Below are 57,671 nucleotides of genomic sequence, written 5' to 3' on the forward strand. Positions count from 1 at the left end.
TTAAATGAAGTACTGTGTTAGTTGAACCACCCATTGCCATATCTAAAGCGAAAGCATCATCAATCGCTTCTTTTGTAATAATATCTCTTGGTTTTATATCATTTTTAACACAATCCATTAAATGAACTGCTGCTTCTCGAATTAAATCATGTCGTTCTTCACTAGTTGCTAGAATCGTTCCATTGTATGGGAGCGCTACACCAAGCATTTCCATAATGCAATTCATTGAATTTGCAGTGAACATTCCAGAACATGAACCACATGTAGGACATGCAGACTTTTCAATATCCAATAATTCTTCTACACTCATTTTTCCAGATTTAAATGCACCAACGCCTTCAAATACTGAAGCAAGTGATAATGCTTTACCATCTTTTGATAAGCCACCAGCCATTGGGCCACCTGATACGAAAACTGCTGGTACATTCGTACGAACAGCTGCCATTAACATACCTGGTGTAATTTTATCGCAGTTTGGCATATAAAATACGCCATCGAACCAATGTGCATTAATGACTGTTTCAGCAGCATCTGCTATAATTTCACGACTTGGTAGAGAATATCTCATTCCGATATGTCCCATCGCGATGCCATCATCAACGCCAATTGTATTAAACTCAAACGGTACTCCACCAGCGTCCCTAATGGCCTTCTTTACTACATCTGCCATTTCTCTTAAATGAATATGACCTGGTACAATATCAATATATGAATTACAGATTGCTATAAATGGTTTATGAAAATCTTCTTCCTTCACACCAGCAGCTAACAGTAAGCTTCTATGTGGTGCTCGATCAATACCTTTTTTTATCATGTCACTTCGCAAATTGTATCACCCTTGTTTTACGTAAATTTTTTCTCCATCTTCTACTACTAATTGACGAAATGCTTTTAATAAACGATTTGTATGTTCTCCGGGTTTACCAGTTCCAATCACTCGACCATCAACTTTAGAAACAGCAATTACTTCAGCCGCTGTACCTGTTAAAAAGACTTCATCGGCTACATAAACATCATGTCTTGTAAATAACTTTTCTTCAACGATAAAACCTAATGTTTCACCTAATTCCATGATGGCATTTCTAGTAATTCCTTCTAATGCTCCTGCTGAGCTTGGTGGTGTCACTAGCTTATTTCCTTTGATAATAAATACATTATCTCCAGAACCTTCAGCTACATAACCTTGATCATTTAACATAAGTGCTTCTTGCACCCCTGCTAGTTTAGCTTCAATTTTTACTAATATATTATTTAAGTAGTTTAATGATTTAATTTGAGGATTTAATACATCACTTCTATTTCTTCTAGTAGGGACTGTTACAATATCAATCCCATTTTTATATAGTTCATCCGGGAACAATGCTAATTGTTCTGCGATTACGACTATATTTGGTTTTGGACAAGAGGCAGGATCTAAACCGAGGTTTCCCTCTCCTCTAGAAACGACGAGTCGAATATATCCACTATGTAAATGATTACGATTAACTGTTTCAACAATAATCTCAGTTAACTCTTCAATAGAATACGGGATTGTTAGCAAAATAGATTTTGCAGATTCGTATAATCGAACTAAATGCTCTCTTAAACGAAATACATTTCCTTCATAAACTCGTATTCCTTCAAATACTCCATCTCCATATAGATACCCGTGATCATATACAGATACTTTTGCTTCATGTTTTTGTACAAACTCACCGTTTAAATAAATCTGTTGGGCTGTCACGTTAAATCCTCCTAAAGTAGAGTTAAAATTATTAGTACTTACTTTATGCCAATCCAATAAATTAATCAACAAGTTTTTAGAAAATTTAAAATTCATAAATTATTCACAAATGGTACAAATATTGATATATCAACAATGAAAACCTTTACATTTTTTCAAAATAACTTTTCGACAAAAAACTACCCTTGAAACTATGAAAGAAATAATTTATTATTAGTTTACTTTATACAGAATTTTCAGTTAATTAACGGAGGGATAAAAATGGCTACTTTACACATTAATGGAACGATCAATGAAATCAATGAAGTATTAAAGGTAATGAGTAATCATTTTGATTTTCAAATGAAAAATCAAAAATCACCTACAAACGACTTTTTTGTTGAAACATCATCTAAAGAATGGGAGATTGATTCCTTTGTCAGTGAAATGTTAACTGGAGCTTATAATGATTAATAAGTAGTTTTTCCTATATCATCATAATAAAAAGGGATGTTCATTTTTGAACATCCCCTTTTTTTAATCATTTATTGTAATAATCCTTCACTCTTTAAGAACTCTTTCGCAACACTTTCTGCAGTTTTTCCATCAACATTTACTTGATAATTCATGTTTCTCATCTCATCATCACTAATTTTATTTTGCAATTTATTCAGTACTTTTTCAATCATTGGATATTTTTCAATTGTTTCACTTCTTAGAAGTGGTGCACATTGATACGGCGGAAATAATTCTTTATCATCTTTTAAAACTTTCATATCGTAACTATCTAACTCACTATCTGTTGAATATGCATCTATTATTGAAATATCACCTGATTGAATTGCTTGATAGCGTAATTTTGGTTCCATTGTCTTTAAATTTGGCAAATTTAAACCATACAGCTTTTTTAAACCGAGATAACCATCTTCTCGATCTGAAAATTCTAATGTAAATCCTGCTTTTAATTGATTCGCGTATTTGACTGCATCAGATATCGTTTCGATACCATACTGATTAGCTACTTTTTCTGGCATTGCTAAAGCATAAGTATCGTTAAATTTCATCGGTGCTAAAAAACTCATATTATATTTTTTAACTAAACCATTTTTAGATTGCTCATAAACTTCACTAGCATTATTACTAACAGCCTTTTCTTTCAAAAATGTAGATACAACTGTACCTGTGTATTCAGGATATATGTCTATATCTCCATTTTTCAGCGCATTAAAAACAAATGTAGTTTTTCCAAAATTAGGTTTAACTTCAACCTTTAAGTTTGTTTCATTTTCAATCATTAGCTTATACATGTTCATAATGATTTCCGGTTCTGCCCCTAATTTACCAGCGATCACAATATCAGTTTTATTCCAAGCTTGGATCGTTATTGGTGAGATACATAATGCTAATATGATAAAACCAGTCGTAACCATTCGTAATGAAAAACTTTTAAAACTTGATTTTTCTAGTATTCTTAACAAGAAATCAAAAAATATTGCTAAAATGGCAGCTGGAATCGCGCCAATTATAATTAAATTCATATCATTTCGATCAATACCGAGTAAAATCAAACTGCCTAATCCACCTGCTCCAATGAGTGCAGCAATCGTTGCTGTTCCAACGATTAAGACCATTGAAGTACGTACGCCTGCCATAATAACAGGTAAGGCTAATGGTAACTCCACTTTTACTAGTCTTTGAGAATTCTTCATTCCTAGTCCAGTAGCCGCTTCCAACAAGATTGGATCAATCTCCTTTATCCCGGTATATGTATTTCGTAATATCGGTAAAAGAGCGTATACACTTAATGCAATAATAGCAGGAACTTTTCCAATACCAACTAACGGAATTAATATGCCTAATAAAGCTAACGAAGGAATTGTTTGGATGATTGCTGTACTGCCTATTACGTATTCTGATAAGATTTGCTTTCTTGATAAATAAATACCAATTGGGATAGCAACTACAATCGCAATTATTAATGACAAAAGTGATAATTGAACATGTTCAATCAAAGCAGTAGCCAACTGCTCTTTTCGATTACCAAATGTATCTAAAAATGAAGTGAGAATCATAATGAGACTCCCCCTTCCACTACATTTTTTTCCCTATAACGACGAATAAATTGTTCAACAAATTGGTTTTTAGGTTGATTAATCAATTCTTCCTTTGTCCCAATTTGAACAAGTTCACCATTATGCATGATGCCAATTCGATCTCCAATATAAAATGCCTCATCTAAATCATGTGTAACGAATAAAATTGTTTTCTTAATTTTATCCTTTAATAACTTTAATTCCTTTTGTAATTGTTCACGTGTCACCGGATCTAAAGCACTAAAAGGTTCATCCATTAATAACACACTTGGATCTGCAGCCAACGCTCTTGCAACCCCTACTCTTTGTTGCTGACCTCCTGACAAGTCTGCAACAGATCTTTGCTTAAATTCCTCAGGTACTAAATTAACTAATTCCAATAATTCGTCGACCCGCTCTTTGATCCGATTTTTATCCCACTTTTTCAACTGAGGTACAATCGATATATTTTCTTCAACTGTAAAATGTGGAAACAATGCGATTTGTTGCATGACATAGCCGAAATCTCTTCTTAATTCATAAATATCTGTATCAACTATATTTTCATTATTAAACAAAATCACACCATCAGTAGGATTCAGTAATCTGTTTAATAATTTAACTGTCGTCGTTTTACCGCACCCACTTGGACCAATTAATACTACACATTCTCCCTTTTCAATCGTAAATGATAAGTCTGAAACTGCATATTTGCCATTTGAATGTTTAAACGATATCTCTTGAAATTCAATCATTGTTGTCCTCCCAAACTATATACTTACTAAATATATAGTTTAAGGACAAGTTTACTTATGCTACTTATCCATAAAAATTGGACATAGTAACATAAATTTTAAAAATTTCTTGAATATTAATTGAATTTTTTATTTTAGTATAGTAATTGGAAAATATATTTGATAGAATGAAATCTACTTTTTATTTGCAACTATAGATCGAGGTGAATTGTTTGAATTCTTTATCTAAAAAAGAAATTTTATTTATGGGTTTTATGCTATTTTCAATGTTATTTGGTGCAGGAAACCTAATCTTTCCTGCATATTTAGGACAAACTGCTGGGGAGAATGTTTGGCAAGCAGTTGCTGGCTTCATTGTTTCAGATGCAGGACTTGCCGTATTGGCATTTATTGCAATTGCGAAATCAGGTTCATTCGATACATTAGTGAACAGAGTAAATCCGATTTTTGCCTTACTTTTTCCATTAGCTATTTATCTATCAATTGGGCCAGGACTTGCTATTCCTCGTGCAGGAAGTTTAGCTTATGAAATGAGTATCAAACCATTTCTATCAAATTCAATCGAATCATCACCAATCGGTTTAATGATTTATACTATTGTATTTTTTAGTATTGTGTATTGGTTTGCGAAATCTCCTTCAAAATTAATAGACAGGTTTGGCAAAATTTTAACGCCATCATTGCTTATATTAATCATTATTGTATTTATTAAAGCTTTGTTTACTGATTTATCAAGCTTTAATGAAGCTACATCTGTCTATAAACATCATCCGATTTCTCAAGGATTTTTAGATGGTTATCAAACAATGGATGCAATCGCTGCATTAATATACGGTATTGTGTTTGTTACAATTTTCAAAGGTAAAGAGATTACTAATCAGAAATTGCAAGTTAAATACTTAGCGATATTTGGAATCATTTGTGGCATTCTACTAACCTTTACTTATTTAATCATTGCTTATTTAGGTGCTTCTACTGAGATTTCTGGTACTGTTGATAACGGTGCGATTGTATTAAGTACAGTACTACATCAGTTATTTGGTAATAGTGGAACAATTGTTTTAGGTCTTATTTTTACACTTGCATGCTTAAGTGTTTGCATTGGTCTAATTACTTCATGCGCACAATATTTTACAAGTATCTTTCCAAAATTAACTTATCTTAACTGGGTAGTTTTATTATGTGCGATTAGTGCCTTTGTTGCGAATCTTGGTCTAACTCAAATTTTAAAAGTTTCTGTTCCTGTACTTGGATTGTTATATCCAATGGCCATTGCATTAATTGTACTTGGGTTAGTACATGATAAAATCCCATTTAATTATCGCTCTGTTTATGTGATGACAATCGGTTTTGTTGGTTTATATAGTTTCATCGAAATGATTAATCATACATTTTTAAATGGAATTCTTTCTGACATACTAGCTTATATTCCTATGCAAAGTAATGGTTTTGGATGGATCATCCCTGGTTTAGTTGGGTTTATTATTGGTGCTTCCATGAAAAGTAAAAATAATTCAAAACCAAATTTTAAAAATGTAGCATAAAAAAAGTCCTAGTTAACTAATAAAGTTAATTAGGACTTTTTCTTCTATTTCTTGTAATTATGAAAGATTTGATTCTTTGATTAGTAAGGATGCGTTCAATTCACTTATACTCTTTTGTCCTGATAATGCCATTGTCAGATCAAAGTCGGCTATGATGTTTTTCATAACTTGCATGACACCATCTTTACCTCCAAGCGCTAATCCATACATAAACGGACGGCCAATTAAAACTGAGTTGGCTCCAAGCGCTAAAGCTTTATAAACATCTGCTCCTCTTCTAATTCCACTATCAAATAAAATTGGTATTTTCCCTTTTAACTCTTTACTAATCATTTCTAAAGCGTCTAAAGAACTAATTGTTCCATCTACTTGTCTTCCTCCGTGATTTGAAACGATAATTCCATCCATTCCACTTTCATATGCTAGTTTTGCATCTTCTTTATGCAAAATACCTTTAAGTAAAATTGGTAAGTTCGTTTGCTTTCGAAGAAACGCTAAATCATCCCATGTAAGTGCAGGATTTCCAAATAATCTCGTCCAAAGCAAAATGGCTGATTCAATATCTTCTTTAGGAGATACATTTAATCTTGAACAAAAAACTGGATCCTCTAAGTAATTTGCGATTCCTTGTCCAAGTAAAAAAGGTAAATACGCATTTTCAATATCTTTTTCTCTCCAACCCATCATTGGCGTATCTAGTGTTACGACTATTGCTTCATAACCACATTTTTCCGCACGTTTGACCATACTTGCAGTTATATCCATATCATTGCTCCAATACAATTGGAACCATTTTGGTGAATCATCCAATACATCTGCAATTTTTTCTAATGAAAAACTTGCAGCAGTACTCGCGATATAAGGGATCTTTAAAGCTGCTGCTGCTTCTGCTGACTCTAATTCCCCGTTTGGATGTGCAATCGTCTGAACCCCAATTGGGGCAAATAATATTGGTGATTGATAGGTTTTTCCAAATAACTTTACACTGATATCTCGTTCAGATACATTACGTAACATTCTAGGTACGATTTTCCATTGATCAAATGCTAATCTATTTTCCTTCATTGAGCGTTCTTTCCCAGCCCCACCAGCTATATAATAAAATGAGCTTTCATCTAATTGTTCATGTGCTAATTGTTCCATTTCTTCAAAAGAAACAGGCAGATCACTCTTTCTACCACTACTATAAACTTGAAATTGAACATTATTTCCGTAGTTATTCAATACAAACACACCCTTAGAATACATTTTTGTAAGCGTTTACTTATTTCTAAACAAACTACTAAATTCCCTCTATTTTTTATAGTAAATAATTCGACATTCCTCGTGAATTGAGTTGTCATATTTACACTTTTTAGTTCATAAAATGATTAAACATTTGACTATGAACGGTGGTGTTGTGAATGAAACACACTGATTGGATAAAACTTAGCGTAAGACTTGCTTATGAAAATTTATTAAATAAAAATGGTGGGCCTTTTGGAGCAATAATTGTCAAAGATGGTAAAATTATCGGAGCTGGCGTAAACAGTGTGACAACCTTAAATGATCCAACTGCTCATGCTGAGGTGCAAGCAATTAGAGATGCCTGTTTAAATATCGGAACCTTTACTCTAAAGGATTCTGTTTTATACACTAGTTGTGAACCATGTCCGATGTGTCTTAGTGCAGCATATTGGTCTAGAATCTCTAAAATTTATTATTTTTTCACGAAAAAAGAGGCAGCTGCAATCGGTTTTGATGATGCACATATTTATAATGAATTATCGTTACCATATGAAGATCGCTCAATTCCGAGTGAACAAATATTCATTCCGGTAAATGATAAGGAAAATCCATTTATCGTGTGGATTAACGATGAAAATCGTACAAATTATTAATTTAGATGAGTTTATCCTCATTAAAAAAAGGTTGTCAATATGACAACCTTTTCGTTTATAAATCGTATTTCAATGATTGTATTTGTAATCGTTGTTGTTCCATCGTGTATTTTACAATTTTTTGTCTATCTTGACTAGTCAATTTACTATACATTAATGAAATTAACTGCATTTCATTTGATTCCGCATCATGTATTCTTACAATTGTTGATTCAACTTTAACTTCTTCGTTTAAGGAATTTTCGAATTGTAAATTCATTAATAAGACAACATTCTGGTTTACTTGTAATGGAATTGACTTTGGAATATGAATCGCAACTCCTCCAGCACTGATATCCTGTGATAAAGATTTTAATGGTGTAAACTCTCCTTCAATTGGAAGTACTGTGATTTCAGTAGTAGATGGTATGCGAAAGAATCTTCTTCTTTGCTCTTTTACCAATTCATTTTCATTAGGTTTATTAAAAACCATTACAGGAACTGTTTCATGTAAAGATTGGATATATGTTAAGTTACAGGTATAAAGTTCTAATCTTTTAGTTAGAAATAAAATTTTAAAAGTTGAATTTCTCGTAAATATAGCATTTCTACCTGTCATTTCATTAATTGGTATATCTAAATGAAGCTGTTGGTCAAGTATATCTACTAGTCTTGATTTATAATATAAAATTTGATCATCGATCTTTTCTTCGATAAAGACCGTATCTCCTATTGATAGCACGCTATACATCCTTCCTTTGAAAAAAATTTACTAGATGGTTATATAACGTTTATCGACATAATTTATTAATTGTTAATAAAATGATCAATCTTCTTTATCAAGTAGTTCATTTTCCTCTTGTTTTTTATTTTTCCAAATTTTAAATTTCTCAATGTCAGTGTTTAATTGTTTAAATGTGAAGGCTAGAATTGTTGCATCATCCAATAGTCCCAATCCAACCAGAAAATCGGGCATAGCGTCAATCGGGCTTACAAAATAAAGTAAAGCTGCTATAACAGTTAATATTGACTTAGTGGAAATATCTCTATAGCTACCGTTAATATAGGCTTTAAATAAATCGATAAATAAAATGACTTTTTCCCAAGCATCACCTAGTGCACCCTTTTTCTTTGGTGCTAATTTCATTGCTTTTTTTAGTAAATCAGACGACTTTTCTTTATTTCCAAGATAGGAAGAGGCATTTTTGAGGTATTTTTGAAAAAATTTGTTTTTATCTTCATTAGTCATAGTTACTCCTCCTTTTTGTTTTAGTTTATCAAATCGTAAATGAAGTGAAAAGTAATAAACAATTCATTCTCTAATAAGCCTTAAATATGAGAATTTGTTGATTTCCACTTCAGGATGCTCGTTTCCATGGGGCAGGCGCTGAGCCTCCTCCTTCCGTTCAATCTTTGTGAGTAAATCAGAGTATCCTAAGAGAAATCTTATTAATACTGCCTGTATTAAATAAGCTGTAAATCCTTAATAATGAAAAACTACTTTTTATCCCTTTGTCTCAACAACTTCTATATTAAAAATCGATGGATAATTCCTTGTCTTTGGGCACATGCCTCGCAAGTATTTTCTTTACCATTCAGTTTTATACTATAAACAAATATACAATTCTTACACTCCATAAAGTACTAATTCTAACTTACTGACATATTAAATTGACTTCCAGAAAAATATTTATCTCGATTTAATTAATAATTAACTTGGTGTTTTCATCATAAAAACAAAAGGACCAAATCATAAGTGACTTGGTCCTTTTACTACTGTATCCTTTAACTGAATCTATAAAGAATGAGATCAGTAGTATTTATATTATTTTTTATATAATGATTCTACTTGTTTTTGTAATTCTGTGTTCTCTAAGAATTCATCATAAGTGCATTCTTTGTCAACTAAGCCGTTTGGTGTTACTTCGATGATGCGGTTAGCGATTGTTTGAATGAACTGGTGGTCATGTGATGTGAATAAAGCAGTTCCTTTAAATGCAATTAGGCCATCATTTAGGGCTGTGATTGATTCTAGGTCTAAATGGTTTGTTGGATCATCTAGTACTAGTACATTTGCTCCGCTTAGCATCATTTTTGATAACATACAACGAACTTTTTCTCCCCCAGATAGAACTGAAGCTTTTTTCATTACTTCTTCTCCAGAGAATAACATACGACCTAGGAATCCGCGAAGGAAGCTTTCAGATTCGTCTTGAGGTGAGAATTGTCGTAGCCATTCAATTAGGTTAAGTTCACTATTTTGGAAGAACTCAGAGTTATCTTTTGGGAAGAACGCCTGTGAAGTTGTAATACCCCATTTAAATGAACCTGTATCTGGCTCCATTTCACCCATTAAAATTTTAAATAGTGTCGTAATTGCAACGTCATTTTTACCAACAAAAGCAATTTTATCGCCTTTATTTACAGTAAAACGAACATTATCAAGAACTTTTTCACCGTCAATTGTTTTAGAGATTCCTTCAACCGTTAATAAATCATTTCCAACTTCTCTTTCAGGTGTAAAACCAACGAAAGGATAACGACGAGATGACGGACGAATATCGTCAAGTGTAATTTTATCTAAAAGTTTTTTACGTGAAGTAGCTTGTTTTGCTTTTGATGCATTTGAACTAAATCGTGCAATAAAGCTTTGAAGTTCTTTAATTTTTTCTTCTTTCTTTTTGTTAGCGTCACCCATTAATCTTTGAGCTAATTGGCTTGACTCGTACCAGAAATCATAGTTACCAACATAAAGTTGAACTTTACCAAAATCAAGGTCAGCCATATGAGTACAAACTTGATTTAAGAAATGACGGTCATGTGATACAACAATAACAGTATTTTCAAAATTGATTAAGAAATTTTCTAACCATTGTACAGCTTTTAAATCTAAGTTATTCGTAGGCTCATCTAATAAAAGAATATCTGGTTGACCAAAAAGCGCTTGAGCAAGTAATACTTTTACTTTTTCGCCTGCTTGTAATTCACTCATTTTTTTATCATGAAGTGCTTCCGTGATCCCTAAGCCTTTTAATAAAATAGCAGCTTCAGATTCTGCTTCCCAACCATTTAATTCTGCGAATTCACCTTCAAGTTCTGCAGCTTTCATGCCATCTTCTTCGGTAAAATCTTCTTTCATATAAATAGCATCTTTTTCTTTCATGACCTCATACAGACGAGTATGACCCATAATAACAGTTTGAAGTACTTCAAATTCTTCATATTCGAATTGGTTCTGTTTCAAAACTGCTAAACGCTCACCTGGCGTAATAATTACATCGCCTGTTGATGGTTCGATATCTCCTGATAAGATTTTAATTAGCGTAGATTTACCTGCACCATTTGCACCGATTAATCCGTAACAATTTCCCGGTGTAAATTTTATATTAACGTCATCAAATAATTTTCTGTCCGCAAAACGCAAACTAACATTACTAAGTGTAATCATTGTTTTCCTCCAACTCTCTTTTGCTCTACTCTTAACAATACCATATTTTTTAGTAAAATTAAAACCTTTCTATCAGACTTACTTGTTATACGATGAAAAGTTTAGATATTCTGAAACAAATTTTTATAGTAAATATTTTTGTTTTTCACAAACTCTCTATATAATAATCTTAAAGTAAAAATAATGAGGTAAGATTATGGCACAAAAACTATATTATGAACAGTCCACATTGAAAGAATGGACAACTTCCATCGTTGATATACAAGAAATAGATGGGCTTTACCATATTAAATTAGAAGATTCTGCATTTTACCCTGAAAGTGGTGGTCAACCATCTGATTCTGGGACAATTGACGGAATAGAATTAATCGAATGTATTGATCATGATACTGAAGTCATTCACGTTTTAAGAGAAAAGCCGAAAACCGATACAGTGAAATGTGTCATTGATTGGGATAGAAGACTTGATCATATGCAACACCATAGTGGCCAGCATCTTCTATCTGCTGCGATTATAGAATTGTATGATATTCCAACGATCAGTTTTCATCTTGGTAAAGATACGGTCACAATCGATTTGGATACACCTAGTCTGACATCAAATCAGTTAATCCAGATTGAGCTAGCAGTTTACCAAAAAATTATCGAAAATAACGAGATTAAAACATATTTCGTCAAAAAAGATCAACTACATACACTTAACCTACGAAAATTACCAAAGGTAAATGATGAGGATATACGAATTGTAGAAATAACAGATATTGATGTTTCAGCTTGCTGTGGAACACATGTCAAACAAACAGGTGAAATTGGTTTGCTTAAGTTGCTGAAAACTGAAAAAGTCAGACAATCTACCCGTCTTCATTTTAAATGTGGGAATCGTGCACTTGAAGAATTTCAAAAAACAAATCAAATAGTATCAAGCATCAATCAATTATTTAATACAAATTCAGAGCAAATAAAAGATAAAATTGAACAAACTATTTCAGAATTAAAGGAAGCTCAAAAAGAAATTGATCGTCTAAAAGCGTTAATATTTGATTCGATCTCCAATGAATGTTTAGTAAATGCTAAAAATGGGATCATTTTCCAATCATTTACTGAAGAAGACATGAAGGATTTGCAATTACTAACAAAAATAATTCAAAATAAACAGCCTTCGATCATTATTTTTACAAGTTTAAAAGACAATAGACTTTTATTTTTGAATCAAACAGGCAGTGATTTACATTGTGGGAATGTAATTAAAAATATCCTTTCTCAAATCGATGGCAAAGGTGGAGGAAATTCACAGCAAGCACAAGCTACATTTGATTCTTCTTCTAAATTAAAAGAAGCAACTAATTTACTGTTACATAATCTTGAATATGAGATAGAAGAATAAAAGCCTTTATAATGAATACACTAAACAATTTTCCCTTTTTCCATAAAGTGGGAAACTATACCAAAAACGAATTTCTCCCTACTTCTCAGGTAGTTTTACTACTTAAAATAAACGTTTTTTACCAGTGAGAAAATCTAAATTTTGTACTACACTACACTCAGTTTTGAAGCCAAAAAGGCTTCTTTTTTTTGATAAATTTTAATTTTTTTAATAGTTTTTTTATCCTATATTTGAGATAATAGCTAAAGTCTTAGAAATATTCTTAGAAAAAGAGGTTTTTATAAATGTGGAGAAACCGAAACGTTTGGATTGTTCTAATCGGAGAATTTGGAGCTGGAATCGGATTATGGGTTGGAATAATTGGGAATCTTGATTTTATGCAACAGCATGTCCCTTCCGATTTCTTTAAATCTCTTATTCTCTTTTTTGGATTACTTGCAGGTGTAATTGTTGGTCCATTAGCTGGTCGATTAATTGATCAACATTCAAAGAAAAAAATATTATTAATTAGTGGACTTGGTCGAACATTAAGTACAATCATCATGTTTATTGCAATTCATTATGAAAATATTATTTTTATGGTTTTATTTTTAGTATGTTTACAAATATCGGCAGCATTTTATTTTCCAGCGCTTCAAGCGGTTATTCCACTAATTGTGAAAGAAGATCAATTGTTATCCTTAAATGGGATACATATGAATATTTCAACAATTGCCCGAATTGCCGGCACATCAATTGGTGGTATTTTAGTTGTCGCAACAAGTTTAACGAATGTTTATGGAATTAGTATGCTGGCTTATGCATTTCTTTTTATCATGACATTCTTCTTACGATTTGAAGAACAATCGAAGGTTCAAGTATCATCAGATGTAAAAGTAAATAATCCGAAACAAAAAGAAGGTTTTACGGAAATATTCCGTTTAATTCGAAGTACACAAGGTGTATTAAATTTAATTATTTTAAATATTATCCCTCTTTTATTTATTGGCGGATTTAATTTAATGGTAATTGAGATCAGTGATTTACAACATAATGACTCTATAAAAGGACTTATTTATACATTTGAAGGTATATCCTTTATGCTCGGTGCATTTATCATTAAACGATTAACTAAGAAGTTCTCAAATACAGGGTTATTATATTTTTTCACAACGATGGTGGCTATTGCTCATTTAACACTATTTTTTGCAAATATTCACTGGATGCCAATTGTTTCATTTTCACTTTTCGGATTAGCAGTTGGATGTTTCTTCCCTGTTTCATCTACCCTATTCCAAACATCAATTGACAAGACATATCATGGTAGACTTTTTTCATTTAGAAGTATGTATGAACGAGTTATGTTTCAAGTTGTATTATTAAGTACTGGCCTGTTTTTGGATACTATTGGTCTACGATATATGGTACTAATATTTGGTGCTGTCTCATTGATGATTATCAGTAAATTATATGTAAATGAGAAAAAATACAAACAAGCAGAATCATTAAAAGACACACAAAATATATCAGTCTAATAAAAAAGATGAATACTGTCATAAGTATTCATCTTTTTCTAATTTTAATATCCATAAGCTTTTAAAAACTCATTTACACTTGAAAATAATGACACGACTTCCCAACTTTTTTCAAACTCATACGCAGTACAAACTTCTCCAGTTAACTGGTTGATAAATATGACATCATCAGTTTCATCTTCAAACCCAATGATTAACCAATTTTCATCCCATTTCACTTTTCTACTTAAATCTTTCACTGCTTCATCTACGTTTTCTTCATTAATAAAGTAGATTGTCATATTCTCATTTGATACTTCATTAATACCAAGTCCATTTAATCTTGCAAACCATTCTTTTTTCATTTCATTTCCCCACTTCCAATAAAGAAAGCCTGTAATCAAAGAAATGATAACAGGCACTCTTTTTTACTGTTGAGCTTTATTTTTTTTAGATTCAGCTAAATTTGACTTATCCTCATAATTTGGTTGTTTTTGCCCAGCGTTATTTGTTCTGCCGCCTTTTCCACGTCCCATTACTATCGCCTCCTTACTAATTGCTATATAAATATTTTGTGCAATTAATAGGAGACTATCCGAAAGAAATTAGAAAAAGAAGAAGTACAAAACACATTGGATAAATAAAATAATCCAATATCCAAAGACAAATTTTGGATGCTTTGTTTTATGACGGAAATAGTACATGGCTAAAATCGACCCGATTGATCCACCGATAATCGCTAATAAAAACAAGATTCGTTCAGGAATTCTCCAAAGTTTTCGTCGTGCACGGTATTTATCAATTCCCATTACTGTATAAGATAGTATATTTACAATGATTAAATAACAATAAAAATAATTCATTTTTAGATCCCTCAAAACTTCAGTCATTTTGCAACTTTTGCTAGTTTGCTTCGAGTTGTTTGTATTAAATCATTCACATTCAGTTGAAGTTGTATACCTATCTTTCCACCACTAACAATAATCTCAGTTAATCGGTCCGCAGATTGTTCAATAATCGTTGGAAATTGCTTTTTCATTCCGATTGGAGAACATCCTCCACGAACATATCCAGTGTTGGTTAGCAAATCTTTTACTGGTAATAATTCCAGCTTTTTTTCTCCCGCTACTTTTGCCGCTAATTTTAAATCTAACTCTTTTTCTACTGGAATGACAAATACATAAATTGATTTAGACGGCGTAATAGACACTAATGTTTTAAACACCATTTCTGGTACTTTCCCAATTTTATTTGCAACAGATACGCCATCAATCTTTCCATCAGTAACTTCGTATGAAAAAGTTTGATATTGTACTTTTTTTGAATCTAATATTCTCATTGCATTCGTTTTACTTCCAGACATTGGTACTCCTTTCAATGCATTCAAACGCATTAATCAAGCTTTATGCTGACATTGATTGTTTTTTGTTTTGCTTTTTAAATTTTTGCTCAATAGATTTCATAAATGGCGTATTTGAAATAGAGAAGAATAGACATGCTACCCATATAAATGAAAATGAAATCATATCAGTACGAGTAAAGCTTTCACCGTATAATAATACACCAATTAACAAGCTAATTGTAGGCGAGATAAACTGTAAGAAACCTACATAAGTGTATGGAATTAATTCTGTTGCTTTTCCGAAAAATAATAAAGGTAAAATTGTTACGAAACCTGCACCGACCAATAGTAATTGCTCAATTGGAGCACTCTTAATGAATCCTGCATCTCCATTTGCCGATAAGAATATGAAATAAATAAGTGCTACCGGGAAAATTAATAAAGTTTCAATTGTTAGACTAAAAAATGCTTCTATTTTTAATATTTTCTTTAAAAGTCCGTAAAAAGCAAACGTTAAAGATAAGCAGATCGCTATAATTGGCAATGTGCCAGAAGTGATCGTTAAATACCCCACACCAATTGTTGCGAGACAAACGGAAAAAATTTGCCAAAATGACAATTTTTCTTTTAACACAATTACGCCAAGTATAATACTAACTAAAGGATTAATATAGTACCCTAAGCTAGCATCTAAAATATGATTTGAGTTTACTGCCCAAATATAAAGTAGCCAATTTGTACTGATTAACAATGAAACCAATATCATTGAAAACAAGACTTTTTTATTTCCAAGTACTTGTTTCCAAGTTTCTTTGAATTCTGTTTTTTTTCTAATTAAAAATATAAAAATCAATAACGTTACAAATGACCACATGATTCGGTGTGTTAGTATTTCAAAAGGTGCAATATCCTGCACAAGCTTCCAATAAATTGGTAAGATGCCCCATACGACATAGGCAAACACGCCATACAATATCCCTTTCATGGTTGAGTTCATAATTTCCCAGCTTTCTTTATTTATTATTGAGCCACTTCAACTTTCTTTTCTTCGGAATGCATTTTAGGTAAAAATAATACAAAAATAAATGTGATTACACTAAAAATTGCCATTAAAAGGGTAATTGTTTGAAATCCTGCAGTAACTGCATTTTTAATAGATTCAGATACTACATGTTCTCCAGATTGACTATGTGCACCTAAAACTAATTTCTGTCCATTTAAAAAGCTAGAAGCCTTTAGGGTAAAAATTGTCCCTAAGATTGCGACTGTAATTGTCTGACTAAATGTATTCAGAAATGAATTTGCTGCAATTGCAATTCCTCTTTGGTTTGTTTCAACAGCAGAAGAAATGATGATCATATAAATTGGAAATGATAACCCAAAACCTAATCCTAGAAAGGCATTACATACATAAACAAAAAATTCTACATTATGCAGTCCATATAAACCTAAAGAACCGATCATACAAAAGAATGTACCAAATAAAATGATTTGTTTTGCTGACAGCTGTTTAATCAGACGTCCAGACAAGAATGAACCAATTGTCCAGGAAAAAGATAATGGTATTAACATTAAACCAGACTCTGTGGCACTTTTTCCAAAGACACTTTGATTATATACTGGTAAATACACTTCGATTCCAATTAGTAATGCATGTGCAACAAACATCGCAGCATATGTGACGACTAAATTTTGAATCTTAAATAGTGATAAAGGTAATAATGGTTCAATTGCTTTCGTTTCAACATAAAGGAAAAGTACAAAGAAAATAATTGCAATACTAAATAGAAATATTAGATTAGGAGAACTCCAATCCCCCTTCTCTCCCCCTACTACTAAAGCATATAAAACAGATAATGTACTGATGATAAATAAAATAGTACCTAAGTAATCAATCGAAATTCGTTTTGTTTGTTCAACTTTTTGATGGTAGAATTTCCACAATATATAAGTAGACAATATACCAAATGGAATATTAATAAAAAAGATAAATCTCCATGATATAAAATCTACAAAAAAGCCACCAACTAAAGGTCCTATTACACTTGATACAGCCCATACAGCACTAATAAACCCTTGAACCTTTGCACGCTCTTGATATGGATATAGATCGCCGATTACTGTCATTGTAAGTGGCAATGCTGCCCCAGCACCTATTCCTTGAATAGCTCGAAACGTTATTAACTGACCCATATTCTGTGCAAAACCACATAAAATCGAACCTAACACAAACATTAGTATTCCGAAAATTAATAAATTTTTACGGCCATATAAGTCAGATAATTTCCCATAGATTGGGGTCGTTACAGTCATAGCCAACATATATGCTGCAAAAATCCAACTCATTAAATTGACACCTGAAAGATCTGACGTAATTGTAGGAGTAGCAGTCGTTATGATTGTACCTTCAATTGCCGCTAACGTTACCGCTACTAGTAATCCAACAGTAACATACTTTCTATTCGTCTGTTTTAATTCCATAATTGCTATCTCCTTTCAATTTTCTTCAAATGAATATTCTTAAAATAATAGAAGCCCAAATGAGCTTCTATTTTTTAACTTATTTCCAATTTTGGTTAATGAACTCATCTCTACCAGACATCGCACGATCTTCTTTATAGTGCTTTGGATTTTTCTTATGATAATCTTGGTGATATTCTTCAGCCTCATAAAATGTTGATGCTTGCAAAATTTCTGTTACGATCGGCTTTTTAAAACGTGAACCTGCAATTAGCTCTTCCTTTGAAGCTGTAGCTTCCGCAAGTTGAGATTCATTATGAACAAAAATTGCTGCTCGATATTGAGGACCTCGATCTTGGAACTGTCCATCTGCATCTGTTGGATCAATTTGTGGCCAAAATAGATCCAATAATTTCTTATAAGGAAATACTTCATCGTTAAACGTAATTTGAACTACTTCATAGTGCCCAGTACTACCTTTTTTAACTTCTTCATATGTTGGATTTTCTAAGTGTCCTCCCATATAACCCGATACAATACCGTGTATGCCCGGTAGGTCTTCAAATGGTGTTACCATACACCAGAAACAACCACCTGCAAATGTTGCTTTTTGTAGCATTTGTATATCCTCCTTCAAACGTTTTAGTTTACATAATATTTTTATGTATAACTACATTTTTTCTTATACTTTATCATATCGCTTTTAATATTTATTTAAAATATTTTAGCTCAAATTTGATTAATTTTTAATGTTCATTCTTAAAGCTAGATAAACTTCATACTAGATCATGTTTCAATCAACATAAAACTCAGGATTTATTTATGTTTCTAAATCAATTTTTTATGATTTTATAGATAAAAAAAGGTTATATTACCTTCCTGTTGAATGTTAGATTAACAACTGTTTTGAAAGGATGAAAATCATTGTCTGAAAACAAGCTACAAAAATCAATTATTCGTACAGCTCGTATCGAGGATTCAGCTGCGCTATTAGATATTCAACGAGAAGTTGTTGCAGAAGGCCAATATTTTATTTCGGTTTCTGAAGAATTTAATAAAACTGTAGAAGAACAACTAGAATGGGTTAAAAATACGCTAGAAAATGAAAGAGAAACATTGTTAGTAGCCGAAGTAAATGGTGAGATTATTGGATGGATTTGTTTTAACACACAAAATCGAAAACGTTTATCACACACTGGCTCATTAGGAATTATGGTAAAAAAAGAAATGCGTAACGCTGGGATTGGAAGATTATTATTAGAAGAATTACTAATATGGGCTAAGAAGAATCCATTTATTGAAAAAGTTAGTTTAGCGGTGTTTGCTACAAATACAAGAGCTATTACATTATATAAAAGTTTGGGGTTTGTTGAAGAAGGACGTAAAGTGAAAGAATATAAACTAAATGATCATGAATATTTGGATGATATTTTGATGTGTATATTCGTTTAATCAACATGAAGGGACCTTAAAAGGTCCCTTCATGTTTGGCAATTTATCAAAGGATCTAGCACCCTAATCTTTTAAACCTTTTCCATCAAGGATTTGCGGTATATATTTTTCTACTCTTGATACTCTTGTTTTAGATTGTTTAGGTGCAGCAAAATAAAGAAGATATGCTCTCTGACGGCCAGGCGTTAATTCTTCAAAAGCAGTTTTCAATTCAGGCATTTCATCTAGTTTCATTTGAAATTCTTCAGGAACTATGTATTCCGTATTTTTTTTAAACTCGACTTCCAGCCCAGATTTCTCAACCTCTATGGCTTCATAAATATATGCTTTCAAGATTTCTTCCATATCAATTATTTGTTGTACATTGGTAAATCGAATTTGGCGAGCCGACTGTACATTCTCCGTTTGTTGGATTAAGATCCCCTTTTCATCCTTTAATAAGGCACCTTTATGAAATAAAAGCGCACAATACTCTTTAAATCCATGAATTAACACTATATTTTTATCTTCAAATGTATAGCAAGGATGCATCCACTTAAATTCTTCGGTCAGATCACAATCAAGGACGATTTTTCTCAAATTTTCAAATTCTTCTTGCCAATTTTTAGTCTTACTTAAAAATGCATCTACTTTTGGATTTAATTTTCTCTCTGTCATAAAACACCTCACACTAATTCTTCTATCAATTTTAAAAATTACTTAACTATACCTCAAAACTTGGATTTTCGATTTCTAACAAACATTCTTTCCATCATGTTTTCTATCAAAATATCCTTTTCTATTCTTTTTAAGAATTGTTTCTACTTTTGAATTTTACTATACATATTTTTATTATTCTACACGTATTCAGGGTAGTTTTTGAAAAATTATAAATAAAAAAAATGGCAACCAATATTCATTAGTTGCCATTTTCTTATGTTGTTCTCATCAAAATAGATCCTACTATGCTGAGATCGATTGTTTTTTACTGCCGATTTTAGTTCCAACAAATAACCAGATCACAAATAGCAATAATATGATTTGTGGTATTGCACTTTCAAATGAAGGATAAATCCCTATTTTTGGTATAGTTGGTAGTTTTGTAGACATGTGGTTTGGTAAGTAACCAATGCCTTGTAGCGCATGAATACTTTGCCCAATAAATTTAAACGTTAAATAGTAAATACATAAACTTGCAATTAAGAAAAATGGTTTTAGTGGTATTAGTTTACTTCCTTTCAATAGGATGAAACCGATTATACTTAGAATCAATATACCACCAGCAAATCCAATAAATAATTCTTTCATTGAGATTGATGAACTCATCCCTATGTAGAATACTACAGTCTCTGCGCCTTCTCTAAATACTGCAAAAAATGATAGTAAACTAATTGATAGAATTCCACCGCCAGCTAAAGCAGCTTGCGCCTTTTCTTTCATTGTTTTTCCATACTCTTTTTGATTTGATTGTTTATGCAACCAAAGTCCAACTGTTAACATGAAGACAACGGCAATTAAACCGGAAACACCTTCAATTAGTTGATTACTGATACCTGCTGAAATTTTAGATAATAAGAACTGGAATAATGCACCCGCAACTAAGCTTGCAAGAACCCCAAAGGCTCCACCAATGAAGATCCATTTACGAGCAGCGACTTGATTATTTTTTGAAACTAGTGCAAGTAACGCAGATATAATAATCAACGCCTCTAACCCTTCACGAAAAACAATTGTACCAGCATCAAACATTGAATACGAATTTTTCTCAGTAGCCATATTTAAGTTTGTCTGAATATGTTTTAATGTTTTCATCGTTTGATTAGAGTTTGGTTTGTCGGATATTTGTGATAAAGCGATTGTTGTATCATTTTCAATTTGTTTGTACAGTTCCATTGAATTAGCTTGAACAACAACCTCTACATAAGGCCAATCCTGAACGAACTCTGTAAATGCATCTTGTGCTTTTTTTGGTTCATCTGAATTGATATACTCAATCGTTTGATCAATTAATCCAATTGCTTTCTCAATACTTACGTCTTTATTTGAATCAGTTGTTGGATGATTTAAAACATCAATTAATTTTGTTAAGCTACTTGTTACTTTCTTACTGTCCTGCTTTGATGAAAATAATGCAGATCTAGTTGTAATCATATTTGATTCAATTGCACCGTAGAAACCAGCATTCGCTTTTCTTAAATCATTCTCGATTTTATACCATTCAACCTCGAACAATTTATATTGTTTTTTTGCTTCTACCCAATTTGAATCAGTTGAATAAGACTGAACTTTTTCAAGATGGAATGTTAGTTTCTTTAAATCAATTTGAGATAAATCTTTCGTTACATTCGTATTTTTTATCCAATTTTCGGTCTCAAAAGCAATTTCACGGATATCTTCAGTAATAGCTGTGATATCATTACTTTCTAAATCTTCAAGAGCATGATTTACGAGCTTATTTAATTGATCCGTTTTCTTTTCATTTTCAATTAAACTTTTAATCGATTGTAAATCTGCTTTCACTTTATCTTTTTCCCCGTTTTTAACTTCAGTTAAGGAATTCCCAATATGTGAAAGTACTTGTTCTTGAACATCTGTTTCTGCAAATATTTTCTGAATTGGACTATTCATAAATAGGATAAATAGTAAAGTTATGAAAAGCGTTGTTATTTTCTTCATTGTTGTCACCTAGATTAAACCTTCTCCAATATAACTGCCTTTCTTTACACCACCAAAACATGCAAAGACAGCACTTCCATTATGTTCAATATATTCATTTAATAAGTCCATTTTCGCTAATTTTTCTTGTAAAGGTATGAATTGCTTCTCAATATCTTGTTGGAAACTAACAAATAATAATCCTGCATCTAGTTTACCTGTTTGAATATCTAATCCATCTGTATATGAATAAGATCTTCTTAGGATTTTCACTTTACCATTCCCTCTAGCTAAGGCAACATGAGAATCTGCTGGAATCATTAAATTACCATTTGAATCTTTTTTCTTAACATTCAGTTCTGCAAATTCATCCTTTTCGCCAAGTGGTGCACCAGATTGACGATGACGTCCAAACGTTGCTTCTTGATCATTTAAAGTGCTACGATCCCATTCCTCAACACGAATACGAATTCTACGTGCCACTAAATAAGATCCACCAGCTAACCATGTTGGTGTATTATCATTTTGAATCCAAACATGCTTATTCATTTCATCTTTATCTTTCGGATTTGGATTTGCAGTACCATCTTTAAAGCCCATTAAATTTCTTGGAGTGCTTCCAGATGGATCCGAACCTTGTGAACGTTGAAATCCATGTTGCATCCATTTTAAAGATACAATGCCGCGGCCAATTCGAATTAAATTACGAAGTCCATGAAATGCAACTTGTTGATCATTCGCACAAACTTGAACAGCAATATCTCCACCATTCCACTCTTCTCTTAAATCGTCTCCTGGGAAATGTGGCAAATCTTTTAATTGGCTTGGGCGTTTTGATTGTATTGATAATTTATCGAAGAAACTAGGTCCTACACCAAATGTGAAAGTCAGTTTCATCGGTTGAAGTCCAATTGCTTCTCCAGTATCTGCTGGAGGTGATGACAGTACATCTGAATCTCCAATCTCTTTTCCTTCACTAAGTGTAGCTGCCGCTTCTGTCCATTTTTTAAATAAAGTTTTTATCTCATTTTTTGATGTCGTTTCTAGTTGAAATGATGCTAAATACATAAAGTCTTGAGCTGGCGTTGTAATCCCTTGTTGGTGCTCACCATAAAATGGAAGAAGTTCACTTGCATCCACCTTATTGGGTGTAAAGAAATTTGTAACTTTATCAGTTGCAGCCTCTATTCCAGTTGCACCAATTAATAATCCCGCTCCACCTACACCTATTAACTTAAGTGCATCACGTCTTGTAACTTTATTCTTTTCTAAGTTTGACATATTAGTTTACTCCTAATGTTGAGCCAACTTGAGAGATTGGTTCTGCAAGCGCATCAACTTGTTGTGCTAATTTTTTCACTTCATCTTCTTTTAACTTCGTGTAATCGATATATTGTTCACCATTTTTATATGAATCCAATGATGTCATTAATTCTTTAAAGCGGTCATCAATAGTAGTCGCTAACTCAGCATCTTTTTCCTTTAATTTAGGTAAAACTAATTCAATTACTTTGTGTGAGCCTTCTACGTTTGCTGCAAAATCAGCTAAGTCTGTATGTGAATAGCGTTCTTCCTCACCAGTAACTTTTGATGAAGAAACTTCATTTAATAATTCTACAGGACCTGTCACAAATAGAACTGGATCAATTTCAACTGTTTCTACTTTCGCACGTAAATAATTAGCGTCCGTCATTAATTGTTTCGTATATTTTTCTAGACCTTTTGTTGTTTTATCTACCCATAATACTTGTTCAATTTTGTGGAAACCAGTCCACTCTTCAGCTGGTACGTCACCTTCACGTGCATCAATTTTTGGATCTAAATCACCAAATGATTCTGCAACTGGCTCAATTCTTTCAAAATAAGATCTGCTAATTGGATATAAACGTTTTGCTTCTTCTATATCACCTGCATTGATTGCATTAACGAATAATTGAGTTGATTTTACGAATTCTTCTGTTTGTGAAACGACAAAGTCACGATAACTATTAATCTCAGTATCTAGCTTTACTTTTTCTACTACATTTTTATCCTTTTGAACTTTACTAGTTTCTTCAGTTTTTTGTGAGCACCCTGCTACCATAAGGCTTGTTGCAATTGAAAGTGCGATCAAAGTTGTTTGCTTCTTCATCATTTTTTTCCTCCAGAATGAATCATACTCTTTATGATTTTATAAATGTATTGAAAACCATTATCATCTAACATCATATTATAACTGATAATAATTTTCAATGAAAATTTCATAAAAAATGACAGCAAGCCAAAACCTCCTGTCATTAATACATTATCCTATATTAAATAACTTCCCTAAATATGCATTAACAAATACGTTTTTGGGATCAAGTTTACTTCTAATTTCAAGGAATTGCGATAAATGAGGGTATAAGTTCTCCAATTGTACTATTGTCATGTTATGCATTTTTCCCCAGTGTGGACGTCCACCATAGCTTTGAAGAATTTCTTCAATTCGATAGAAATAATCCTGATGTGGCATTCCTTTATACATATGAATTGCAATATAAGCAGAGTCACGTGCTGATGCAGGACTAATCATAAAATGATCTGCTTTTACAAATCTACATTCAATTGGAAAATGTACATTGAATTTATTTTTTATAATTTCTTCTTGAATCTCTTTCGTTGCATCAACCATATAGACTTTTGGAATACTGTATTCCATTTCATTAAATTTTACATTTCGAACTGTAGAAAACAGTTGAAAACTTGGTCCTACCATTCTAGAGTTTGGTACATTCTTGGCACTTAATCTACTAATCATCCTACTAGTTTTAGGTATATTTCTACTAATTTCACTTAAAAACCAAAATACATTATTTTCAATGGTTGCTACTTTCCATTTTTCGAACTTAAAAGAATGATTCTTTGTTCTAGTTTCATTCATCAGTTTTACTTGTATATTTTTTGAGTAAGGGAACATATAAAATTCAAAATGCTCATTTTCATTCTTCATTTCTTCAATGCGGTGATATAATTCTACTGTTTGAATCTTTTTACTTTCATAACGATATGTAGTAGCAGGTTTAATTCTAATTTTCATTTTTACTACAATCCCAAGTAACCCTAGTGAAACACCAATTGCTTTATATAGATCTATATTCTTTATTTTCGAACAAACTAACACTTCACCATTAGGTAGAACAATTGTTAATTCTTCAATTTGTGTGGCTAAAATTCCATGCTGTACACCAGTACCATGTGTACCTGTTAATAATGCTCCAGCAATAGATTGAACATTAATATCGCCTAAATTTTCCTGGGCAAAACCAAACTCGTATAATTCTTGCCCAAGTCTTTCTAATTTTGTTCCTGCCCATACTTCAGCAATTTGTTTTTCTTTATCTATTGAAATGACACCTTGTAATTGGTCAAGAGAGACGAGGAAATCAGTTGTTGATATTAGCGGGGTAAAGGAGTGACGTGAACCTACTACTCTTATTTTCTTATTTTCTATATTTGCTTTTTTTACGATCGCTACAACTTCTTCGATCGAATTTGGTGTAAAAATATGTTGTGGATTAAACTTCACACTACCAGACCAATTTTGCCAATAACCGCTTTTCATAGGAAACACCCCTTATCTCCTTTGTATGGTGTAAAAATAGTTGCTGATTTCGTTTTGGCAAATCACTGTCAATTGTGTAAATCGTTAAATGTTTTAAAACTTGTACTTATTTCATAGATTTAGTAGCTACTAGAATTTCATTCGATTTGACTACTTTGCAATTACATTTGTATAAAAACATCAAATCCAAGAAAAGCACATGGCATAGACAAGTTTCGCAACACGGTCCGTTCGAGCATTTATACACCTATCCCGATGCAATTTTTTTATTAATTTATGCAAAAAATCAATGTAAAAGAATAAAAAAATTACATGGAATACAATCCATGTAATGTTAATAATCTATAAATCCTTTTAATGTTCTTATTGTATTGGGACTATTTAATCTAGCAGTAAATATAGACTGATTCATCGTATGGTGACAGTAAGGATGTCCATACCAAAGGATTTCATTATCAATAATAATGAGTGGTTGAACAAATTCTTTTTGGATAAATTTCCACTTTTTTTGGTTTTCATAATTAGACTCACTAATGAACGTGATCGGAACGTCAATTTCATTCAGAAGTTTACGAAATTCATTAGACATTGAAGACAAATTCGGCATTGATACAGTTAGATTTTTTTTGATATTTCGAAGATCATTTATAAATTCCTCGTTCCATTCGGATATATCATTTGGAAAGAACTTCAATCTTTTAGAAATACTATGTGAAAAAACTTTTTCAAATTCATTTTTTTCAATTTTATATTCCTTTTCTATTTGATATTCAATTAATTTTCGAACTGTTTTCTCACGACTTGTCTTGTTCTTCATAAATGGAATATCTGTTATGTGAATAAATTTTCCTTTTGCCCTCGTTAATGCAACATTTATTAATCGATCACTATTTTGGTCCGTTAAGATATATCCTGGAGAATATTGTGGCTTCGTATCGACGGTATCAAAAATGATTACATCACATTCTGAACCTTGAAATCGATGAACTGTTGCAATTTGAATTGGCAAATCTTTATATTTTGTTTTCCCAATTGTATCTTTATGCAGTTCAGTTAATAGTTTTGATTGTGCTCTATACGGCGTTACAACGCCAATTGACTCAACTCCATCTATTATACTTGTGAGCATACATTGTGTGGCGATTATTGCTGAGCCTAAATTGTATCTAGAGTTAGTATTTGAATCTTTGAGAGCATATGTGTTTAAAAACTGCGCGTTCACTAAACAATTTGCTTTCATAGGAAATGGGCGATGTTTTGAAATCTCTTCCCTCTTTTTAACAGTTGGGTGATCAAATACTAAAGAATGGTAGATTTCCTTATTTGTAAATCCTGATATATTCGGATGCATCCTTCTTTGTTTGTTCAGGAGAACTAGATTTTCTAAACTTTCCCCATTATTAATTTTTTGCACGATCCCTGCATGATGAAATAAATCTTCCTGAAGCCATTTTTTTACATATTGATTTTGATAACAAGTAGCAATTGGGGGTAATTGTTTGAAATCCCCACATACTACAATTCTCTTTCCTAATGTTGCTGCAAAAGCAATTTGAGGCGTATAAGCCATACTAATTTCATCAACAATGACCAAATCAAATTGTCGCATGTAGATTAAAGGGTCGATTGAACACTTTGATAATGTAGTACCTACTACCTTTGCTTGTTCAATCAATTCTTTTTCTTTTTCACGAATCTCACCACGAAGCTTGTTCAGCTTATTTTGGATTTTGCTTAACTCGTGTAAGTCACCTCTTGAAGCGACTCCTCTTTTCGCTTTTCTAATCATTGTAGATTTTCGATCATCCAAATTTTCTAACTCTATTTGAACAGACTGATCCTCTACCTCTACAAGCTTAGATGAGAGGATACCATCATGTTGTAGGAGTACTTCATCTTTTGTATATCCATAACGGACAATATCTCCACTTTTCCATTTGGCATTTTCTTCAAGCTGCGCAATCACATTTTTCATTAAAACATCAACAGCAGCATTTGAATGAGCGATAACTAGTACTGATTTATTCTTTTCATAATGCTTTAATATCATATTCGTCAAATTATAAGATTTACCAGTACCAGGTGGCCCCCAAATATAGGTCGTTGCATTATAGAACGAACGATAAATACATTCCTTTTGTACCGAACTACCATTTTTTAATTTTTCAAGATGCTTTGGCTTTGAATTTGCATTCATAAGTCTCATAATTCGTTTTTGTTTATCTCGATAATCTTTTATTTCATCAAGTCTTTCTATTAATTGATCTAGCAATTCCCAAGGTTCACTGAATAATTCAGCGTATGGAATGTTAGACTTAAGATTTTCATTTATCTTTATTTCTAATTGCAACCCTTTACTAGAAAGGATTTCGCCTTGATAATCTTGGTTTTCAATTTTTATGCGGACTGGAGTTCCATCTGGGACAAACACCTCGGAATAGACAGTAAATAATACAACTGTACTTTGACCTATATCATATAGCGGCGTACCTCTTGTTAATAAATGTCCCCTACCGCCATGAAATTTTAAGAAATTCCGCTCTGCTTCCAACGCGATTTGCCATTCTTTTATTAATTCTTTCACATCGTTAGTATGTTTCACTTGCATATCTTTCACCTAATTTGTTTTAAATTCCAAAAGTAATTATTCGTAATTAAACAATCATACACTAGTTTTTCAAATAAATTAAATAAATTCATAACGTTTATTATTCCTATTAATCATTTTCGTCAGATGATATTTCTTGGAGTTTTTAAAATATTCTTTCGCCTCTATATGTTGTATGATGTATTCATCATTAAAAAAAGGAAGGTTTTGACAATGAGAGCAGTTCAAATAAATATGGATTCAAAAGAATTATTTATTGGAAATGACATAAAGCCTACGACCCGTGATGATGAACTTCTCATTAAAGTTCATGCAACGGCCTTAAATAGAGCAGATATTCTTCAAAAATATGGTAAATACCCAGTTCCTCCAGGTGCTTCGCCAATATTAGGTTTAGAGATGTCCGGAATAATCGAAGAAATTGGTAAAAATGTAACCAATTGGAAAATTGGTGACAGAGTATGTGGTTTATTATCAGGAGGCGGTTATGCTGAGTATGTTTCCCTACCATCACAACTTGCTATTCCAATCCCAGACGGTATGACTTTTGAAGAAGCAGCAGCCATTCCTGAAGTTTTTTTAACAGCATATTTAAATGTATTTGAACTTGGTCGATTAAAAGAAAAAGAAACAGTATTAATTCATGCTGGGGCCAGCGGTGTAGGAACTGCGGCAATTCAGCTTGCGAAAGAATTTGGTGCTAACTCAATCGTCACAGCAGGAACAAAGGAAAAATTAGATGCCTGTTTACAATTAGGTGCAAAACATGCAATTAATTATAAAAATCAAAATTTCCAATCAGAAATTGATAAAATAACAAATGGTAAAGGTGTAGATTTAATTTTAGATTTCGTTGGTGCAGATTATTTCCATCAAAACATTCAATCATTAAATACGAATGGTCGGTTAATTCTAATCGGAACAATGAGTGGCTCAAAGATCAATGAATTCAATCTACTACCGTTACTAATGAAAAGAATCTCTATAATCGGTAGTACACTTCGTTCACAAACACTTGATCAAAAAATTTATTTAACAAATCAATTCACTAAGCATGTCTTACCTTTCATTGCATCTAAAAAAATAAAACCAGTTATTGATTCAATTGTTAGTTGGAACGAAGTAAACGAGGCTCATCACCGAATGGAAAAAAATTTAAATATCGGTAAAATTGTCTTAAAAATAGATTAATAAGAAAAATATGCTCTGTTTAATCTGTTAACAGAGCATAGGATAATATAGAGATTAAAGGGGATTATCATGGTATTACTAGGTTCAATTGTAAATGCAATCGCAATTATCATCGGTTCATTACTAGGTTTATTTATTAAAAGAATTCCAGAACGGATGAAAAATTTAGTTACACAATCAATTTCTCTTGTGATTATTGTGTTGGGAATAAGCCTCGCAATGAAAACGAATCAAGTATTAATCGTCATTTTCAGTTTAGCTTTAGGAGCTGTAGTTGGTGAATGGCTTGATATTGAAGGGAAATTAGACAAACTAGGGCAATTTATTGAAAGCAAGGTAAAAACGAAGAATGAAGGATCTATTTCTAAAGGTTTTGTAACTTCAACACTGCTTTTCTGTGTTGGAGCAATGGCGATATTAGGAGCACTCGATAGCGGACTTCGAAACAACCATGAAATTTTATACACAAAATCCTTAATGGATGGATTTCTTTCTATCATTTTAACTTCTACTCTTGGCGTTGGTGTTTTATTTTCATTTTTACCGGTATTTTTATATCAAGGCTTCATCGCCATTTTTGCTTCATTTGTTCCTAATCTAGTAACACAGCATTTATTAAATGCCATTATTGCTGAAATTTCAGGAACAGGCGGGATCTTATTACTTGCACTAGGATTAAACTCACTAGGCGTTATGAAAATAAAAATCGGTAATATGCTACCCTCAATTCTATTTGCATTACTGTTTGTTTGTATCATTCAATACTTGTAAATTTTCACCTATCCCGATACTCACATAGGAGTCGAGCACCTTCCGTTCCAATGATCACTTTAATTACATTAAGAAAATATCAAAATAACAGAAAAAAGTGAAGTAGATACTTGTAATCTACTTCACTTTTTTATTTAATAACGAAATCTATTTATTTTATAACTTTTACCATATGATCTTCGTCGTAGAAGACACCACCAACGCAAATAGCTCTTTTTTCTACCCCGAAGCTAATAAAATCTAAGGACTCATATAACTTTTTGGCAGGAATATTTGTAGAAATTACTGCTAATTCAATTTGTAAAATGTCTTCAATTAAAATCGCTTGATCAATTGCAAATTGAAGTAATTTTTTACCTAAACCAGTTCCTCTTTGACTAGGTGTAATATACATTCCCCATATCGCGCCTTTATGCTTCATCTTTTCAGCTCGCTTTTGAAAAAAACCTACAACTCCTACAAGCTTACTATTTTCAAATGCTCCTATAATAAAGTTATCATCTGTTTTAGGAAAGTTCGCTTTATGTTGATCGTATGTCTTAGTTGTATACTCTACTAAACTTTCACCAAATGCTTCAGGCGATAATGTTAAACCTTCACTTCTTAATTCAATAAATTCATCTAGATTTTCAATTGTTAATCTCTTGATTTCCATTTTATATTCTCCTTTTAATATGGAATTTCACCTTTCAATATCGGAATTATTAGTATAATAATTGAAATAAAAAAAACTGCCCAAAAAAAGTATCCTCTTATTCTCTTCTTTAATTGTTCCGAATTCTTCCAAATTAGTAATCTGATCAGTGATTCAAGCCCGAAGATCATAAAACTAACACTAAACCATATCACACTTATGTTTCCTAAAAATTGAACATCATTGATTGCATAAAGTTGTCTAATGATTATATTTGTTGTTATTGATCCGATGAGTAATGCTAAAAAAACTTCAAAGATTGTCCAATAATAACTTTTCAACTGGTCCATTAAAATACCTATCCTCTCATCTAAACAATTTATTCATTATTCCTTTAAAGTAAAAACCATCTATACTCAATATAACATATAATTCAGAATGTTTTGGATATGTTTTCATTTAACTTTTCATTATTAAATTACTAGAAAATAAAAAGACATACCAATTTATTTTGGTACGTCTTTTCACAACATAAAATTACATTTTAATCGAGATTAATTTCATTTCAGTCATTTCTTGAATAGCATATTTAATACCTTCTCTACCATATCCGCTTTCTTTCACTCCACCATATGGCATTAAATCAACTCGAAAAGTCGGTACATCGTTAACGAGTACGCCACCTACTTGCAATTTCTTTGTTGCATATAGCGCACGGTGTAGATTTTCAGTAAAGATTCCTGCTTGCAACCCATATCTACTATTATTTACTTCAATAATAGCTTCATCAAAGTCCTTAAACGAGTTAACTGTTACAACTGGACCGAATACTTCATTACAAGATACTTCACAAGTATTGCTCACGTTCGCTAAGATTGTTGGTGAATAAATTCGTTCACTGATCACGTTCCCACCTGTTATTAATCTAGCACCATCTTCTAATGAATTTTTCACCCATTGATCAATTCTAAAGACATCTTTCTTTGATATTAATGCGCTGATATCAGTTTTTAAGTCAAGTGGAGAACCAACGATTAATTTTTCAACAGCTATTTTCATTTTACTTAGGAATTCTTCTGTAAGCGATTCGTGTACATAGATGCGCTGTAGTGAAATGCAAACCTGACCATTATAAATAAAGGCTCCCCATACACAGCGATTGATTAATTCATCTGATAACTTTACGCCTTCGTCAATGATTAATGCAGAATTTGAGCCTAGTTCAAGTGTAACTTTTTTTAAACCTGCTTTACTTTTTAATGAAATACCTACTTCCGGACTTCCCGTAAAAGTAATTGCTTTCACATCTGCATGTTTTACGAGAGCATCTCCAATTTCAGAACCTTTTCCAGTAACTAAATTAAATGCTCCTTTCGGTAAATCAGTTTGATCAAGCATTTCAGCTAATGCGTAAGCTGATAAAGGCGTTTGGCTTGCGGGTTTCAATACGATTGTGTTTCCAGCTGCGATTGCAGGTCCAACCTTATGTGCAACTAAATTAAATGGGAAGTTAAACGGTGTAATCGCTCCAATTACGCCGATTGGTTCCCTAACAGTATATGTGATTCTTCCTTCTCCCCCAGCTACTGCATCTAAAGGTAAAGTTTCACCATATATTCTTTTCGCTTCCTCTGCGGCAATTTTATATGTCGCAATGGTTCGATCAATCTCTCCTAATGCTGCTTTTAGAGGCTTTGCAGCTTCCAAGGCAAGAATCTCTGCTAATCTGCTGCGGTTTACTTTAAATTGCTCCACTAATTGTTCTAAAATCATACTTCGTTCAAAAGCGGTCAGTTTTTCCATTTCATCTCTTGCGTTTTTGGCAGACATGATTGCTTCTTCTAATTGATCCAAAGTTGCTAAAGGGACTTCAGCTAACAACACATCTGAATGTGGTGCGATTAGATCGACATGATTGATTCCATCTAACCATTTACCATTTATATATAGTTTCTTCCTCAATTTATTTCACCTCGGTTTTATGCTTGCCAATCACTTGTTGTAAAGAAAATTTTAGTATGTCAAGGCCTTCATTTAGTTCCTCATCAGAAATGATTAAAGGAGTTAAAAAACGAAGGACATTACTATGAACACCTGCACTTAATATAATTAATCCATTTTCATAACAAGTCTTTGTTAGTGCAGCTACCAATTCTTTAGCTGGCTGACGAGTTATCGGATCAACAAACTCAATTCCAACCATCGCTCCAAGCCCTCGGACATCATATATAATTGGTAGCTCTTCTTTCAGTTCGTTAAAGCACTTCTTAATTGTCGTGCCAATCGTATTTGCTCTTTCCCAAAGTCTTTCTTTTTCAATTTGCTCAATCACCTCAAGCGCTGCAACACAACCTAATGGGCTTCCACCATATGTTCCACCAATTTCACCCGGCGACGGTGCGTCCATTATTTCAGAACGTCCAGTAACTGCACTAATCGGTACACCGGCAGCGATTGATTTAGACATTGTGATGAGATCCGGTTCTATTTCAAAATAGGTCGAAGCAAATAACTCACCAGTTCGCCCAAAACCCGTTTGAACTTCATCAGCAATAAATAAAATTCCATTTTTTTTACAGATCGCATATATTTCTTTCACAAAACGTTTAGGTGGAACAATAAATCCACCCTCACCTTGTACAGGCTCCATGATCACAGCAGCAATTTCATCAGGAGATACCTCAGTTAAAAGAAAATCATTAAACTGATGAATACAAAAATCAATATACTCTTCTTCAGTCAAACCATTTGGACGATTTGCTAAATAAGGAAATTGTGCTTTATATGTAGCCGGTGCAAATGGGCCCATTTTGTATTTATACGGTTTTACTTTACTTGTTAATGACATTCCTAATAATGTACGACCATGAAAACCTCTTGTAAATGAAACGATTCCGGAACGTCCTGTAAACTTTCTTGCAATTTTGACTGCATTTTCAACAGCTTCTGCCCCACTATTTAATAAAATCGTCTTTTTTGAAAAATGACCTGGTGTTATGTTAGAAAGTTTCTTCGCTAAATCAATATAAGGTTTATACATTCCAACATGAAAGCAAGAATGAATGAATTGATCAGCTTGTTGTTTTATCGCTTGTACCACATGCTCTGGAGTATGGCCTACATTCAGAGTACCAATTGCACCTGCGAAATCTAATAATCTATTTCCATCAACATCTTCTATAATTGAACCATGAGCCTTTTCAACAAAAACGGGAGTATTATTACCAACACCATTTGGTACATATTGATTACGTAATTCGATTAATTTGGCACCTTTTGGACCAGGTACGCCTGCTGAAACATTTGTAAATTTCCGATTGATGGCCATCTAACATTCTCCCTTCAATTTCATTCTCAAAAAGTTCATATATAAATAAGGCTTCATTCTAATATACTCGCATTTCAATTTTTCAGAATGGATAGATTGAAACTAATTGTGATAGTAAAGGAGTACATTCAAAAATACCGCTCTAAATTAAAGAGCGGTAGGTTAAATCATTAATATTTCTCTAATATCTTCTTCAGTTAAAGTAGAAGATACTTTATCAGCTGAGTCAATGATCTCTTCAACCAATTCTTTTTTCTTAGATTGAAGTTCATTCATTTTTTCTTCAATTGTTCCTCGGGCAACTAGTTTAATGACTTGCACATCATTTTTCTGTCCGATGCGGTAAGCACGATCTGCGGCCTGTTGCTCTACTGCTGGATTCCACCATAGATCGTATAAGACTACCGTATTTGCCCCGGTTAAATTTAACCCTACTCCACCAGCTTTTAGTGAAATCAAAAAGAAATCACATTCACCATCATTAAATCGATTACACATCTCTAATCGCTTCTCAGAGCTTGTACTTCCATCAAGATAGAAAAATTCGTCTCCATTGATCGATAATTCCCTTCCGATCATTTCAAGCATTTTCGTAAATTGCGAAAAAATTAATACTCTTCTATTAGCATGTTTTGATTCTTCAATAATTTGCAGAAGCTGCTCAAACTTTGCAGAACTCCCTTTGTATCCTTCAATAAATAATGCAGGATGACAACAGATTTGCCTTAACCTTGTGATGCCGGCAAGTATTCGGATCCGTGTTTTTCCGAACGATTTATCTTTATCTAAATGCTTTAATGTTTCTTGACGTAACTTGGCTAAATAAGCTGCATATAGTTTTTTCTGTTCAGGTAATAATTCCTCTGATTCAATCATCTCTACCTTTTCAGGTAACTCTTTAAGCACATCTTCTTTCATTCTTCTTAATAAAAATGGGCGAATTCTCCGTGCTATCGTCTTTTTTGTTAAATTGCTATATTCTTTTAAACCTTGAAACAACTCAGGAAAGACTACATGATAAATTGACCAAAGCTCTTCAAGAGAGTTTTCTACTGGTGTTCCAGTTAACCCAAAACGATAATTTGCCTGAAGCTTTTTAACAGCTCTTGCAGTTTGCGTTAATGGATTTTTAAAGTTTTGAGCCTCGTCAAAAAATATTGTGTGAAATGTTTGTTTTTCAAACCATTTAATATCTTTTCTTAACAATGGATAAGAAGTAATGACAACATCAACTGTTGAAACATCCTCTTGTAGCTTCATTCGATTGCTTTTCTTACCGTCCAATACAACTGATTTAATATTTGGTGCAAATTTATAAAATTCACTTAGCCAATTATAAGTCAAAGAAGATGGACATACGACAAGTACAGGTAGTTTCTTGTTTTGTACATCTGGAAGTATCGATAAAATATACGAAATACTTTGCAAAGTTTTACCTAATCCCATATCATCAGCTAAAATCCCACCGAATCCATAATTAGCCAATGTTTTCATCCACTTATAGCCATGTTTTTGATACTCTTTTAAAATCGTTTCAACACGATCAGGTATTTGAATATCAATGTTTCCGGGATTTTGAATTTGATCTAAAAACTCATGGAAAGACTTTTCTAGTTCAAATGAATTTGGGTTATCTTCGGAATCAATTAGTTGAAGCCCTCTCACTATTGGTAAATTCAAACCACTGATCAAATCTTCTTCTTGGCTCGGAACCTCTTTCAAGAAGCGTTGAATTTCTGCAAATTCTCTCGTTTCAAGTGTAAATAAAGTCCCATTTTTTAATCTATAATATTTTCTTTTCTCTTTTAATGCCGTAATAACTTCACGTATTTCATTTTCAGAGATACCATCCATTTTAAACGTAAATTCTAACCAATTTGTTCGTTCTTTTTTCACTTTTACATTTATTTTAGGGAATGTATTACCTCTATATATTCGATTTCTCACAGCAGTTGTAGCATGAATTTGTACAAGTTTCTCTAGCTTTGGGATTTTATGATGTAAAAACTCGTATTCTAATTCTTCATTATGCAAATAATAGCCACCATCAGTTTTTGAAAATGAACATTCTTCCATTAATTGTAATATTTCATATTCCTTTTCTTCATCTCTCGTTACATTCGAATGATTGATAAAATCGCGATGATCTAATGGATTTATTAAAATATGGTCGTAATGAAAATCTAGCCCTGCAAGCAAACGATTTTTCACACGATCTAAATATAATTTCGCAACTAAAGGAGGCCTGTCGAATTGCCTTAAAAATGCTTCGGAAATTTGGACTTCTCCTAATCTCTTCAATCCTGGTATGACTGTATCCATAAAGAATTTAATTTGCTTATTAGGAATCGGGATGATGGTCGTTCCCGAATCATGTAACATCGCTTTTAAATCTGTTAATCTCATGAAATCTTCACTTTTCAGTCGGTAGAACTTCCCTTTCATGAATAAGTAAGAATATGAATTCAATAATATGACATCTTCCAAACCATACACATTTAATTGGAAATCTTTTTTGTTGGCTTCAATAATATCAAACTGTAAAGGCAGCAAATGTGATGAAATGTGCAATTTATCATATGACTTGTCCTGGGTAATCAATTTTACAATTGGAACATGCAATAATGAATTGACTAACTGTTCCCATGATGTTGTTGGAATGAATAATGTGTCATGATTATTTTTAGTAAAAGTTTGATCATGAATATGCTCCAAAAACGATTTTTCATCGTCCATTAATTGGATTAGAAATTGGACTACATCATCTGTCTCTCTTAATAAGCAATGTAGGTTTGGATCATACGTAAATGATTTTGAAATTTCCGTTACATGTCCAATTTTTACATTTTCCAAAAACTCTCGAATATTCCCCACTTTCGAAGGGCCAATTTTTGCTTGAATTCCACATATATGACTTCCATTTTGCAAAGGAATAACTTGTAAAGTAAACTCTGCATTGATGATTTGTCTTGTTTCAAAAAGACGTTGCTTTCGACTTGATCGACTTGTCTTTTTTTCGTTGAATATCTTAACAAATCCATCTGTAAGATCTGAGTTTGATGTATCATAATCAGTGAAATTATTATTTAAGTTCGGAGTTGTCCCTTTTTGTATATGCTCACACATTGCAATCAATACAGCTGCAATATGCTGACAGTCTCTATGATACGATGCAAGTGATGGACAACTACATGAGGTTTGCAACATATCTTTATTGTCACTTTTAATACTTACTTCAAAATCTTCAGTACCTTTTACAATTGCATGACTTTCATCTATATTAAATTCTTTAAATATTACTTTATTAGCGCGAAAAAAAGATTCTCCTCGTTTGAAGGAGATTTCACCACACATTTCTTTAATTTTTTTATGATTTAATGTACGAAACAAATGAGTTTCTCCTCCTTAACGTTTTGTAAACTCATTATTCTATCTTACCATTTCTGATCCATAACCAAAATTTATAAAACTTCATTTCCTTAAAAAATTTCAAATTATAAATAAGTACTATTAAAATGTTTTTTTGTATTTAAAAGTATTCTTAAAAGAACTGAGTTGTAAAGAGTTTTTTTGGCTTATTCGTCCACGCCCCACTTAAAAGCGAGTATCCTGGAGTGGAAATCTACGAAATTCTATGTTTAACAACAAAAGAGTTTACTAAGACATTCAAAAATATAGGGCCGTCTCTTTTGAGACAGCCCCTTTTTCAGATTCACATCATTTTATTTCTGTTCAACGATTCCATGTCTAAATGCATAAATAACAGCTTGTGTACGATCAACTACTTCTAATTTTGTTAGAATGTTACTGACATGTGTTTTGACTGTTTTTAATGACACAAATAGTGTATCTGCTATTTCTTGATTTGATTTCCCTTCAGTCATTAAATGAAGTACTTCTTGCTCTCTTGCTGTTAAATCATCATGCAATTCTCGATGGGAAGATTTTCTCATGCGATTCATCATTTTACCAGTTACGACAGGCTCAAGAACTGAACCGCCATTATGAGTTGTACGAATAGCATTTGCGATATCACTTGCTCTTGATGTTTTTAGCATATAGCTGATCGCACCAGCGTCGATTGCTGGGTAAACATTTTCATCATCTATAAAACTAGTAACGATAATAATTTTAGCATCTGGCCATTTTGCGATAATTTGTTTAGTCGCTTCAATTCCGTCCATTACTTCCATTACTAAATCCATTAGGATAATATCTGGTTTCGTGTTTAATACTAGCTCAATTCCTTCTTTTCCATTACTTGCTTGACCAACTACTTCAATATCGTTTTGCGTACTCAGATATGTAGAAACACCCATTCGTACCATTTCGTGGTCATCAACTAATACTACTTTTATCACTTTTTCAGCACCTCTATTCAATTACTGGAACTTTGACTTCAATTTGAGTCCCTCGATTTGGAATACTAACAATTTTTGCAGTACCTCCAATTTCAGAGGCACGTTCACTAATAGACTGAATACCGTAAGAACCTGTTTTACGTTTTTCAATGTCAAAACCGATTCCATCATCAATCATTCGTACTAACACAAAATCTTCAATGCTTCTAATTCTTATTTCAAAAGTCTTCGCATTTGCATGTCTAAGTGTATTTGATAAAGCTTCTTGTATAATTCTAAATAAATGATCTTCAACACCTTTTGACAGTGAGATATCATCGATTTTCCATTTTAACTGAAGAGCCTGACGATTTGTTAAATCAGCTAGTAGCTTTTCTACACCTTCCTTTAAGCTTTTCCCTTCTAATTGGACAGGTCTTAAATGAAGTAATAAAGCTCGCATCTCAGATTGTGCGTTTACAGCCATTTTTTCAATATATCGCAATTGTTCCTGATAGGTTGTATCGCCTAGTTCATTAATTGCAGAAATCATCATCGATATTGCAAATAACTGTTGGCTTACTGAATCGTGTAACTCTCTTGCTAATCTATGCCTTTCTTTTGTAACAACATCCTCAATTGTTTGTGATTCAATTAATTTCTTTTCATCAACTAGTTTTTGCACAGTTTTTCTTGAATCTTCAATCTGTTTAGATATTTTTAGGAGATTTGATTCGATATCATTTTCAATAGAACGAATAGAATGATTGGAATCCTTATGATAAGTGCCGTTTTCTGCTTTAATCATCCCTGTTAATAGTGCTTTCTCATTATGACGAATTGTACTAAGAACTGCTGTACTATAAACAATCGCAATGATTAGAATCGCGATAAAAATAATTAATAATAATGATAATTTCCCTACTTTATAAATCATTAATTTATCAAATAGCGTTTGATCAATGAAATAATAAACAATACCACAGATTAATGCGCTGGACGTCAGAGATGCCATACAGATTGATAAAAATATTCCCTTATCTATTTTCATCTGTTTGTCACCTCTATTTTTCCAACTGCTAATGAGGTAATGATTTTTAATTTTCTTGATGCCTCTTTATAATCATTCGTAGTAAATTTGCAATTTTTATTAAAACCTTTTAACTCATTTTTTAAGATATTAACTTTTCCAAATAAAGTTGCATGATGAAAAGTTAATTCTACATCATATGGAACATATAAAGTGATGTTTCCAATCAAACCATTGATTGCTAAAACAGTTTCACCTTCAGGTATAAAGGAATCTGTTAAATCAATCTCAATATCACCAATACCAAAATAATAATCAACATCATCTAATTCAAATGTCGTATCATTTTTCATTCGAATATTTGAGAAAAATCGATTTGAAATTAATGATTTCGCTTCAAATACACCTGAACTTGTTTTCTCTTGTGTGAGTGGTATTACAATTTTTTCATTTAATTTTGAATTGATGAAAATTAAATAACCTATATAAATCACAATAAATGCTAAAACACCTAAAATAGACTTCAGTTGAAATACATTGCTTATAAATAAAATAATCCCACCAAAAAATGCAATATTTGCTGAAGTTGACGGATATACTTTTCGTTTTTTTGCACCATATTGAATTAAATATATACCAACTCCTGCTGCAATAATTGCAAATGGATTCAAAAACAAATCAAATAAAAGCCCTATACCTGCAATGATAAATAATATTCCAATTAACTCATTGCTAGACAATCGTCTTAAATGCTCTAAATGCTTCATATTGCTCTCCTCTATTCACTAAACGTAACTTGTTAATAACAACTGAAAGCAAATTGTTAGTAACGCTTGTAATATGTAGTTTATCTATTTTTGATTAAATCGTTAACAACCTTAAGTATTGTTTTTTCTCGGTCTAAAGTCTGAGATAAATTTGTAATAATCTATCTGATTATATAGCAGAGTCTTTCCAAAAGAAAAAGAAGAGTATCATACTCTTCTTTTATTTATAAGATTTCGTATTCATCATCTTATGCATTTTTTTCCACTTGTCTTTTTCAATCCTTGCTAATGAAGCATCTTGTTTTCTTTCTGCATATGCCAATTCTCTCATTAATTTACGATAACTTGTTAATCTTTGAGCGTCTAACAGACCATTTGAAATGGCTTCATTAACTGCACATCCAGGTTCTTTTTCATGAGTACAATCGGAAAATTTACACGATTTCGCTAACTCATCTACATCAGAAAAAGTTGAGCTTAAATGGTCTTCCCCACCCCATAATTGAAGTTCTCGCATACCAGGTGTATCAATCACCATTCCACCAGTAGGTAAGAAGAATAATTCACGATGGGTCGTTGTATGCTTACCTCGATCATCGCCTTCACGAACATCCTGAGTGATTTGTTTCGATTCACCTATTAATGCATTTAATAAGGTTGATTTACCGACACCAGAAGAACCTAAAAGGGATACCGTTTTCCCTTCTGAAACAAGATTTTTAACTTCTTCAATACCTTCCCCGTTTGTACTGTTTACCGTATAAACTGGGATACCGAATGCAATCTCATCAACCTCTGCAATTCTAGAAGGAAGATCGTCACATAAATCTTTTTTCGTTAGAACGATAATTGGGTTTGCACCGCTTTCATATGCTACTAACAAATAACGTTCTAATCTTCTTATATTAAAGTCATTATTTAATGCCATGACTAAAAATACATAATCTATATTCGCGGCAACAACCTGTTCTTCCGTCTTGTCCCCTGCGGATTGTCTTGAAAATTGACTCATTCTAGGTAATACTTTTTGAATAATTGCTTTATTTTCACCTTTTAGTGGTTCAATGACCACCCAATCTCCTACCGATGGATAATCACTTTTGACTTTTGCTTGAAATTGAAATTTACCAGAAACTTCTCCGATCCATTCATCTTCTCCATCATGTAATTTATAAATTTGTCTTTGTTCAGAAATCACACGAGCCACTACAGTTGATTGATCTTTTTCTCCGAACACATCTTTCCAGCCTAATTGTTCTAAATTCATTTTGTCCTCCTAAATGTAAGGACAATAATGAAGAATTACTTCATTTCTTGTCCCCTTGTAATTGCATTCTTATTTAGTAAACTAATTGAATTTCCCATATAACATCACTCCGTTTCATTAAAATTACTATTAGTATATCCAAATTTTAGAAAATCGTCCATATGAATTAATTGAATATTAAAACAGAATAAATAACTATTATATAATTCTACAAATTCCGACATTTCCAATTATTTACTTTTATTAAAAATTATTAATCTAAGATAACAAAATTAAGAAAACCCTTGAAATATTTCAAAAACTTATTATTATTTAAATATAGGTCTTTTAGATTAGACACGTTTTGCCTTTTTCAACCGAAAAAGCACTGATACATATATATTTTTGTATGAAAAATCAGTATTGCAAGACTTGTCTGACAATATAAATTACTTTACAGTGTTGCGTTGTTTTGTGTTATACTACAAAAGTATTTATTATCCATATTTTTACACAATTCAAATAAATGAATTTTGTCTGTATGATTCTGTTTATATATTAAGGTCATCTTTTTTTAAGTAGAATTGTCGAAATTTGTAGAATTTAAATTATTTTTTACACCAAATTGACAGAATAGTGTATGAATTTGCGACAATAAATATTCAGACATAAAACGACATAGAATAGCACTTAAGAGGGAGGAATTAAAATGAGCGTAGCGACTCAAAACGTATCATCAAATGAGCAACAACAAAAAACGAAACATCCGCCTGGCCTTTACTTATTATTTGCAACTGAGGCTTGGGAACGCTTTAGTTATTATGGAATGCGTGCACTATTAGTTCTTTATTTAACATCAACTGTGGTTCAAGGTGGACTTGGATTTAAAGACGCATGGGCACTTCAACTCTATGGATTATTTACTGGACTTGTATATTTCACACCAATTATTGGTGGATGGATTACAGATAACTTTATTGCAAAACGTTTCGCGATTACCCTTGGTGGGATCATAATGGCAATCGGTAATATTACATTATTTGGTGTAAATACAACTACTGGTCTTTATATTGGATTAGTTTTATTAATTATCGGTAATGGTTTCTTCAAGCCAAATATCTCAACTCTTGTTGGTGAATTATATGAAGACAACGATCCACGTCGTGATGGAGCGTTTACAATTTTCTATATGGGTATCAACTTAGGTGCATTCTTTGCTCCATTAGTAACTGGTTACCTTGCAAATAACTTATTTATGGATCCAAACGGTCCAGGTAAAGCTGATAATTTTTACGGTTACCGTTTTGGTTTCTTAGCAGCTGCAATTGGTATGATCATTGGTCAAATCATTTTCAACTTATTAGCTAAAAAATACTTAGGTGACCTTGGTACAAAACCAAATGTTAAAGCTATCAAAGACACTAACAGTGTTGATAAAAGTATTCCTTTAACGAAAAAAGAAAAACAACGTACAACAGTTATCTTTATCTTAGCTGCATTTACAGTATTTTTCTGGGCTGGATTTGAACAAGCTGGATCTTCTTTAACTCTTTATACTGATCGTTTTATTGATCGTACAATTGGTACTTTTGAAGTTCCTGCTGCTTGGTTCCAATCAATTAATCCATTATTAATTATCACGTTAGCTCCAGTGCTTTCATATATTTGGATTAAATTAGCACGTTCAGGTAAAAACATTAGTGTTCCTGCAAAAATGGCTATGGGTCTTGTACTATTAGGAATCGGTTTTGTATTCACTATTTTAGCTGTTATGAAAACAGGTTCTGATGCAGAAAACATTACAGTAAAAGCAAATATGATTTTTATGTTTATGACATATTTCTTCCACACTGTGGCTGAATTAGTTCTTTCACCAGTTGGATTATCTGCAGTATCTCGATATGCACCAATTAAATTAGCTTCATTATTAATGGGTGTATGGTTATCATCAAGCTTCATTGCTAACTTAGTGGCTGGTCAATTAGCAGCATTTACTTCAACTCTAGGTATGCTTCAAGTATTCTTAGTAGTTGGTGGAGCAGCAATCGTAGTAGGTTTAATCTTACTTGCAATTTCTCCAAAATTAGCAAAAATGTTAGACTAATATTTAAAACAAAAAGCACTCGAATGATCGAGTGCTTTTTTTATTTACCTGTGCTACCGAATCCGCTTGTTCTTTCTTCACCAGCAATATCATCGTCAGTTAATAAAAACTTTTGGAAAACTGCTTGTCCAATTCGCTCACCTTTTTGAATAATGACAGGTTCATTTGTAACATTTAATAGCTGCATCATGATATGCCCATCATTTGATGGATTGCTATAATAATCCGAATCAATGACCCCTACCCCATTACCTTTTAATAAACCCTTTTTTAATGGAGTTGATGAGCGTACATATAATGAAAGGAATTCGTCTCTTTGCATATATGCTTTTACACCAGTTCCTACTAACTTAATTTCATTTGGTTGAATGATTGTATCTTCAATACTTTCAATATCGTAACCAGCAGCGTGAGTAGTCGCTCTCTTAGGCAAATTAACGCCTTCCTTTTCAAAACCTTTTGCTATCTCAAAACCACGAATTTTCTCCAAAGTTTTCACCCTTTACCATATATTTCATTCCTTAGTTTAACATATAAAAAGTTCAAGTATGAATGAAATTTAAAGCAGCATTAATTATTTTCCTAACTGAAAACCTTCAAATCGTTTACCTCCAAAAGGTTTCAAAGCAGATTCTGCTACTTTAATAATTCCACTCTTTTCTCCAGTTTGAAAATAGTTATGAAATGCTTGAAACATTTCTTTTGTTAAGTCTGGGTTAAAATGCTCCATTTCTCTATAAACCCATTTTGAAGAGCCAACCCAATGCTGATTTGTCCTTAAAATAAATTCGTGTAACTTATCTAATAATGTAGTTGCAATACAAATACTTTCATTTAAGTGTTCTGAACCTATAAAATCATCGATTATATCTGATAAAAAGTATTGATGAAATTCTATCGTCTTTTCATCCCATTTTGGTGGACCACCTAACATCGTTTCTTTAGCATTTAGAACTACTTTTTCTAGTTCTGGATGATGTTTTATTACCATACCTTCAGCTAGCATTCGTGGCAAAGTCGGTCTCGCTCTATTTACGTCGCTATCAAAAAATGGTTTATATGACTCTAAATCGTACACAAACACTTCAATCATCCAATCATATTTCATCACAGATTCTCGATATGCATTCACTTCTTTTTGAAATACGACAATATCTAAATCTGACGTGGCTGTTTCTTTACCGATCGCAACACTACCACTTAAAATTGCACCTAAACAATCTGGAAATTCCGTTTGAATAAACTTCTTTGCTGCCTCAACTGCTGATAACCTCATTTACGATACTCCTCGTTCTTACTGATATTTGATATAATGTATTGTTAAATATCTATCATGATGATTCATAACTTTTTATAAATTTTCAATACAGTCTCTATTTGTAATACATTTTTCTTCCTCCAATCTAAAAAAGAATGTGGTTTACACATTCCTTTTTTCATTTATATTGATAGTAGTCTTGCGTGTCATATTGCTGAAAGCCACAGCTTGTATATAATTTTTTTGCGTTTTTATTTTCTAAAGCAACTTCTAAATGTATCTTATTTCCTGTTTTACTTTCTTTTTCTATAATTTGCAATAATGTATTTTTACCATAGCCAAAACCTTGATATTTGGGTAAGATTGCAAAACCATAAATCCAACTTTCTTGATGTTCTCTTTGAACACTCAGTTTTCCGATTTTTTCATTATTTACTTCTATTATGTAACATTTACGGTTCGGCTCATTTAAAACTCGCACATTGTATGTTTGAGCATCTTTTTCTTCAAAACCAAAGGACTCTACATCTATTCTTGAAATCAATTCAAAATCTTCTTGTGTCGCATGAGACAGCTTAATAATCGGTTCAAAAGATTGTACTCCTTGATCCTGCCAAACCATTTGGTATTCTGAGAATGAATAGTCACATTTCTGAGTCTTAATGAACTCTTGTGCTGTCATAGATGCTGCTGGAGCATTCAATAAGATTGACGTTGCATTACTGCTACTTTCAAGACCTTCACGAAGTAGTGTTGTAAAAATCCCTTTTCTTCTATATTTTGGATGGACCATCCCACATATTTCTACTTTACTACCAAAGTAATATTTACCTAAAAACCCAACTAATAGATTCTTATCATAATAAAAGAAATCTTCTTTAACATCACTATTGCGGTTTCTAAGCATATCCCAATTTAATTTCAACTTAATTTGATCATAGCTCTCACAAGCTTCTTGCAATTCTTTTATATGTAACAACTGGTCTTTTGATAACAAATTTTTCACCTTCTATTTTAAATTACTTCACTCTCTTAATTTCCACAAAAAAGAATTTAGTCCTTCTTGATTAGGCTCATTTCCAAAAAACTTCATTAAAAATTCAATAAATGCAAAAAAACATTACTCCAATTAAGAAGTAATGTTTAGAAGTAATGTTTTTTATTTTATCTTTCCGTTCTAGGATCTACTTCAAACCACTCCGACATCGATAAGTTTGTTGTTTTATCTTCCCAATCGTCAATCGATAAATCTTCATAATTTTGCTCTAATTGATTTATATCTTTTTGAATAGTTTGGTCGTTATTATTTGCATTAAATGTAGACTGATTTAGAGTATGTTCTTGGTTTATTTGTTCAAATGACTCTTGTATATAACTTTGAGCTAAAAAGCTTTCATCATATGAATTTGTTCCATTTTGATTACCTATATTAGCTGTATTAGTCTGATGATTTGAGATACTTGCTGAATATTGTTCAGGGATTATATTTGGCATTGAATTCAATTCTGAATCATTTTTACGTTTCTTAGCATTTTTACTTGTTCTGCTTTGATGATTTTGAATTGTTTGATTCTTTTGGTGATCTTCTTCTTTCTCATTTTTAAATATATTCGAAGCATATTCTTCTACATTATGTAGTATGCTTTCTGCCCATTTATGCTGTTCTTCATGATGTTGTTCATTTTTATGATGACGATTCTTTTTTTCTTTATGATTTTGTTCTTCGTTTTGTTTATGTTGTTCTTGGTGACTATTCGAAAATTCTTCGCGATTGATTAAAGATAATGTGGACTTAATATCTTTTTCAAGACTTTCTATTTGGTGATCGAAACTATGCAATTGTTTTTTCATACTATCCATATGTGATTCTATTTCATCAATTCTTTTATTAATTTTGTGCATGTTGCGTTGATGTTCGTTTTTCTTTAAGTCAAATTGTTCTAAAAGCTTATCAAAAGAAAGATCCATTTACACTCACCTATTTCATTTTTTTATTTAGTATGTGTAAATAGAAAATAATTATATAGTAAAAATCAATGATTCATTTCTAAAAATATTGATGAAAGTAAGAATTTAATTAATAAATTCCAGCATTTTAGAACTTCTTTTTTAATAATCATTACAAATATGTTATTCTGAAAATATAATTTAGCATTAAGGGGTTGTTGATCATTCGTTTAAATAAATTCATTAGTGAATCCGGAAAAGCATCTAGACGTGCTGCGGATAAATTAATCAGTGAAGGTAGAGTAAAAATAAACGGTAAAGTTGCAAAAATCGGGAGTCAAGTTGAACCTGGCGATGAGGTAATTGTAAATGGAGAACATATTCGATTAGCTCGAAATAATGTTTACATTGCATTAAATAAACCCGTTGGTATAACTAGTACTACAGAAAAAGGTGTAAAAGGCAATATTGTTGATTTAGTAAATCATCCATTACGGATTTTTAATATTGGAAGACTTGATAAAGATTCTGAGGGCTTAATTCTTCTAACAAACGATGGTGATATTGTTAACGAAATTTTACGTGCTGAGAATAAGCATGAAAAAGAATACATCGTCTCAGTCGATAAACCAATCACACCTACCTTCTTACAAGAAATGGCAGCGGGAGTCAAAATTTTAGGAACAAAAACACTACCTTGTGAAGTAAAACAACTTTCAAAATATGACTTTCAAATCATCTTAACTCAAGGATTAAATCGTCAAATCCGTCGTATGTGTGAAGCACTTGGTTATGAAGTGTATCGACTTCAACGAACACGTATCATGAATATTCATCTCAACAATTTACCAATTGGTCAATGGAGAGACTTAACAAAGAAAGAAAAAACGCAATTATTTAGAGAATTAAATTACGAACCAAATGAATGGTAAATCCAATTAGTTTTTAATTCGTATCTAACTTTATTAAAATTTACAACATAAAAATAAAAAAAGGGTTAAACATATTATTAAAAACAAATATGTTTAACCCTTTTATACTTAATCTACAAAAACTAACTTGATGTAAAATGGTTGCTTCAGATAAATTTGAATATGAAAAAAATTACAGTTTAAGCTAACACTTTTTCTAGTTGATTCCCCATATTTGTCCAAGCATGTTTAGCTCCCTCAATTGCTCCAACACGTGCTTTTGTTTCTTCACTAAATCCAGTTTGATCTAGATTTAATTGGACTATACCATCTGAAACTTCTTTTAAAGTCCATGTAACTGTAGTAGTTTCTCCAGCACTTGCCCAAATATAAGATAATTTATGAGGCTCTTCAACTTCTAGTACTTCACAATCTACAATTCCATTCCACCATTCATTTGGCTCTGTACGAAATTGAAATTTATGTCCTACAACCGGTTTAAAGTCATTTTCCATGATCCATTTTGCAAGTGTATCCGAATCAGTTAAAGCATTCCACACCTGTTCGATTGAATTTGTAAATTTATATTCTAATGCCACATCTGATTTCATTTTTTTTACTCCAATATATTATTTAGTTTAACAAAACTTTGTTTCCAGAATCCTTCGTAAAATGATATCCAATCTTTAATTTCTTCTAGTGGTGCTGCATTTAATCGATAACGTGTTTCTCTACCTACTTTACGATCAGCAACTAGGCCAGCTTCTTTTAGGATCGCCAGATGTTTTGAAACAGCGGTACGCCCCATCTGAAATTGAGGAGTTAATTCGTGAAGAGGTAATTCATCAACTTCTGCCAATAAACGAAGTATTTTGCGCCTTGTTGGATCAGCGATGGCTACATAAACATCACGCTCTTGATTTTTCTCGCTCAAAATCACCCTCTCCTTTTTTATCAGACACCAAATGGTGTCTTTATTATAGGACACCATTAAGTGTTATGTCAATTTTATTTTTGACAGCTCGATTTTTTTTATTCAAATATGTACCTTCTTTAATGGTTTTTCAATAAATTAAGCTATAAACTTATTAAATCCTTTTATCAGTAAATTGCCAACTAAAAAGAGTTGCCATTAAGCAACTCTTAATTTTCGAACTATTTATAACTAATGTCTTATCGTTCATTTACTTTTCAAAGTTAATACGACGATCTCAGGTCTATTTAATATTCTCTGAGGAATAATACTATTTCCTAGTCCCCTGTTAACAATCATCGTTGTATTCTTCATTTTATATTGTCCAGAAGTATACTTAGGCAAAACTCCTTGGTTTGGTGCTATAACCCCACCTATAAATGGAATTCTAATTTGGCCACCATGAGCATGTCCTGTAAGAACTAGATCAAAATCATAACTTGAATACAACGAAATCAATTCAGGTCTATGCGATAATAATACTTTGAATTCAATATCATGATTAGTAGATAAAAGTGACTTTTTGATATTGAAGTCTGCTCTTTCTTGTTCTGTTAAATATTCATTCTCAGATATGTTAGCTGGGTCATCAATTCCTAAGAGTTGTATTTTCCCACCAGAACGTTCTAAAACCACTCCTTCATTTTTTAACACTTTGACGCCTAAATTTTCCAATTTACTTTCTAATCCTTCATATTTTCCTGACCAATATTCATGATTTCCAGTTACAAAATAGACAGGTGCAATTTTAACTATTTTTCCCATTAACATTAAACTATATTTTTTTACATAATGTTTAGCGTCAATTAAATCACCCGTAAATACGATTATATCTGGCTTTTCATTTTTTATTTTTCTTATTAAATTATTTTGCTCTTTGCCGAATTCTTTTCCATGTAGATCTGATAATTGAATCATTTTAAAGTTATCAAATTGTTTTGGAACTTCACGTGATTGAATAGTTGTTTCATTCACTTCGATGGCATTGTTTTGATAATAGCAAAACAATACAGTTACCAAGATACCAATTAATAGAAGGATTATATTTTTGCGCGTAAACTTTTTCACTTATTTTACCTATTAGCCTTTCTTGATCAGCTCTTCATTTGACTGAGCTTTGTAATCAAAAAGGTATCCAATTATTAACTATGCGAATACCTTTATTTTTGATTTCATTTGGGTTTTCTTTATAATCTTTTTGAACGTAATTGTAGGAAATCCATGTGAAATATTCCAATCCAAGTAAATATGCTATTTGAGTTACTGGATTCTTCTCAAATAGTTCTTCAATGTCAGAAACATAAAATATCTGCGTTATATCTAAAAGTGTTACGGTTCGGACTTTATTAGGGTTAGCATTTATTAATTCAACTAAGCGCTCTCTGTGATATCCATCTTGGTTTATTTCTAAGTCTTCTTCCCAACTACATTCATAATGAAAGCTCCTTTTCCTACCATCATATATTGATAATGACCAACCATGGTCCTCCGCATAAATTAAATGGACTAAAACACCTTTGTTATTATTGATTATTCTTCTATTTACCTTAAATATTTTTCCATTTGGAATAATCGTGACCCAATTTTTACGTTCTGGATATACAAATCCACGAACAAAGGAACGTTTTAACAGGTCAATACCATCTTTAAATTCATTTGAAAAAAGATGGTAGCTTTCACTAAACTCACTCATGATTTCCTCCTAAAAAATGTTATAAATGTTGTTCTTAATAAACCAATTCCTATAACACTCTAAACCGATTGCATTCTATTCTAATTTTTAGCTGAAAAGTAAAATATGAACTGAATTGACTGTATTAAATAAATTACTACTATCTTAGATTCAATGAAATACTAAAATATCCTTTACTTATTGAAGTAAGTGTCTGCTAGCTCAAAAAAATAGACTACCGAAGTAGCCTTTCCTGGAACACTTAGCATGCTTTAGTTAAATAAGCTCGTAAAAATAGAAACAAATATATTAAACCCAGCCACAAGTAAATACATTATTGAATTAGATTTTCCTCTTTCTTGAAAGTACATTACTAAAAACATTCCCCCTAAAAAGAAAAGCATATACGGAGTCAGAAGAAAGTTTTGAGTTATTAATGAATAAATAGCTAATGAAGCTGCAATCGTTCCAAATATTATTCTTATTACTTTTAACATAGTGTACTCTCCAAGGTTTAATGAAATAAATAAGCGCATATTAGGCTCATATTTGTTTTCTAATTATTTTAATATTAATTCAACTCTCATCTCTGTCGAAAGATCTGATTCGATTATTCCATTCTCATTTATAGATTCTAGTGTTACTACTGCTTCACCTAATGAACCTTTCTCTTCAAATCCAACAATAGGAATTGCTTGCAGGTCCCCATTATGATCTTTATATTCTAAATTATAAAATCCAGTCGTAGTTACATTCTTAAATTTATATTCATCCCCATCTAATATTATTGGAATCTTATTATCTACATTAACATTTGTAAGTGATAATCCTGTAATATTTTTTCCCGTATCATTTATTATCTCGATATTATACCCATTTCTAAATGGAAATTGGAATGGGAATAGTAAATAATATACGATTCCTATGATTCCGACCATTCCTATTAAAATGATTAATTTTTTTTTCATTAGTTTACCTCATTTATTTCTCTAATAGAATAATAACATAGCATTTCCTTATTAATCTTGCATTTAGTTTAAGAGGTTTAGTGAGAGTATTTCATTATCAAATATCAAATATCACTATTATTCCAATGATAAAAAACAAAACGCCTCCTAATAGCCAGGCATCAAAATCATTCGTTACTTTCTTTTTTAATATTCTATTTTCTAAACTATTTAATAAACTAATCGTTGCAAATAAAAGATAAAATAAGCCTTTGTTTATATGATGAACTTCCTCAGCCGTAAATGAGTAAATCAAATAAATGATCATTAAACCGCTCAATATTTTCTTTATTAAATCGATTTGTTTAATTCTCACTTCAAATAATCTATTTATAAAGTTTTTTATATAAGTTTCCATTCTTTCTCTCCCTAAAAATTATCGCATATTTCTTACTTTATCTTAACATTATTTCTTTTTCATTTGCTTTCTAATAAACACTTTTTTTTACTAGGCTCTGATAAAAAAGAATGTTTATTTCCATTCCAGGTACTTCGCTTTCCATGGGGCGAGACCCTGAGCCTCGGGTCAACACGATGTGGATCATGCATGCGTTACGACAGGACGTCGTGGTTTTAGCATGCCTACCTTGCTTGGCCTCCTGGGTCTCAAGTTTCCCGCATCTCCCATAGGAGTCTTCGCACCTTTCATTCCAATTACGCTTGAACAGGCTATTCTCTTTTCATACTCATAATATATTAGGCTAAAATAAACAATTAATTATAACAGAGCCTTTTACTAAAAAACAAAAAGACCGCAAAAGCAGTCTATTAAATGAATATATGATTTAATTTTTCAATATTCTCAAATGACAAGAGTGTTCGTTCCCCTTTTATTATTAATAAACTCTTACCATACAATCTCCATTAAAATAAGTTAATTTAATGTTTTTGTCATGATAAAGTCTATTTGTTCTTCATCACCCATGTAGAAAGAGTGAGTTCCAGTTTGAACAAAACCCATTTTCTTGTAAAAAGCAATTGCATTTTCATTTTTTTCCCATACGCCTAACCAAATTTTACTTTTATTTAGTTCCTCGGCAATTTCTAAAGCTTTATTTAGCAAATATTTACCTAGGCCATGTTTTTGAAAATCCTTCTTTATATAAATCCTCTCGATTTCAAGTGATTCATTACCCATCTCTTCAGACTGAGCATCATTCGTATTGACCTTTAAATAACCAGCGACTATTTTATCAATAGTAATTAAATAGAATTGCGATGAAGTATTAGCTAACTCTTTTTCAACTTGTTCTATGTTAAATGCTTTCTCTAAGTATACATTCATATTTTCAATTGAATTTTGATTCTTAAAAGTTTCATTAAATGTTTCATAACCAATTTCTTGAAGTATGTGTGAATCAACTATGTTACACCTTTTTATATTTATATTCATTTAAATATGTCTCTCCTTTATGTATTCATTTTTATTCCTTGCAATTTTTTAGATTTCCTAACCTTTTTTATTGCATATACAATAAAAGTATACACTTTAAATTTATATCATTTTTGTTGCATTTACAATAAAAATACTCTTGAATAAAAATATTAGAAACTTATTTTTATATCTTTCTATCAATTATTCATTCCAATAAAAAAAGTCGCATATGCGACACATAATTTTGTTTCTCTAAAGCATGTTACTTGGTTCAATTAATTTTATTATTTTTTCTCAAATTAAAAACTAAAAATAATGCGCTTATTCCTGAAACAAATTGAGTTATGGATTGAAACCAAACTAATTTATCATTAGGTCCATTACCAATTGGTCCTACTTTCGGAGTATAGGCATAATATAAAGTCCAAAAAGACAAAACCAGTAAAAAAGTACCGCATATTAATAAAATCCATTTTTTCATTTATTCACCTCAATAAAGGTAAAATTGTTCAATTATGTATATTCAACAAGTGAGATACAATACCTTTATTTATATTGATCACACACAACATCAATTTTCACCGTTAAAAATAAAAGCATCCAAACAGGTTTTATTGGATGCTTTTTTAACTTTTCTTAGCGAACTATATAGAAATTGTCAAGATAATAATTTATTCAGTTGTTGCTTTATTCCCCATAGCAATAGAGATTCTATTCCAACTATTAATTTGATTGATTAAAATCACAAGATCTACATATTCTTTTTCGCTAAAGTGGTTTCGGATGCGATCATATAATGCTTCAGGTACACCTTTATTCGGTATCAATGTAACATGTTCTGTTAACTCTAGAGCTACTTTTTCTGAATCTGTGTAGAATGTGCAATCATTCCAAGCACTTATACAATATAATCGTTGCTCCGTTTCTCCCATTTTTCTTGCTTCAGTAGTATGCATATTAATACAATATGCACAACCATTTAGCTGAGAAGCACGAATTTTTACTAGTTCTCGTAGTGTACGATTAATACTTGAGGTTTTCGTATATTTTTCCATTTCCATCATAATTTTAATTGCTTCTGGTGCAAGACTATAGTAATCTACTCGTTTTTCCAATTAAATGACCCCCAAAAATTTATTTAAGTATTAAATGATAAATCGTTTCTAACTGTAATTGACGACAAATATAATCGCCGATTAACAATATCTATATTATGCTATTAATTTGATTATGTCAATCATCATTTAACTGTCAATCTTACTTGTTTGACAAAGAAATAAAACATATCTAAGATTAATTTATATAATCTCATTAATAAAGAAGGTGTCATAATGCAGTATAGCGTTGGAGTTGAGTATGCACTTCACTGCCTCGTCTATTTAATTGATAATCCTGAAGATTCGCCAATTGGAATAAAAGATTTATCATCTTTTCAAGGTGTTTCTGAAACGTATCTTTCAAAGATTTTTAGTAAATTATCTAAGGCTGGGATTGTCAGTTCAGTTCCTGGAGTGAAGGGTGGATTTAAACTCTCTAAATCTCCTGAAGAAATTTCTTTTTGGGATGTAATTGAAGCAGTTGAAGGATCAAAGCCTATATTTCAATGTAAGAACATTAAAGATAATGGATATTTATATAGAGAAAAAGGCTGTACGCCAGGCACATCATGTACGATCAATTTAGTTATGCTTTCCGCAGAAGAGAAAATGCATGAATACTTACGTGAAAAAACTCTTTCATGGTTAAACAAAGAGCTAGAGAATGTCATTCCTAAGCAAATTCGTGAAGATACGCGGAAATATTTTTCGAAGAGCACTATATAAAAAAACCTCTCAAGTAATTCCTTAACAAATTGGAATTTAGAGAGGTTTTTTATTTAAGTTTTTCCATTTTTTTTAAATCTCGGATGTTTTATTTCCTCCAAAAAGTTGAACAGTCTTTCTTATCTAAAATATTAAACTCGATCATTTTCTCAATTAATTTGTAATCAACTTCACTTCCCCACGGGATGCGCACCAATTGCTTTGTGTGATCATAGCCAGCTTGTACAATTTCATCAGAAAAATGATTGATCCCTACTGTTTCAGGGGCAACAGCTAAATGTTGTTTAGACACGCTAAAGCCTATAATATATGTATCATGATCGGTAAACATTGGTTGGTTCCATGCAATTTTAGGCATTAAGTTTGGAAATTTATTAATCACCCAAGTCAAAACTTTTTCCGTTCGGTCCCGATGAATCGGATTTTCAATTTTTTCTAAATACTCAGCAAAAACTTCCATTTCATTCACTCCTTACATAAAAAATAATTTTAAAAATGATACTCTTCAAACTAATTCTTTTTAGAATGTAAAAACATCACTTAACTCATATCTTAATCATATCCAACGATGTAAAACCAAGCAACTCATTACAAAATTTTTAACTTTTACGGTTTACATTTTATAAAATTCTAACCAAACAAAAGAGATGCTTATTCATCATCGAATAGCATCTCCAATTCTATTGATTCCCTTCAAACATTAGACAATTCATTATTAATTAAATTCTAATATTGTTTGAATATGATTGTTCCTTCTATAACTTTTTGATTCTTTTGGTTAGTCGCATTTACTGAAAAATGCATTCTATTACCGTCGATATCTCTTAAAACTGCATTTAATGTAATGATGTCCTGTAAAAAAACCATGTTTTTAAAACGGATTGAGTAATCTTCAATAAACCCATTTTCTGTATAATCTGAAAAAAATCTAGATAAATTTCCCATTGTCCACATTCCATGAGCAATGATTCCAGGTAGACCTGCTTTTTTAGCTTCTTCATCAATCGTATGGATCGGGTTAAAATCACCGGATGCGCCAGCATATTTAATTAAATCCATTCTTGTAACTGGCTCTAATTTAACTGAATTTAGTGTGTCACCAGGCTTAAGTTCGGTTAAGATTGTCATACAGTTAGCACCTTCCTTACTTCTTCTGTAATGATGACAACTGCATTAGATTGAAATATGACTTGACCATTTTCATCTTCTCCGACATCAGAAACGACTAAAAATCCCATAAAACCATGATTTCCTTTTTTTTCGTAATAATCTTTAATTTCAGTATAACAAGTAATTTTTTCGCCAACTAATAACGGCCGTTCATAATGAAATGACTGTTCTCCATGTATTAAACCAACATTTGGTAAATGGAAGTCTTCAATCATTCCATAGTCTAATACTCTCGGAAAAGTCGGAGGAGCTATATTTTGTTTGTATCTAGATTTTTTTCCAAATTCTATATCCATATAGATTGGATTCAGATCTCCAATTGCTTCAGCAAACTTTTTCACCGCTCCTCGTTCAACTATATTTTCCACACCTTTTGAGCGTTTTCCAATAAAAGCTTTGAACATCACTGTCACCTCTTTCAATAGAATTTACGCTTTTGGTCCACCTGCTACATAAAGTACCTGACCATTTACGTAAGAAGATTTTTCATCCGCAAAAAATGCTACTGCATTTGCAATATCTTCGGGCTTCCCACTTCTACCAGCTGGAATTTGACTTAAACTTGCTTCTATTAATTGTTCAAATGAAATACCAATGCGACTCGCCGTCTCTCTTGTCATCTCCGTTTCAATAAATCCAGGAGCAACTGCATTTGTAGTAATTCCATATTTACCAAGTTCTATTGCTAGCGTTTTTGTTAGACCTTGTAGCCCAGCTTTTGCTGTTGCGTAATTCGCTTGACCTCGATTTCCAAGTGCTGAAGTTGATGAAATATTGATGATGCGACCATATTTTTGTTTAACCATGTACTCTTGTGCAGCACGAACTACATTAAAAGATCCTTTTAAATGAACATCCATTACGGTATCCCAATCTGAATCTGTCATTTTAAATAATAAATTATCTCGAATTACCCCAGCATTATTTACAACGATATCAATGGATCCATAAGTATCAAAGACTTCCTTCATTGCTGTTTGGACTTCGCTTCCATCTACAACATTTACTCGCTTCGTATAAATCTCGAACTGTTTAAATTCTTCGGCCGATTGTTTTAACCCGTCATCATTTATATCAATGATTGCAACTTTTGCACCTTCACTTGCAAATAATTCTACAATCGCTTTGCCAATACCTCGACTTCCACCTGTTACAAATGCAACCTTCCCTTCAAATCTACCAGCCATTCATTGATCCCTCCTTCATAAAATTAAACAAACTGTCCGACTTTCACATGACCTTTTAATAGATTTCTAGAGATGATTAATCGTTGGATTTCATCTGTTCCATCATAAATTCTCCATAATCTCGCTTCGCGGTACCATCTTTCAATTGGTAATTCTCTCGTATAACCAATTCCTCCATGAATTTGAAGCACACGGTCTACAACCTTATTTCCCATATTTGAGCCATATAATTTAGCGATAGATGCTAAATGGCGATTATCTTCACCTTGATCTAATGTAAATGCTGCATTTAATACTAGCCATCTTGCAGCTTCAATTTCTACTGCTGAGTCTGCAATTTGCCATTGAATTGCTTGGCGTTCAGCAATCGGTTTTCCAAATGTTTCTCTTTCCTTTGAGTAATCTATTGCCATTTGCAACAGTCGCTCAGCTGCACCAACCGCACGTGCGCCAACAATCCATCTCGCAAAGCCAATCCACTCCAGACCTAGATTATATCCTCCATTTAATTCACCTAAAATATTTTCCTCTGGTACACGCACATTATCAAAAACTAATCCAGCTGGTCCCCATTCGCCCATTGTATGAATGTATTCCGATT

General features: G+C 32.0%; 59 protein-coding genes (2 of these 59 only partly in view). 11 read left to right on the plus strand and 48 right to left on the minus strand.

Annotated elements, in window-relative coordinates; translation table 11 throughout:
- Positions 1 to 826, minus strand: partial view of a dihydroxy-acid dehydratase gene (gene ilvD, locus CAB05_RS02220; protein WP_087998179.1) — the beginning only. The gene continues 842 nt to the left of window position 1, outside the view; 826 of the gene's 1,668 nt are visible here — the first part of the coding sequence; its start codon is at positions 824 to 826; its stop codon lies beyond the left edge, outside the window.
- 6 nt (positions 827 to 832) lie between these two features.
- Positions 833 to 1,723, minus strand: coding sequence for a branched-chain-amino-acid transaminase (gene ilvE, locus CAB05_RS02225; RefSeq protein WP_087998180.1), 891 nt, complete (start codon positions 1,721 to 1,723; stop codon positions 833 to 835).
- Positions 1,724 to 1,984: 261 nt separating this feature from the next.
- On the opposite strand from ilvE, the gene CAB05_RS02230 reads away from it, so the two are divergent.
- Positions 1,985 to 2,176, plus strand: coding sequence for a hypothetical protein (locus tag CAB05_RS02230; RefSeq protein ID WP_087998181.1), 192 nt, complete (start codon positions 1,985 to 1,987; stop codon positions 2,174 to 2,176).
- A gap of 71 nt (positions 2,177 to 2,247) precedes the next feature.
- Here the strand turns inward: CAB05_RS02230 and CAB05_RS02235 are convergent, their stop codons facing one another.
- Together CAB05_RS02235 and CAB05_RS02240 are read right to left on the minus strand one after the other, a co-directional pair.
- On the minus strand, positions 2,248 to 3,774 hold the full coding sequence (locus tag CAB05_RS02235) for an ABC transporter permease/substrate-binding protein (protein ID WP_087998182.1): 1,527 nt from the start codon (positions 3,772 to 3,774) through the stop codon (positions 2,248 to 2,250).
- Entirely contained in the window at positions 3,771 to 4,529 is a 759-nt protein-coding gene (locus CAB05_RS02240; RefSeq protein ID WP_087998183.1) for an ATP-binding cassette domain-containing protein, read from the minus strand. The genes CAB05_RS02235 and CAB05_RS02240 overlap by 4 nt, the downstream gene beginning before the upstream one ends.
- A 212-nt stretch (positions 4,530 to 4,741) precedes the next feature.
- Here CAB05_RS02240 and brnQ point away from each other — a divergent pair, with 212 nt between their 5' ends.
- On the plus strand, positions 4,742 to 6,073 hold the full coding sequence (gene brnQ, locus CAB05_RS02245; RefSeq protein ID WP_087998184.1) for a branched-chain amino acid transport system II carrier protein: 1,332 nt from the start codon (positions 4,742 to 4,744) through the stop codon (positions 6,071 to 6,073).
- A gap of 57 nt (positions 6,074 to 6,130) precedes the next feature.
- On the opposite strand, the gene CAB05_RS02250 is transcribed toward brnQ, so the two are convergent.
- Positions 6,131 to 7,297, minus strand: coding sequence for an alpha-hydroxy-acid oxidizing protein (locus CAB05_RS02250; RefSeq protein WP_174567268.1), 1,167 nt, complete (start codon positions 7,295 to 7,297; stop codon positions 6,131 to 6,133).
- Between the two features lie 179 nt (positions 7,298 to 7,476).
- Between CAB05_RS02250 and CAB05_RS02255 the strand changes: the two genes are divergently transcribed.
- Complete coding sequence (locus tag CAB05_RS02255) at positions 7,477 to 7,953, plus strand: nucleoside deaminase (RefSeq protein ID WP_087998186.1); 477 nt, start codon at positions 7,477 to 7,479, stop codon at positions 7,951 to 7,953.
- 55 nt (positions 7,954 to 8,008) lie between these two features.
- Here CAB05_RS02255 and CAB05_RS02260 read toward each other — a convergent pair whose 3' ends face one another.
- The 3 genes from CAB05_RS02260 to CAB05_RS02270 form a co-directional block, all read right to left on the minus strand.
- Positions 8,009 to 8,674 (minus strand): flagellar brake protein, encoded by a 666-nt coding sequence (locus tag CAB05_RS02260; protein ID WP_158093162.1) that lies wholly within the window; start codon positions 8,672 to 8,674, stop codon positions 8,009 to 8,011.
- Positions 8,675 to 8,758: 84 nt separating this feature from the next.
- Positions 8,759 to 9,181 carry a YkvA family protein gene (locus tag CAB05_RS02265; RefSeq protein ID WP_087998188.1) on the minus strand — a complete coding sequence of 141 codons (423 nt, stop codon included), beginning with the start codon at positions 9,179 to 9,181 and terminating at the stop codon, positions 8,759 to 8,761.
- A 576-nt stretch (positions 9,182 to 9,757) separates the two neighbouring features.
- Entirely contained in the window at positions 9,758 to 11,380 is a 1,623-nt protein-coding gene (locus CAB05_RS02270; protein ID WP_087998189.1) for an ABC-F family ATP-binding cassette domain-containing protein, read from the minus strand.
- Between the two features lie 196 nt (positions 11,381 to 11,576).
- Between CAB05_RS02270 and CAB05_RS02275 the strand changes: the two genes are divergently transcribed.
- Both CAB05_RS02275 and CAB05_RS02280 read left to right on the plus strand, forming a co-directional pair.
- Positions 11,577 to 12,764 carry an alanyl-tRNA editing protein gene (locus CAB05_RS02275; RefSeq protein ID WP_087998190.1) on the plus strand — a complete coding sequence of 396 codons (1,188 nt, stop codon included), beginning with the start codon at positions 11,577 to 11,579 and terminating at the stop codon, positions 12,762 to 12,764.
- Positions 12,765 to 13,048: 284 nt separating this feature from the next.
- Positions 13,049 to 14,278 carry an MFS transporter gene (locus tag CAB05_RS02280; protein ID WP_087998191.1) on the plus strand — a complete coding sequence of 410 codons (1,230 nt, stop codon included), beginning with the start codon at positions 13,049 to 13,051 and terminating at the stop codon, positions 14,276 to 14,278.
- Positions 14,279 to 14,322: 44 nt separating this feature from the next.
- Here the strand turns inward: CAB05_RS02280 and CAB05_RS02285 are convergent, their stop codons facing one another.
- The 6 genes from CAB05_RS02285 to msrA form a co-directional block, all read right to left on the minus strand.
- Positions 14,323 to 14,622, minus strand: coding sequence for a hypothetical protein (locus CAB05_RS02285; RefSeq protein ID WP_087998192.1), 300 nt, complete (start codon positions 14,620 to 14,622; stop codon positions 14,323 to 14,325).
- 240 nt (positions 14,623 to 14,862) lie between these two features.
- Positions 14,863 to 15,120, minus strand: coding sequence for a DUF1294 domain-containing protein (locus tag CAB05_RS02290; RefSeq protein WP_087998193.1), 258 nt, complete (start codon positions 15,118 to 15,120; stop codon positions 14,863 to 14,865).
- Positions 15,121 to 15,143: 23 nt separating this feature from the next.
- Positions 15,144 to 15,620 (minus strand): Cys-tRNA(Pro) deacylase, encoded by a 477-nt coding sequence (gene ybaK / locus CAB05_RS02295; RefSeq protein ID WP_087998194.1) that lies wholly within the window; start codon positions 15,618 to 15,620, stop codon positions 15,144 to 15,146.
- 40 nt (positions 15,621 to 15,660) lie between these two features.
- Complete coding sequence (gene rarD, locus CAB05_RS02300; protein WP_087998195.1) at positions 15,661 to 16,596, minus strand: EamA family transporter RarD; 936 nt, start codon at positions 16,594 to 16,596, stop codon at positions 15,661 to 15,663.
- A gap of 23 nt (positions 16,597 to 16,619) precedes the next feature.
- Positions 16,620 to 18,080, minus strand: a complete 1,461-nt coding sequence (locus CAB05_RS02305) for an MDR family MFS transporter (RefSeq protein ID WP_087998196.1) — start codon at positions 18,078 to 18,080, stop codon at positions 16,620 to 16,622.
- A 79-nt stretch (positions 18,081 to 18,159) separates the two neighbouring features.
- On the minus strand, positions 18,160 to 18,678 hold the full coding sequence (gene msrA, locus CAB05_RS02310; protein WP_087998197.1) for a peptide-methionine (S)-S-oxide reductase MsrA: 519 nt from the start codon (positions 18,676 to 18,678) through the stop codon (positions 18,160 to 18,162).
- 305 nt (positions 18,679 to 18,983) lie between these two features.
- Here msrA and CAB05_RS02315 point away from each other — a divergent pair, with 305 nt between their 5' ends.
- Positions 18,984 to 19,511, plus strand: a complete 528-nt coding sequence (locus CAB05_RS02315; RefSeq protein ID WP_235821344.1) for a GNAT family N-acetyltransferase — start codon at positions 18,984 to 18,986, stop codon at positions 19,509 to 19,511.
- Between the two features lie 63 nt (positions 19,512 to 19,574).
- On the opposite strand, the gene CAB05_RS02320 is transcribed toward CAB05_RS02315, so the two are convergent.
- The 6 genes from CAB05_RS02320 to CAB05_RS02345 all read right to left on the minus strand — a co-directional run bounded on the left by CAB05_RS02320 (position 19,575) and on the right by CAB05_RS02345 (position 28,336).
- Positions 19,575 to 20,168, minus strand: coding sequence for a YdeI/OmpD-associated family protein (locus tag CAB05_RS02320; RefSeq protein ID WP_087998198.1), 594 nt, complete (start codon positions 20,166 to 20,168; stop codon positions 19,575 to 19,577).
- 285 nt (positions 20,169 to 20,453) lie between these two features.
- A complete protein-coding gene (locus CAB05_RS02325; protein ID WP_142283042.1) occupies positions 20,454 to 22,166 on the minus strand; it encodes an FTR1 family iron permease in 1,713 nt (570 codons plus the stop codon).
- A 9-nt stretch (positions 22,167 to 22,175) separates the two neighbouring features.
- Positions 22,176 to 23,426 (minus strand): iron uptake transporter deferrochelatase/peroxidase subunit, encoded by a 1,251-nt coding sequence (gene efeB / locus CAB05_RS02330; protein WP_087998200.1) that lies wholly within the window; start codon positions 23,424 to 23,426, stop codon positions 22,176 to 22,178.
- Position 23,427: 1 nt separating this feature from the next.
- Positions 23,428 to 24,276: an iron uptake system protein EfeO gene (efeO, locus tag CAB05_RS02335; RefSeq protein ID WP_087998600.1), complete on the minus strand. Its 849-nt coding sequence runs from the start codon at positions 24,274 to 24,276 to the stop codon at positions 23,428 to 23,430.
- A gap of 153 nt (positions 24,277 to 24,429) precedes the next feature.
- Complete coding sequence (locus CAB05_RS02340; protein ID WP_371870376.1) at positions 24,430 to 25,737, minus strand: D-arabinono-1,4-lactone oxidase; 1,308 nt, start codon at positions 25,735 to 25,737, stop codon at positions 24,430 to 24,432.
- A gap of 325 nt (positions 25,738 to 26,062) precedes the next feature.
- Positions 26,063 to 28,336 (minus strand): AAA domain-containing protein, encoded by a 2,274-nt coding sequence (locus tag CAB05_RS02345; RefSeq protein ID WP_087998202.1) that lies wholly within the window; start codon positions 28,334 to 28,336, stop codon positions 26,063 to 26,065.
- Between the two features lie 213 nt (positions 28,337 to 28,549).
- Here CAB05_RS02345 and CAB05_RS02350 point away from each other — a divergent pair, with 213 nt between their 5' ends.
- On the plus strand, positions 28,550 to 29,527 hold the full coding sequence (locus tag CAB05_RS02350) for an NAD(P)H-quinone oxidoreductase (RefSeq protein ID WP_087998203.1): 978 nt from the start codon (positions 28,550 to 28,552) through the stop codon (positions 29,525 to 29,527).
- A gap of 69 nt (positions 29,528 to 29,596) precedes the next feature.
- Positions 29,597 to 30,298: a DUF554 domain-containing protein gene (locus tag CAB05_RS02355; protein WP_087998204.1), complete on the plus strand. Its 702-nt coding sequence runs from the start codon at positions 29,597 to 29,599 to the stop codon at positions 30,296 to 30,298.
- A 151-nt stretch (positions 30,299 to 30,449) separates the two neighbouring features.
- Here CAB05_RS02355 and CAB05_RS02360 read toward each other — a convergent pair whose 3' ends face one another.
- From CAB05_RS02360 to rsgA, 9 genes are all read right to left on the minus strand, one after another.
- Positions 30,450 to 30,953: a GNAT family N-acetyltransferase gene (locus CAB05_RS02360; protein ID WP_087998205.1), complete on the minus strand. Its 504-nt coding sequence runs from the start codon at positions 30,951 to 30,953 to the stop codon at positions 30,450 to 30,452.
- A 14-nt stretch (positions 30,954 to 30,967) separates the two neighbouring features.
- On the minus strand, positions 30,968 to 31,282 hold the full coding sequence (locus tag CAB05_RS02365) for a hypothetical protein (protein ID WP_087998206.1): 315 nt from the start codon (positions 31,280 to 31,282) through the stop codon (positions 30,968 to 30,970).
- Between the two features lie 187 nt (positions 31,283 to 31,469).
- Positions 31,470 to 32,894: an aldehyde dehydrogenase family protein gene (locus CAB05_RS02370; RefSeq protein ID WP_087998207.1), complete on the minus strand. Its 1,425-nt coding sequence runs from the start codon at positions 32,892 to 32,894 to the stop codon at positions 31,470 to 31,472.
- Between the two features lies 1 nt (position 32,895).
- Positions 32,896 to 34,260 (minus strand): 4-aminobutyrate--2-oxoglutarate transaminase, encoded by a 1,365-nt coding sequence (gabT, locus tag CAB05_RS02375; RefSeq protein WP_087998208.1) that lies wholly within the window; start codon positions 34,258 to 34,260, stop codon positions 32,896 to 32,898.
- A gap of 162 nt (positions 34,261 to 34,422) precedes the next feature.
- Positions 34,423 to 37,650: a DEAD/DEAH box helicase gene (locus CAB05_RS02380; protein WP_087998209.1), complete on the minus strand. Its 3,228-nt coding sequence runs from the start codon at positions 37,648 to 37,650 to the stop codon at positions 34,423 to 34,425.
- A 332-nt stretch (positions 37,651 to 37,982) separates the two neighbouring features.
- Positions 37,983 to 38,621 (minus strand): response regulator transcription factor, encoded by a 639-nt coding sequence (locus tag CAB05_RS02385; RefSeq protein WP_087998210.1) that lies wholly within the window; start codon positions 38,619 to 38,621, stop codon positions 37,983 to 37,985.
- 13 nt (positions 38,622 to 38,634) lie between these two features.
- A complete protein-coding gene (locus CAB05_RS02390) occupies positions 38,635 to 39,651 on the minus strand; it encodes a sensor histidine kinase (RefSeq protein ID WP_087998211.1) in 1,017 nt (338 codons plus the stop codon).
- On the minus strand, positions 39,648 to 40,397 hold the full coding sequence (gene liaF, locus CAB05_RS02395) for a cell wall-active antibiotics response protein LiaF (protein ID WP_087998212.1): 750 nt from the start codon (positions 40,395 to 40,397) through the stop codon (positions 39,648 to 39,650). Before liaF ends, CAB05_RS02390 begins: the two co-directional genes overlap by 4 nt.
- Positions 40,398 to 40,617: 220 nt before the next feature.
- A complete protein-coding gene (rsgA, locus tag CAB05_RS02400; protein WP_087998213.1) occupies positions 40,618 to 41,664 on the minus strand; it encodes a ribosome small subunit-dependent GTPase A in 1,047 nt (348 codons plus the stop codon).
- A gap of 688 nt (positions 41,665 to 42,352) precedes the next feature.
- Here rsgA and CAB05_RS02405 point away from each other — a divergent pair.
- Positions 42,353 to 43,747: a peptide MFS transporter gene (locus CAB05_RS02405; RefSeq protein WP_087998214.1), complete on the plus strand. Its 1,395-nt coding sequence runs from the start codon at positions 42,353 to 42,355 to the stop codon at positions 43,745 to 43,747.
- A 40-nt stretch (positions 43,748 to 43,787) separates the two neighbouring features.
- Here CAB05_RS02405 and CAB05_RS02410 read toward each other — a convergent pair whose 3' ends face one another.
- The 4 genes from CAB05_RS02410 to CAB05_RS02425 form a co-directional block, all read right to left on the minus strand.
- Positions 43,788 to 44,237 carry a dCTP deaminase/dUTPase family protein gene (locus tag CAB05_RS02410; protein ID WP_167374454.1) on the minus strand — a complete coding sequence of 150 codons (450 nt, stop codon included), beginning with the start codon at positions 44,235 to 44,237 and terminating at the stop codon, positions 43,788 to 43,790.
- Between the two features lie 84 nt (positions 44,238 to 44,321).
- Positions 44,322 to 45,023 (minus strand): nucleotidyltransferase domain-containing protein, encoded by a 702-nt coding sequence (locus tag CAB05_RS02415; protein WP_087998216.1) that lies wholly within the window; start codon positions 45,021 to 45,023, stop codon positions 44,322 to 44,324.
- A 160-nt stretch (positions 45,024 to 45,183) separates the two neighbouring features.
- Positions 45,184 to 46,011 carry a GNAT family N-acetyltransferase gene (locus CAB05_RS02420; RefSeq protein WP_158093163.1) on the minus strand — a complete coding sequence of 276 codons (828 nt, stop codon included), beginning with the start codon at positions 46,009 to 46,011 and terminating at the stop codon, positions 45,184 to 45,186.
- A 158-nt stretch (positions 46,012 to 46,169) separates the two neighbouring features.
- A complete protein-coding gene (locus CAB05_RS02425) occupies positions 46,170 to 46,973 on the minus strand; it encodes a hypothetical protein (RefSeq protein WP_087998218.1) in 804 nt (267 codons plus the stop codon).
- Between the two features lie 194 nt (positions 46,974 to 47,167).
- Here CAB05_RS02425 and rluF point away from each other — a divergent pair, with 194 nt between their 5' ends.
- Positions 47,168 to 47,884 carry a 23S rRNA pseudouridine(2604) synthase RluF gene (gene rluF / locus CAB05_RS02430; RefSeq protein WP_174567269.1) on the plus strand — a complete coding sequence of 239 codons (717 nt, stop codon included), beginning with the start codon at positions 47,168 to 47,170 and terminating at the stop codon, positions 47,882 to 47,884.
- Positions 47,885 to 48,063: 179 nt separating this feature from the next.
- On the opposite strand, the gene CAB05_RS02435 is transcribed toward rluF, so the two are convergent.
- The 10 genes from CAB05_RS02435 to CAB05_RS02480 form a co-directional block, all read right to left on the minus strand.
- Positions 48,064 to 48,474: an SRPBCC family protein gene (locus CAB05_RS02435; protein WP_087998219.1), complete on the minus strand. Its 411-nt coding sequence runs from the start codon at positions 48,472 to 48,474 to the stop codon at positions 48,064 to 48,066.
- A gap of 5 nt (positions 48,475 to 48,479) precedes the next feature.
- Positions 48,480 to 48,797: an ArsR/SmtB family transcription factor gene (locus CAB05_RS02440; protein ID WP_087998220.1), complete on the minus strand. Its 318-nt coding sequence runs from the start codon at positions 48,795 to 48,797 to the stop codon at positions 48,480 to 48,482.
- A 246-nt stretch (positions 48,798 to 49,043) separates the two neighbouring features.
- Positions 49,044 to 49,904: a metallophosphoesterase gene (locus CAB05_RS02445; RefSeq protein ID WP_087998221.1), complete on the minus strand. Its 861-nt coding sequence runs from the start codon at positions 49,902 to 49,904 to the stop codon at positions 49,044 to 49,046.
- A gap of 55 nt (positions 49,905 to 49,959) precedes the next feature.
- Positions 49,960 to 50,529, minus strand: a complete 570-nt coding sequence (locus tag CAB05_RS02450) for a hypothetical protein (RefSeq protein ID WP_087998222.1) — start codon at positions 50,527 to 50,529, stop codon at positions 49,960 to 49,962.
- 251 nt (positions 50,530 to 50,780) lie between these two features.
- Positions 50,781 to 51,005, minus strand: a complete 225-nt coding sequence (locus CAB05_RS02455) for a hypothetical protein (protein ID WP_087998223.1) — start codon at positions 51,003 to 51,005, stop codon at positions 50,781 to 50,783.
- Positions 51,006 to 51,068: 63 nt separating this feature from the next.
- Positions 51,069 to 51,476, minus strand: a complete 408-nt coding sequence (locus CAB05_RS02460; RefSeq protein WP_087998224.1) for a hypothetical protein — start codon at positions 51,474 to 51,476, stop codon at positions 51,069 to 51,071.
- A gap of 97 nt (positions 51,477 to 51,573) precedes the next feature.
- Positions 51,574 to 51,873: a hypothetical protein gene (locus CAB05_RS02465; protein WP_087998225.1), complete on the minus strand. Its 300-nt coding sequence runs from the start codon at positions 51,871 to 51,873 to the stop codon at positions 51,574 to 51,576.
- A gap of 516 nt (positions 51,874 to 52,389) precedes the next feature.
- Positions 52,390 to 52,908 (minus strand): spermidine/spermine N(1)-acetyltransferase, encoded by a 519-nt coding sequence (gene paiA / locus CAB05_RS02470; RefSeq protein ID WP_087998226.1) that lies wholly within the window; start codon positions 52,906 to 52,908, stop codon positions 52,390 to 52,392.
- A gap of 253 nt (positions 52,909 to 53,161) precedes the next feature.
- Positions 53,162 to 53,371, minus strand: coding sequence for a hypothetical protein (locus CAB05_RS02475; protein ID WP_087998227.1), 210 nt, complete (start codon positions 53,369 to 53,371; stop codon positions 53,162 to 53,164).
- A 190-nt stretch (positions 53,372 to 53,561) separates the two neighbouring features.
- Positions 53,562 to 54,005, minus strand: coding sequence for a carboxymuconolactone decarboxylase family protein (locus tag CAB05_RS02480; protein ID WP_087998228.1), 444 nt, complete (start codon positions 54,003 to 54,005; stop codon positions 53,562 to 53,564).
- A gap of 216 nt (positions 54,006 to 54,221) precedes the next feature.
- Here CAB05_RS02480 and CAB05_RS02485 point away from each other — a divergent pair, with 216 nt between their 5' ends.
- Positions 54,222 to 54,713: an RrF2 family transcriptional regulator gene (locus CAB05_RS02485; protein WP_087998229.1), complete on the plus strand. Its 492-nt coding sequence runs from the start codon at positions 54,222 to 54,224 to the stop codon at positions 54,711 to 54,713.
- 88 nt (positions 54,714 to 54,801) lie between these two features.
- Here the strand turns inward: CAB05_RS02485 and CAB05_RS02490 are convergent, their stop codons facing one another.
- From CAB05_RS02490 to CAB05_RS02510, 5 genes are all read right to left on the minus strand, one after another.
- Positions 54,802 to 55,173, minus strand: a complete 372-nt coding sequence (locus tag CAB05_RS02490) for an iron chaperone (RefSeq protein WP_087998230.1) — start codon at positions 55,171 to 55,173, stop codon at positions 54,802 to 54,804.
- Between the two features lie 266 nt (positions 55,174 to 55,439).
- A complete protein-coding gene (locus CAB05_RS02495; protein WP_087998231.1) occupies positions 55,440 to 55,841 on the minus strand; it encodes a MaoC/PaaZ C-terminal domain-containing protein in 402 nt (133 codons plus the stop codon).
- Positions 55,838 to 56,287: a MaoC family dehydratase N-terminal domain-containing protein gene (locus CAB05_RS02500; protein WP_087998232.1), complete on the minus strand. Its 450-nt coding sequence runs from the start codon at positions 56,285 to 56,287 to the stop codon at positions 55,838 to 55,840. Before CAB05_RS02500 ends, CAB05_RS02495 begins: the two co-directional genes overlap by 4 nt.
- Positions 56,288 to 56,311: 24 nt before the next feature.
- Positions 56,312 to 57,070 (minus strand): 3-oxoacyl-ACP reductase FabG, encoded by a 759-nt coding sequence (gene fabG / locus CAB05_RS02505; protein ID WP_087998233.1) that lies wholly within the window; start codon positions 57,068 to 57,070, stop codon positions 56,312 to 56,314.
- A 23-nt stretch (positions 57,071 to 57,093) separates the two neighbouring features.
- Positions 57,094 to 57,671, minus strand: partial view of an acyl-CoA dehydrogenase family protein gene (locus tag CAB05_RS02510; protein WP_087998234.1) — the final stretch only. The gene runs 601 nt beyond the window's last position; 578 of the gene's 1,179 nt are visible here — the last part of the coding sequence; the start codon falls outside the window, past its right edge; the stop codon is at positions 57,094 to 57,096.

This window comes from Gottfriedia solisilvae (assembly GCF_002128405.1).
In the GTDB taxonomy this organism is placed as follows: Bacteria; Bacillota; Bacilli; order Bacillales; family Bacillaceae_G; genus Gottfriedia; species Gottfriedia solisilvae.

Excerpts from the sequence above, each read along its gene's own strand:
- CAB05_RS02230 (WP_087998181.1), top strand. The coding sequence starts at position 1,985 with ATGGCTACTTTACACATTAATGGAACGATCAATGAAATCAATGAAGTA.
- CAB05_RS02235 (WP_087998182.1), bottom strand. The coding sequence starts at position 3,774 with ATGATTCTCACTTCATTTTTAGATACATTTGGTAATCGAAAAGAGCAG.
- CAB05_RS02240 (WP_087998183.1), bottom strand. The coding sequence starts at position 4,529 with ATGATTGAATTTCAAGAGATATCGTTTAAACATTCAAATGGCAAATAT.
- CAB05_RS02255 (WP_087998186.1), top strand. The coding sequence starts at position 7,477 with ATGAAACACACTGATTGGATAAAACTTAGCGTAAGACTTGCTTATGAA.
- CAB05_RS02265 (WP_087998188.1), bottom strand. The coding sequence starts at position 9,181 with ATGACTAATGAAGATAAAAACAAATTTTTTCAAAAATACCTCAAAAAT.
- CAB05_RS02270 (WP_087998189.1), bottom strand. The coding sequence starts at position 11,380 with ATGATTACACTTAGTAATGTTAGTTTGCGTTTTGCGGACAGAAAATTA.
- CAB05_RS02275 (WP_087998190.1), top strand. The coding sequence starts at position 11,577 with ATGGCACAAAAACTATATTATGAACAGTCCACATTGAAAGAATGGACA.
- CAB05_RS02280 (WP_087998191.1), top strand. The coding sequence starts at position 13,049 with ATGTGGAGAAACCGAAACGTTTGGATTGTTCTAATCGGAGAATTTGGA.
- CAB05_RS02285 (WP_087998192.1), bottom strand. The coding sequence starts at position 14,622 with ATGAAAAAAGAATGGTTTGCAAGATTAAATGGACTTGGTATTAATGAA.
- CAB05_RS02290 (WP_087998193.1), bottom strand. The coding sequence starts at position 15,120 with ATGAATTATTTTTATTGTTATTTAATCATTGTAAATATACTATCTTAT.
- ybaK (WP_087998194.1), bottom strand. The coding sequence starts at position 15,620 with ATGTCTGGAAGTAAAACGAATGCAATGAGAATATTAGATTCAAAAAAA.
- rarD (WP_087998195.1), bottom strand. The coding sequence starts at position 16,596 with ATGAACTCAACCATGAAAGGGATATTGTATGGCGTGTTTGCCTATGTC.
- CAB05_RS02305 (WP_087998196.1), bottom strand. The coding sequence starts at position 18,080 with ATGGAATTAAAACAGACGAATAGAAAGTATGTTACTGTTGGATTACTA.
- msrA (WP_087998197.1), bottom strand. The coding sequence starts at position 18,678 with ATGCTACAAAAAGCAACATTTGCAGGTGGTTGTTTCTGGTGTATGGTA.
- CAB05_RS02320 (WP_087998198.1), bottom strand. The coding sequence starts at position 20,168 with ATGACAGAGAGAAAATTAAATCCAAAAGTAGATGCATTTTTAAGTAAG.
- CAB05_RS02325 (WP_142283042.1), bottom strand. The coding sequence starts at position 22,166 with ATGAAGAAAATAACAACGCTTTTCATAACTTTACTATTTATCCTATTT.
- efeB (WP_087998200.1), bottom strand. The coding sequence starts at position 23,426 with ATGTCAAACTTAGAAAAGAATAAAGTTACAAGACGTGATGCACTTAAG.
- efeO (WP_087998600.1), bottom strand. The coding sequence starts at position 24,276 with ATGAAGAAGCAAACAACTTTGATCGCACTTTCAATTGCAACAAGCCTT.
- CAB05_RS02345 (WP_087998202.1), bottom strand. The coding sequence starts at position 28,336 with ATGCAAGTGAAACATACTAACGATGTGAAAGAATTAATAAAAGAATGG.
- CAB05_RS02350 (WP_087998203.1), top strand. The coding sequence starts at position 28,550 with ATGAGAGCAGTTCAAATAAATATGGATTCAAAAGAATTATTTATTGGA.
- CAB05_RS02355 (WP_087998204.1), top strand. The coding sequence starts at position 29,597 with ATGGTATTACTAGGTTCAATTGTAAATGCAATCGCAATTATCATCGGT.
- CAB05_RS02360 (WP_087998205.1), bottom strand. The coding sequence starts at position 30,953 with ATGGAAATCAAGAGATTAACAATTGAAAATCTAGATGAATTTATTGAA.
- CAB05_RS02365 (WP_087998206.1), bottom strand. The coding sequence starts at position 31,282 with ATGGACCAGTTGAAAAGTTATTATTGGACAATCTTTGAAGTTTTTTTA.
- gabT (WP_087998208.1), bottom strand. The coding sequence starts at position 34,260 with ATGGCCATCAATCGGAAATTTACAAATGTTTCAGCAGGCGTACCTGGT.
- CAB05_RS02390 (WP_087998211.1), bottom strand. The coding sequence starts at position 39,651 with ATGAAAATAGATAAGGGAATATTTTTATCAATCTGTATGGCATCTCTG.
- liaF (WP_087998212.1), bottom strand. The coding sequence starts at position 40,397 with ATGAAGCATTTAGAGCATTTAAGACGATTGTCTAGCAATGAGTTAATT.
- rsgA (WP_087998213.1), bottom strand. The coding sequence starts at position 41,664 with ATGAATTTAGAACAATTAGGCTGGAAAGATGTGTTCGGAGAAAAAGAT.
- CAB05_RS02405 (WP_087998214.1), top strand. The coding sequence starts at position 42,353 with ATGAGCGTAGCGACTCAAAACGTATCATCAAATGAGCAACAACAAAAA.
- CAB05_RS02415 (WP_087998216.1), bottom strand. The coding sequence starts at position 45,023 with ATGAGGTTATCAGCAGTTGAGGCAGCAAAGAAGTTTATTCAAACGGAA.
- CAB05_RS02425 (WP_087998218.1), bottom strand. The coding sequence starts at position 46,973 with ATGGATCTTTCTTTTGATAAGCTTTTAGAACAATTTGACTTAAAGAAA.
- CAB05_RS02435 (WP_087998219.1), bottom strand. The coding sequence starts at position 48,474 with ATGAAATCAGATGTGGCATTAGAATATAAATTTACAAATTCAATCGAA.
- CAB05_RS02450 (WP_087998222.1), bottom strand. The coding sequence starts at position 50,529 with ATGAGTGAGTTTAGTGAAAGCTACCATCTTTTTTCAAATGAATTTAAA.
- CAB05_RS02455 (WP_087998223.1), bottom strand. The coding sequence starts at position 51,005 with ATGTTAAAAGTAATAAGAATAATATTTGGAACGATTGCAGCTTCATTA.
- CAB05_RS02460 (WP_087998224.1), bottom strand. The coding sequence starts at position 51,476 with ATGAAAAAAAAATTAATCATTTTAATAGGAATGGTCGGAATCATAGGA.
- CAB05_RS02465 (WP_087998225.1), bottom strand. The coding sequence starts at position 51,873 with ATGGAAACTTATATAAAAAACTTTATAAATAGATTATTTGAAGTGAGA.
- paiA (WP_087998226.1), bottom strand. The coding sequence starts at position 52,908 with ATGAATATAAATATAAAAAGGTGTAACATAGTTGATTCACACATACTT.
- CAB05_RS02475 (WP_087998227.1), bottom strand. The coding sequence starts at position 53,371 with ATGAAAAAATGGATTTTATTAATATGCGGTACTTTTTTACTGGTTTTG.
- CAB05_RS02485 (WP_087998229.1), top strand. The coding sequence starts at position 54,222 with ATGCAGTATAGCGTTGGAGTTGAGTATGCACTTCACTGCCTCGTCTAT.
- CAB05_RS02490 (WP_087998230.1), bottom strand. The coding sequence starts at position 55,173 with ATGGAAGTTTTTGCTGAGTATTTAGAAAAAATTGAAAATCCGATTCAT.
- CAB05_RS02495 (WP_087998231.1), bottom strand. The coding sequence starts at position 55,841 with ATGACAATCTTAACCGAACTTAAGCCTGGTGACACACTAAATTCAGTT.
- CAB05_RS02500 (WP_087998232.1), bottom strand. The coding sequence starts at position 56,287 with ATGTTCAAAGCTTTTATTGGAAAACGCTCAAAAGGTGTGGAAAATATA.
- fabG (WP_087998233.1), bottom strand. The coding sequence starts at position 57,070 with ATGGCTGGTAGATTTGAAGGGAAGGTTGCATTTGTAACAGGTGGAAGT.